Origin of the sequence: Streptomyces sp. NPDC050548 (assembly GCF_044457385.1) — a bacterium.
Lineage (GTDB): Bacteria > Actinomycetota > Actinomycetes > Streptomycetales > Streptomycetaceae > Streptomyces.
In genome coordinates this window covers 131,961-186,809 of record NZ_JBITGV010000003.1, presented here as the reverse complement: position 1 = coordinate 186,809, position 54,849 = coordinate 131,961, and the positions used below count along the sequence as shown (strand labels likewise).

Annotated in this window: 58 protein-coding genes (2 of these 58 running past the window's edge); 28 read left to right on the top strand and 30 right to left on the bottom strand. The window is 69.9% G+C overall.

Features of this window, described 5'->3' with window-relative positions; all coding sequences use genetic code 11:
• Positions 1–206, bottom strand: the 5' end (the start) of a protein-coding gene (locus ACIBJH_RS10945) for a helix-turn-helix transcriptional regulator (protein ID WP_399116531.1). Its footprint begins 697 nt before the window's first position; the window shows 206 of its 903 coding nt (coding positions 1–206); the start codon lies at positions 204–206; its stop codon lies off the left edge, out of view.
• Positions 207–307: 101 nt separating this feature from the next.
• On the opposite strand from ACIBJH_RS10945, the gene ACIBJH_RS10940 reads away from it, so the two are divergent.
• The 3 genes from ACIBJH_RS10940 to ACIBJH_RS10930 all read left to right on the top strand — a co-directional run bounded on the left by ACIBJH_RS10940 (position 308) and on the right by ACIBJH_RS10930 (position 3,292).
• Entirely contained in the window at positions 308–1,735 is a 1,428-nt protein-coding gene (locus ACIBJH_RS10940) for an MFS transporter (protein ID WP_399116530.1), read from the top strand.
• 122 nt (positions 1,736–1,857) lie between these two features.
• Complete coding sequence (locus ACIBJH_RS10935; protein WP_200710779.1) at positions 1,858–2,064, top strand: hypothetical protein; 207 nt, start codon at positions 1,858–1,860, stop codon at positions 2,062–2,064.
• Between the two features lie 100 nt (positions 2,065–2,164).
• Positions 2,165–3,292 (top strand): serine hydrolase domain-containing protein, encoded by a 1,128-nt coding sequence (locus ACIBJH_RS10930; protein ID WP_399116529.1) that lies wholly within the window; start codon positions 2,165–2,167, stop codon positions 3,290–3,292.
• Positions 3,293–3,298: 6 nt separating this feature from the next.
• Here ACIBJH_RS10930 and ACIBJH_RS10925 read toward each other — a convergent pair whose 3' ends face one another.
• Complete coding sequence (locus ACIBJH_RS10925) at positions 3,299–3,883, bottom strand: TetR family transcriptional regulator (protein ID WP_399116528.1); 585 nt, start codon at positions 3,881–3,883, stop codon at positions 3,299–3,301.
• A 32-nt stretch (positions 3,884–3,915) separates the two neighbouring features.
• Positions 3,916–4,935 (bottom strand): aldo/keto reductase, encoded by a 1,020-nt coding sequence (locus ACIBJH_RS10920; protein WP_399116527.1) that lies wholly within the window; start codon positions 4,933–4,935, stop codon positions 3,916–3,918.
• A 163-nt stretch (positions 4,936–5,098) separates the two neighbouring features.
• Between ACIBJH_RS10920 and ACIBJH_RS10915 the strand changes: the two genes are divergently transcribed.
• Positions 5,099–6,145, top strand: a complete 1,047-nt coding sequence (locus ACIBJH_RS10915) for a chitinase (RefSeq protein ID WP_399116526.1) — start codon at positions 5,099–5,101, stop codon at positions 6,143–6,145.
• A 3-nt stretch (positions 6,146–6,148) separates the two neighbouring features.
• On the opposite strand, the gene ACIBJH_RS10910 is transcribed toward ACIBJH_RS10915, so the two are convergent.
• Both ACIBJH_RS10910 and ACIBJH_RS10905 read right to left on the bottom strand, forming a co-directional pair.
• The gene (locus ACIBJH_RS10910; protein WP_399116525.1) at positions 6,149–6,760 is read right to left on the bottom strand and encodes a LysE family translocator; all 612 of its coding nucleotides are present in this window, start codon (positions 6,758–6,760) and stop codon (positions 6,149–6,151) included.
• Positions 6,761–6,881: 121 nt separating this feature from the next.
• Positions 6,882–8,264 (bottom strand): glycine--tRNA ligase, encoded by a 1,383-nt coding sequence (locus tag ACIBJH_RS10905; RefSeq protein ID WP_399116524.1) that lies wholly within the window; start codon positions 8,262–8,264, stop codon positions 6,882–6,884.
• A gap of 131 nt (positions 8,265–8,395) precedes the next feature.
• Here ACIBJH_RS10905 and ACIBJH_RS10900 point away from each other — a divergent pair, with 131 nt between their 5' ends.
• From ACIBJH_RS10900 to ACIBJH_RS10885, 4 genes are read left to right on the top strand one after another with little or no spacing between them, the layout of a single operon-like run.
• On the top strand, positions 8,396–9,352 hold the full coding sequence (locus tag ACIBJH_RS10900) for a metal ABC transporter substrate-binding protein (RefSeq protein WP_399116523.1): 957 nt from the start codon (positions 8,396–8,398) through the stop codon (positions 9,350–9,352).
• 17 nt (positions 9,353–9,369) lie between these two features.
• Positions 9,370–10,122 carry a metal ABC transporter ATP-binding protein gene (locus tag ACIBJH_RS10895; RefSeq protein ID WP_093626482.1) on the top strand — a complete coding sequence of 251 codons (753 nt, stop codon included), beginning with the start codon at positions 9,370–9,372 and terminating at the stop codon, positions 10,120–10,122.
• Complete coding sequence (locus ACIBJH_RS10890) at positions 10,122–11,024, top strand: metal ABC transporter permease (RefSeq protein WP_399116522.1); 903 nt, start codon at positions 10,122–10,124, stop codon at positions 11,022–11,024. The genes ACIBJH_RS10895 and ACIBJH_RS10890 overlap by 1 nt, the downstream gene beginning before the upstream one ends.
• A gap of 59 nt (positions 11,025–11,083) precedes the next feature.
• Complete coding sequence (locus ACIBJH_RS10885) at positions 11,084–11,503, top strand: Fur family transcriptional regulator (protein WP_399116521.1); 420 nt, start codon at positions 11,084–11,086, stop codon at positions 11,501–11,503.
• A 14-nt stretch (positions 11,504–11,517) separates the two neighbouring features.
• On the opposite strand, the gene ACIBJH_RS10880 is transcribed toward ACIBJH_RS10885, so the two are convergent.
• Genes ACIBJH_RS10880 through ACIBJH_RS10865 form a run of 4 tightly spaced genes read right to left on the bottom strand, consistent with a single transcriptional unit; the run spans position 11,518 to position 14,002 of the window.
• Positions 11,518–12,030: a YcxB family protein gene (locus ACIBJH_RS10880; RefSeq protein WP_399116520.1), complete on the bottom strand. Its 513-nt coding sequence runs from the start codon at positions 12,028–12,030 to the stop codon at positions 11,518–11,520.
• Between the two features lie 45 nt (positions 12,031–12,075).
• On the bottom strand, positions 12,076–12,927 hold the full coding sequence (locus ACIBJH_RS10875; RefSeq protein ID WP_200710769.1) for an isoprenyl transferase: 852 nt from the start codon (positions 12,925–12,927) through the stop codon (positions 12,076–12,078).
• A gap of 52 nt (positions 12,928–12,979) precedes the next feature.
• Positions 12,980–13,729, bottom strand: a complete 750-nt coding sequence (gene recO, locus ACIBJH_RS10870) for a DNA repair protein RecO (protein WP_399116519.1) — start codon at positions 13,727–13,729, stop codon at positions 12,980–12,982.
• Between the two features lie 57 nt (positions 13,730–13,786).
• The gene (locus ACIBJH_RS10865; protein ID WP_093626497.1) at positions 13,787–14,002 is read right to left on the bottom strand and encodes a hypothetical protein; all 216 of its coding nucleotides are present in this window, start codon (positions 14,000–14,002) and stop codon (positions 13,787–13,789) included.
• A gap of 183 nt (positions 14,003–14,185) precedes the next feature.
• Here ACIBJH_RS10865 and ACIBJH_RS10860 point away from each other — a divergent pair, with 183 nt between their 5' ends.
• Positions 14,186–15,019 (top strand): Scr1 family TA system antitoxin-like transcriptional regulator, encoded by an 834-nt coding sequence (locus tag ACIBJH_RS10860; RefSeq protein ID WP_399116518.1) that lies wholly within the window; start codon positions 14,186–14,188, stop codon positions 15,017–15,019.
• A complete protein-coding gene (locus tag ACIBJH_RS10855) occupies positions 15,001–15,276 on the top strand; it encodes a DUF397 domain-containing protein (protein WP_399116517.1) in 276 nt (91 codons plus the stop codon). The genes ACIBJH_RS10860 and ACIBJH_RS10855 overlap by 19 nt, the downstream gene beginning before the upstream one ends.
• Before the next feature lie 9 nt (positions 15,277–15,285).
• Here ACIBJH_RS10855 and ACIBJH_RS10850 read toward each other — a convergent pair whose 3' ends face one another.
• From ACIBJH_RS10850 to ACIBJH_RS10840, 3 genes are all read right to left on the bottom strand, one after another.
• Positions 15,286–15,666, bottom strand: a complete 381-nt coding sequence (locus tag ACIBJH_RS10850; RefSeq protein ID WP_399116516.1) for a VOC family protein — start codon at positions 15,664–15,666, stop codon at positions 15,286–15,288.
• An 82-nt stretch (positions 15,667–15,748) separates the two neighbouring features.
• Positions 15,749–16,423 (bottom strand): response regulator, encoded by a 675-nt coding sequence (locus tag ACIBJH_RS10845; protein WP_399116515.1) that lies wholly within the window; start codon positions 16,421–16,423, stop codon positions 15,749–15,751.
• On the bottom strand, positions 16,420–17,625 hold the full coding sequence (locus ACIBJH_RS10840; RefSeq protein WP_399116514.1) for a sensor histidine kinase: 1,206 nt from the start codon (positions 17,623–17,625) through the stop codon (positions 16,420–16,422). Before ACIBJH_RS10840 ends, ACIBJH_RS10845 begins: the two co-directional genes overlap by 4 nt.
• Before the next feature lie 133 nt (positions 17,626–17,758).
• Between ACIBJH_RS10840 and ACIBJH_RS10835 the strand changes: the two genes are divergently transcribed.
• Positions 17,759–18,673 carry an ABC transporter ATP-binding protein gene (locus tag ACIBJH_RS10835; RefSeq protein WP_399116513.1) on the top strand — a complete coding sequence of 305 codons (915 nt, stop codon included), beginning with the start codon at positions 17,759–17,761 and terminating at the stop codon, positions 18,671–18,673.
• Positions 18,670–19,506 carry an ABC transporter permease gene (locus tag ACIBJH_RS10830; protein ID WP_399116512.1) on the top strand — a complete coding sequence of 279 codons (837 nt, stop codon included), beginning with the start codon at positions 18,670–18,672 and terminating at the stop codon, positions 19,504–19,506. The genes ACIBJH_RS10835 and ACIBJH_RS10830 overlap by 4 nt, the downstream gene beginning before the upstream one ends.
• Here ACIBJH_RS10830 and ACIBJH_RS10825 read toward each other — a convergent pair.
• From ACIBJH_RS10825 to ACIBJH_RS10800, 6 genes are all read right to left on the bottom strand, one after another.
• On the bottom strand, positions 19,472–20,533 hold the full coding sequence (locus ACIBJH_RS10825) for a hypothetical protein (RefSeq protein WP_399116511.1): 1,062 nt from the start codon (positions 20,531–20,533) through the stop codon (positions 19,472–19,474). The genes ACIBJH_RS10830 and ACIBJH_RS10825 overlap by 35 nt on opposite strands.
• Before the next feature lie 41 nt (positions 20,534–20,574).
• Positions 20,575–21,543 carry an SCO2521 family protein gene (locus ACIBJH_RS10820; protein ID WP_399116510.1) on the bottom strand — a complete coding sequence of 323 codons (969 nt, stop codon included), beginning with the start codon at positions 21,541–21,543 and terminating at the stop codon, positions 20,575–20,577.
• A gap of 1 nt (position 21,544) precedes the next feature.
• Positions 21,545–22,534, bottom strand: coding sequence for an SCO2522 family protein (locus ACIBJH_RS10815; protein WP_399116509.1), 990 nt, complete (start codon positions 22,532–22,534; stop codon positions 21,545–21,547).
• The gene (locus ACIBJH_RS10810) at positions 22,531–23,448 is read right to left on the bottom strand and encodes an SCO2523 family variant P-loop protein (RefSeq protein ID WP_399116508.1); all 918 of its coding nucleotides are present in this window, start codon (positions 23,446–23,448) and stop codon (positions 22,531–22,533) included. The genes ACIBJH_RS10815 and ACIBJH_RS10810 overlap by 4 nt, the downstream gene beginning before the upstream one ends.
• 3 nt (positions 23,449–23,451) lie before the next feature.
• On the bottom strand, positions 23,452–25,290 hold the full coding sequence (locus ACIBJH_RS10805; protein WP_399116507.1) for an SCO2524 family protein: 1,839 nt from the start codon (positions 25,288–25,290) through the stop codon (positions 23,452–23,454).
• A 72-nt stretch (positions 25,291–25,362) separates the two neighbouring features.
• A complete protein-coding gene (locus ACIBJH_RS10800; RefSeq protein ID WP_399116506.1) occupies positions 25,363–26,124 on the bottom strand; it encodes an SCO2525 family SAM-dependent methyltransferase in 762 nt (253 codons plus the stop codon).
• A 284-nt stretch (positions 26,125–26,408) separates the two neighbouring features.
• On the opposite strand from ACIBJH_RS10800, the gene ACIBJH_RS10795 reads away from it, so the two are divergent.
• A complete protein-coding gene (locus ACIBJH_RS10795) occupies positions 26,409–26,936 on the top strand; it encodes a GNAT family N-acetyltransferase (RefSeq protein WP_399116505.1) in 528 nt (175 codons plus the stop codon).
• Between the two features lie 24 nt (positions 26,937–26,960).
• Here the strand turns inward: ACIBJH_RS10795 and ACIBJH_RS10790 are convergent, their stop codons facing one another.
• Positions 26,961–27,935 carry a serine hydrolase domain-containing protein gene (locus ACIBJH_RS10790; RefSeq protein ID WP_399116504.1) on the bottom strand — a complete coding sequence of 325 codons (975 nt, stop codon included), beginning with the start codon at positions 27,933–27,935 and terminating at the stop codon, positions 26,961–26,963.
• A gap of 57 nt (positions 27,936–27,992) precedes the next feature.
• On the opposite strand from ACIBJH_RS10790, the gene bla reads away from it, so the two are divergent.
• Positions 27,993–28,907 carry a class A beta-lactamase gene (gene bla / locus ACIBJH_RS10785; protein WP_399116922.1) on the top strand — a complete coding sequence of 305 codons (915 nt, stop codon included), beginning with the start codon at positions 27,993–27,995 and terminating at the stop codon, positions 28,905–28,907.
• On the opposite strand, the gene ACIBJH_RS10780 is transcribed toward bla, so the two are convergent.
• Entirely contained in the window at positions 28,904–29,665 is a 762-nt protein-coding gene (locus tag ACIBJH_RS10780; protein WP_399116503.1) for an AraC family transcriptional regulator, read from the bottom strand. The genes bla and ACIBJH_RS10780 overlap by 4 nt on opposite strands.
• Positions 29,666–29,720: 55 nt before the next feature.
• Here ACIBJH_RS10780 and ACIBJH_RS10775 point away from each other — a divergent pair, with 55 nt between their 5' ends.
• Positions 29,721–30,293 carry a class I SAM-dependent methyltransferase gene (locus ACIBJH_RS10775; RefSeq protein ID WP_399116502.1) on the top strand — a complete coding sequence of 191 codons (573 nt, stop codon included), beginning with the start codon at positions 29,721–29,723 and terminating at the stop codon, positions 30,291–30,293.
• On the opposite strand, the gene ACIBJH_RS10770 is transcribed toward ACIBJH_RS10775, so the two are convergent.
• Positions 30,267–30,728 (bottom strand): protein phosphatase, encoded by a 462-nt coding sequence (locus tag ACIBJH_RS10770; RefSeq protein ID WP_399116501.1) that lies wholly within the window; start codon positions 30,726–30,728, stop codon positions 30,267–30,269. The two genes, ACIBJH_RS10775 and ACIBJH_RS10770, sit on opposite strands and share 27 nt — an antisense overlap.
• Positions 30,729–30,967: 239 nt before the next feature.
• Complete coding sequence (locus ACIBJH_RS10765; RefSeq protein ID WP_399116921.1) at positions 30,968–31,681, bottom strand: FadR/GntR family transcriptional regulator; 714 nt, start codon at positions 31,679–31,681, stop codon at positions 30,968–30,970.
• A gap of 201 nt (positions 31,682–31,882) precedes the next feature.
• On the opposite strand from ACIBJH_RS10765, the gene ACIBJH_RS10760 reads away from it, so the two are divergent.
• From ACIBJH_RS10760 to ACIBJH_RS10740, 5 genes are read left to right on the top strand one after another with little or no spacing between them, the layout of a single operon-like run.
• Positions 31,883–33,517, top strand: a complete 1,635-nt coding sequence (locus tag ACIBJH_RS10760; RefSeq protein ID WP_399116500.1) for an ABC transporter substrate-binding protein — start codon at positions 31,883–31,885, stop codon at positions 33,515–33,517.
• Positions 33,518–33,535: 18 nt separating this feature from the next.
• Positions 33,536–34,495, top strand: a complete 960-nt coding sequence (locus tag ACIBJH_RS10755; RefSeq protein WP_399116499.1) for an ABC transporter permease — start codon at positions 33,536–33,538, stop codon at positions 34,493–34,495.
• The gene (locus tag ACIBJH_RS10750; RefSeq protein WP_399116498.1) at positions 34,495–36,501 is read left to right on the top strand and encodes a dipeptide/oligopeptide/nickel ABC transporter permease/ATP-binding protein; all 2,007 of its coding nucleotides are present in this window, start codon (positions 34,495–34,497) and stop codon (positions 36,499–36,501) included. Before ACIBJH_RS10755 ends, ACIBJH_RS10750 begins: the two co-directional genes overlap by 1 nt.
• On the top strand, positions 36,498–37,517 hold the full coding sequence (locus ACIBJH_RS10745) for an oligopeptide/dipeptide ABC transporter ATP-binding protein (RefSeq protein ID WP_399116497.1): 1,020 nt from the start codon (positions 36,498–36,500) through the stop codon (positions 37,515–37,517). Before ACIBJH_RS10750 ends, ACIBJH_RS10745 begins: the two co-directional genes overlap by 4 nt.
• The gene (locus ACIBJH_RS10740; protein WP_399116496.1) at positions 37,514–38,449 is read left to right on the top strand and encodes a dihydrodipicolinate synthase family protein; all 936 of its coding nucleotides are present in this window, start codon (positions 37,514–37,516) and stop codon (positions 38,447–38,449) included. Before ACIBJH_RS10745 ends, ACIBJH_RS10740 begins: the two co-directional genes overlap by 4 nt.
• Positions 38,450–38,588: 139 nt before the next feature.
• Here the strand turns inward: ACIBJH_RS10740 and ACIBJH_RS10735 are convergent, their stop codons facing one another.
• From ACIBJH_RS10735 to leuA, 6 genes are all read right to left on the bottom strand, one after another.
• Positions 38,589–39,782 carry an exo-alpha-sialidase gene (locus tag ACIBJH_RS10735; RefSeq protein WP_399116495.1) on the bottom strand — a complete coding sequence of 398 codons (1,194 nt, stop codon included), beginning with the start codon at positions 39,780–39,782 and terminating at the stop codon, positions 38,589–38,591.
• Positions 39,783–39,836: 54 nt separating this feature from the next.
• Positions 39,837–40,502 carry a response regulator gene (locus ACIBJH_RS10730; protein WP_399116494.1) on the bottom strand — a complete coding sequence of 222 codons (666 nt, stop codon included), beginning with the start codon at positions 40,500–40,502 and terminating at the stop codon, positions 39,837–39,839.
• Complete coding sequence (locus ACIBJH_RS10725; protein ID WP_399116920.1) at positions 40,499–41,644, bottom strand: sensor histidine kinase; 1,146 nt, start codon at positions 41,642–41,644, stop codon at positions 40,499–40,501. Before ACIBJH_RS10725 ends, ACIBJH_RS10730 begins: the two co-directional genes overlap by 4 nt.
• Before the next feature lie 49 nt (positions 41,645–41,693).
• Complete coding sequence (locus ACIBJH_RS10720; protein ID WP_399116493.1) at positions 41,694–43,766, bottom strand: MMPL family transporter; 2,073 nt, start codon at positions 43,764–43,766, stop codon at positions 41,694–41,696.
• A gap of 162 nt (positions 43,767–43,928) precedes the next feature.
• Positions 43,929–44,633, bottom strand: a complete 705-nt coding sequence (locus ACIBJH_RS10715) for a TerB family tellurite resistance protein (RefSeq protein WP_399116492.1) — start codon at positions 44,631–44,633, stop codon at positions 43,929–43,931.
• Positions 44,634–44,829: 196 nt separating this feature from the next.
• On the bottom strand, positions 44,830–46,563 hold the full coding sequence (gene leuA / locus ACIBJH_RS10710) for a 2-isopropylmalate synthase (protein WP_399116491.1): 1,734 nt from the start codon (positions 46,561–46,563) through the stop codon (positions 44,830–44,832).
• Between the two features lie 299 nt (positions 46,564–46,862).
• Here leuA and ACIBJH_RS10705 point away from each other — a divergent pair, with 299 nt between their 5' ends.
• Genes ACIBJH_RS10705 through ACIBJH_RS10680 form a run of 6 tightly spaced genes read left to right on the top strand, consistent with a single transcriptional unit; the run spans position 46,863 to position 51,575 of the window.
• A complete protein-coding gene (locus tag ACIBJH_RS10705) occupies positions 46,863–47,930 on the top strand; it encodes a M4 family metallopeptidase (RefSeq protein ID WP_399116490.1) in 1,068 nt (355 codons plus the stop codon).
• Positions 47,931–47,965: 35 nt separating this feature from the next.
• The gene (locus ACIBJH_RS10700; protein WP_200712879.1) at positions 47,966–48,232 is read left to right on the top strand and encodes a protealysin inhibitor emfourin; all 267 of its coding nucleotides are present in this window, start codon (positions 47,966–47,968) and stop codon (positions 48,230–48,232) included.
• A 46-nt stretch (positions 48,233–48,278) separates the two neighbouring features.
• Positions 48,279–49,619, top strand: coding sequence for a GH1 family beta-glucosidase (locus ACIBJH_RS10695; protein ID WP_399116489.1), 1,341 nt, complete (start codon positions 48,279–48,281; stop codon positions 49,617–49,619).
• Positions 49,616–50,896: an MFS transporter gene (locus ACIBJH_RS10690; protein WP_399116488.1), complete on the top strand. Its 1,281-nt coding sequence runs from the start codon at positions 49,616–49,618 to the stop codon at positions 50,894–50,896. The genes ACIBJH_RS10695 and ACIBJH_RS10690 overlap by 4 nt, the downstream gene beginning before the upstream one ends.
• A gap of 41 nt (positions 50,897–50,937) precedes the next feature.
• Positions 50,938–51,177: a type II toxin-antitoxin system CcdA family antitoxin gene (locus ACIBJH_RS10685; protein WP_399116487.1), complete on the top strand. Its 240-nt coding sequence runs from the start codon at positions 50,938–50,940 to the stop codon at positions 51,175–51,177.
• On the top strand, positions 51,174–51,575 hold the full coding sequence (locus ACIBJH_RS10680; RefSeq protein WP_399116486.1) for a PIN domain-containing protein: 402 nt from the start codon (positions 51,174–51,176) through the stop codon (positions 51,573–51,575). Before ACIBJH_RS10685 ends, ACIBJH_RS10680 begins: the two co-directional genes overlap by 4 nt.
• Positions 51,576–51,582: 7 nt before the next feature.
• Here ACIBJH_RS10680 and ACIBJH_RS10675 read toward each other — a convergent pair whose 3' ends face one another.
• A complete protein-coding gene (locus ACIBJH_RS10675; protein ID WP_399116919.1) occupies positions 51,583–52,437 on the bottom strand; it encodes an NAD-dependent epimerase/dehydratase family protein in 855 nt (284 codons plus the stop codon).
• A gap of 123 nt (positions 52,438–52,560) precedes the next feature.
• Here ACIBJH_RS10675 and ACIBJH_RS10670 point away from each other — a divergent pair, with 123 nt between their 5' ends.
• Positions 52,561–53,439, top strand: coding sequence for a helix-turn-helix transcriptional regulator (locus ACIBJH_RS10670; RefSeq protein ID WP_399116485.1), 879 nt, complete (start codon positions 52,561–52,563; stop codon positions 53,437–53,439).
• A gap of 168 nt (positions 53,440–53,607) precedes the next feature.
• Here ACIBJH_RS10670 and era read toward each other — a convergent pair whose 3' ends face one another.
• A complete protein-coding gene (gene era, locus ACIBJH_RS10665) occupies positions 53,608–54,576 on the bottom strand; it encodes a GTPase Era (RefSeq protein ID WP_200712884.1) in 969 nt (322 codons plus the stop codon).
• Between the two features lie 153 nt (positions 54,577–54,729).
• Here era and ACIBJH_RS10660 point away from each other — a divergent pair, with 153 nt between their 5' ends.
• A protein-coding gene (locus ACIBJH_RS10660) for an ammonium transporter (protein WP_399116484.1) crosses the window boundary here: on the top strand, positions 54,730–54,849 show its beginning. 1,221 nt of this gene lie beyond the right edge of the window; the window shows 120 of its 1,341 coding nt (coding positions 1–120); its start codon is at positions 54,730–54,732; its stop codon lies beyond the right edge, outside the window.

Below are 54,849 nucleotides of genomic sequence, written 5' to 3'. Positions count from 1 at the left end.
TGCGCGACCTCCTCGCGGCGCAGCCCGGGCGTACGGCGCCGGGTGCCTCGCGGGAGGCCGACCTGCTCGGGGGCGATGTGCTCGCGGCGGTGGCGCAGGAACGCGGCGAGTTCATGGCGCCGGACCGTCGAGGCGGTCTGCTGTGCCGCTGGTCGCGCCGTCCCTGTCGCTGTCGCTGTCGCCGTCTCCTGTGCCATCGTCGTCATCACCCCAGTCTGCCGCCGCGCGGACCCTGTTTCCAGGTAGTCCTGCTACCAGGATAAGGACACTCTGGTACCAGTCTGCCGACAGGCGCAGGCTCGTCGGCGTGACCGAAACCATGACTTCCCGCACCGTCCGATCCCCGGCGGCGCCACCCGTGCTCGGCGGCCTCGGACTGTTCACGGTGCTGCTGGCCGCGGCGCTGCCCCTCATCGACTTCTTCATCGTCAACGTGGCCCTGCCGACCATCGGCAAGGACCTCTCGGCGAGCGAGGCCGTCCTCGAACTCGTCGTCGCCGGCTACGGAGTCTCGTACGCCGTGCTGCTCGTCCTCGGCGGCCGGCTCGGCGACCTGTTCGGGCGCCGTCGGCTCTTCCTGGGCGGGATGGCCGCCTTCGGCGTGACCTCGCTGGCCTGCGGCCTCGCGCCCACCGCCTGGACGCTGGTCGCCGCGCGGATCGCGCAGGGCGCGGCCTCCGCCGCGATGCTCCCGCAGGTCCTCGCCACCATCCAGGCCGCGACCCAGGGCCCGCGCCGCGCCAGGGCGATGGGCCTGTACGGCGCGACGGCCGGCCTCGCCATGGTGGCGGGGCAGATCCTCGGCGGGGTCCTGGTCGCCGCCGACATCTGGGGTACCGGCTGGCGCGCGGTGTTCCTGGTGAACGTGCCGGTGGTCGTCGTAGGGCTGTTCCTGGCCGCCAAGGTCGTACCGGAGACGCGTTCGCAGCACCCGGAGCCGGTGGACGTGCCCGGTACCTTCCTGCTGGCCGCGTCGCTGCTGGCGCTGCTGGTGCCGCTGACCGAGGGCCGGGCGGCGGGCTGGCCGTTGTGGACGTGGCTGTCGCTGGCCGCGTTCCCGGGGATCGTGTCCGCGTTCTACGCGGTGGAGCGCCGGGCGGACCGGCAGGGCCGGACGCCGCTGGTGCCGCCGAGTCTGCTGGCGCTGACCTCGTTGCGGCGCGGGCTGACGATCATCCTGCCGCTGTCGATCGGCTTCTCCGGGTTCATGTTCGTGATCGCGGTGGGGCTGCAGCGCGGCGCCGACCTGGGCCCGGTCGCGGCGGGCCTGGCGCTCGCCCCGATGGCCGTGGCCTTCTTCCTCGTCTCGCTGGCCGGGCCGCGCCTGGTGACCCGGTACGGCACCCGGGTCGTGGCGGTGGGGTCGGTCGTGCAGGGGGTGGGCGTGGGGTTGATCGTGCTGGCCGCGTGGCGCTCCTGGCCGGACCTCGGTTTCGTCGAACTGCTCCCGGGGATGGCGGTCGCCGGTGCCGGTCAGGCACTCCAACTGCCCATCATCTTCCGGATCGTGCTGTCCGAGGTGCCGCCGGCCCGGGCCGGTGTGGGCGCTGGCGTGATGGTGACCACGCAGCAGTCGGCGCTGGCGCTGGGTGTGGCCACGCTCGGCACGCTGTTCCTGTCGCTGATCCCGGGCATGGGCATGCGGGACGCCCTGGTGACCACGCTGTTGGTGCAGTTGGCGGGTGTGGTGCTGACCGGGCTGCTCAGCCTGCGGCTGCCGCGCACGATCGGCTGAAAGCCGGACGAACCGTCGGATGACATGTTCACAGCTTGGACAACTCGGCGTGAATTGAGCACTGTTGATGTTGATATTGCTGCACACTCCTTGCCGGAGACTCCTGAGCGGAGGCGAGGCGCATGTTGCAGATCAACACGAGCAAGGTGAGCCGCTGGGACCAGCACGGGCGGGAACATGTCGTCCGCGTGCAGCGCAAGGGCGCGCAGCGCATGATCGTGTGCGACACCTGCGGCTGGAAGAAGAGCGCGCAGTTCCTGCCCTGGCTGAAGGCGGAGGAGCATCTGGCGGAGGAGCACCAGGCGACGGTGGATCCGTCCGGCGGCTGACCGGGGAGCGAGCGATGAGTTCGCGGGGCGGGGGGAGTCGTATCCGGCGTATGCGAGATGACCGTATGCGATACGACTCCCCGGACCGGAAGGCCGACCGATGAACTCTCTCCACGACACCCTGCGGCGAAGCGTCGACGACGGCACCGTGCCGGGGGCGGTGGGCCTGGTGGCCCGTGGTGACGACGTCGAGGTGGTGGCCGTCGGCTCCGTCGACGTCGAGGGCACCGCCCCGATGGCCCGCGACTCGATCTTCCGGATCGCGTCGATCACCAAGCCGATCACGGCGGCGGCGCTGCTGACGCTGGTGGACGAGGGCCGGGTCGGGCTCGACGACCCGGTGGCCGAGTGGCTCCCGGAGCTGGCGAAGCCGGTGGTGGTCCGCACGCCCACGAGTCCCGTCGACGACGTCGTGGCGGCCGAACGCCCGGTCACCGTCGAGGACCTGCTCAGCTTCCGCGCCGGCTGGGGACTCCCCTCCGACTTCGCGCTGCCCGCCGCGCGGTCCCTGTTCGCGATCCAGGACCACAGCCGCCCCTTCGGGGACTGGCCGGACCCCGACACCTGGCTGGGCCAGCTCGCCCAGGTGCCGATGCTGCACCAGCCGGGCGAGGCCTGGCTCTACGGCACCTCGTCCGCCCTCCAGGGCATCCTGGCCGCCCGGGTGTCGGGCCGCGCTTTCCCCGACTTCCTGGCGGAGCGGATCTTCGAACCGCTGGGCATGCGGGACACCGGCTTCGAGGTACCGGCGTCGAAACGCGACCGCTTCACCTCGTCCTACGCCCCGGCCGGGGACGGCACCCTGCGCCTGACGGACACCCCGGACGGCGACTACAGCAGCCTGCCGCGTTTCCCCTCGGGCGGCGGGGCCCTGGTCTCCACGGCCGACGACTGGCTGGCGTTCGCCCGTATGCTGCTGGCCGGCGGGCAGGGGCTCCTCTCCCCCACCTCGGTGAGCCGTATGACCACGAACCACCTCACGGCCGCCCAGCGCGAGGCCGCGATCCTCTTCCTGGAGGGCCAGGGCTGGGGCTACGGCGGCCAGGTCGACGTCGCCCCGATCGACCCGTGGAACGTCCCCGGCCGCTACGGCTGGATCGGCGGCACCGGCACCACGGCCCACATCGTCCCGCCGACGGACACGGTCACGATCCTGCTGACCCAGGTGGCGATGACGGGTCCGACACCGATGCGGCTGATGCGGGAGTTCTGGGAGTCCACGGCCTGAAGGCCGTCAGCCGCGCAGCCCGCGCAGCAGCAGCTCCACCATCGCCTCGAACTCCGCCTCCACGCCCGGCTTCAGCCACTCCCGCGCGTAGGACGGGTCGTGGAAGCGGCCCGTGGCCTGGAAGACGGTGCGGGCGGCGACGGCCGGGTCGGAGACCGTGAAGACACCGGCGTCGACGCCCGCCCGGACGATCTCGGTGAGCTGGCCGGTCAGCTCGTCGATGTGCGCGCCGACGACGTCGACCGCGTCCTCCGCGAGCACCGAGTACGTGGCGAACAGCTCGGGATCGCCGCCCGCCTTCTGCCGCTTGGCCTCGAACAGCCCCGCGAGCCAGTCCCGCAACCGGTCCTCCGGGCCACGGTCCTCCGTCACGTAACGCGCCAGCGTCGACGCCGTACGGTCCAGCCAGCGCTTGGTGACCGCCTCGCGCAGCGCCGCCTTCGTCCCGAAGTGCCGGTAGACGGTGCCATGGCTGACGCCGAGCGCGCGGGCCACGTCCACCACGGTCGCCTTCGCGGGGCCGTGGCGGCGCAGCACCTCCTCGGTCACTTCGAGGATGCGCTCGGCGGTCAGGGTCTCGCTCGCTGCCATGGGGAAGACCGTACCCGCAGGCCGGGTCCTGATCAGTGCTCGCTGTCGAGGTGCGCCATCGCCGCGGCCGGGTAGCGCTCGCCGAGCGCCGAGTCCGCCGGCACGGCCGCCTCGATCGCGGCGAGGTCCTCCGCGTCGAGTACGACGTCCAGCGCGCCCAGCGACTCGGTCAGCCGGTCCCGGGTGCGGGCGCCGATCAGCGGCACGATGTCCTCGCCCCGGGACAGCACCCAGGCGGTGGCGAGCTGCGCGACGGAGACGCCCTTCTGCTCGGCGATCTTCCGCAGCTGCTCGACCAGGCCCAGGTTGTGCTGGAGGTTCTCGCCCTGGAAACGGGGCGAGTGCGCCCGGTAGTCGCTCGCGCCGAGCTGCCGGTCGGGCGCGAAGTGCCCGGAGATCAGGCCGCGGGACAGCACGCCGTACGCCGTGACGGAGATGCCCAGTTCACGGGTGGCCGGCAGGATGCGGTCCTCGATGCCCCGGGTGATCAGCGAGTACTCCAGCTGGACGTCCGCGATGGGCGCGACGGCGGCGGCCCGCCGGATCGTGTCGGCGCCCGCCTCGCTGAGGCCGATGTGCCGGACGTAGCCCTGCTCGACCAGTTCGGCGATCGCGCCGACCGTCTCCTCGATCGGTACGTCGGGGTCGACCCGGGCGATCCGGTACACGTCGATGTGGTCGACGCCGAGGCGTTGCAGCGAGTAGGCGGCGAAGTTCTTCACGGCGGCGGGCCGGCCGTCGTACCCGTTCCAGGCACCGTCCGCACCGCGCAGCGCCCCGAACTTCACGCTGGTGAGCGCCTGTTCGCGGCGGGCGGCGGGGGCGGCGCGCAGGGCCTCGCCGATCAGCATCTCGTTGTGGCCCATGGTGTAGAAGTCGCCGGTGTCGAGCAGGGTGACGCCCGCTTCGAGGGCGGCGTGGATGGTCGCGATGGCCTCGGTCCGGTCGGCCTCGGCGTAGGCGGAGGACATGGCCATGCAGCCGAGGCCGAGCGCGGAGACCTGGGGACCGGTGGTACCGAGCGAGCGTGTGGGGATCGTGGGGATCGTCATGTGGACCACCATGACATGACAGCTGACAGATTTCAATATCTGTCATTCCAACTTCCATCGGAGTGGTCCATACCTCTTGACGAAAGGTCTGGACCACGCGCACTCTCATGCCAGCACTGTCATGCCTACGACACCTCACCGCACCCCCACCGGGAGGCCCCGTATGCTCCGCCGCGCCCTGCGCCTGCTCGCCGCCGCCCTGACCGCGGCCTGCCTCGCCCAACTCCCCGTCGCCGGGGCCGCCTCCGCGGCCGACACCTGCGCCGTCAAGTCCCGCCCGGCCGGCAAGGTTCTCCAGGGCTACTGGGAGAACTGGGACGGCTCGTCCAACGGCGTCCACCCGCCCTTCGGCTGGACCCCGATCACCAACTCCGCGATCGCCACGCACGGTTACAACGTGATCAACGCGGCCTTCCCGGTCATCCGTTCCGACGGAACGGCCCTCTGGGAAGACGGCATGGACGCCGGAGTGAAGGTGGCCACGCCCGCCGAGATGTGCGCGGCGAAGGCCTCGGGCCAGACGATCCTGATGTCGATCGGCGGCGCGGCCGCGGGCATCGACCTCAGCTCGTCCACCGTGGCCGACAAGTTCGTCTCGACGATCGTCCCGATCCTGAAGAAGTACAACTTCGACGGCATGGACATCGACATCGAGACAGGCCTGGTGGGCAGCGGAAACATCGCCCAACTCTCAACCTCCCAGGCCAACTTGATCCGCATCATCGACGGCATCCTGGCCCAGATGCCGTCCAACTTCGGCCTGACGATGGCCCCGGAGACCGCGTACGTCACCGGCGGCAGCATCACGTACGGCTCGATCTGGGGCGCGTACCTGCCGATCGTCAAGAAGTACGCGGACAACGGCCGCCTGTGGTGGCTCAACATGCAGTACTACAACGGCAGCATGTACGGCTGCTCCGGCGACTCGTACTCGGCCGGCACGGTCGCGGGCTTCACCGCCCAGACCGACTGCCTCAACAAGGGCCTGGTCGTGCAGGGCACGACGATCAAGGTCCCGTACGACAAGCAGGTCCCGGGCCTGCCGGCCCAATCGGGCGCGGGCGGCGGCTACATGACCCCGTCCCTGGTCTCCCAGGCCTGGCGGCACTACGGCACGTCCCTCAAGGGCCTGATGACCTGGTCGATCAACTGGGACGGCTCGAAGAACTGGACGTTCGGCGACAACGTGAAGGCGTTGCAAGGGCGTTGAGGTTCACCTGGCCGTGAGGGCGAGCTTCGCCCCCAGCGCCACGAACGACCCCGCGAAGCTCCGCCGCAGCCATGTCATCACCCTCGGCCGTGAGGTGACGTGGCTGCGGACGGAGGCGGCGAGGACGCCGTACGCCGCGAAGACGACGAACGTCGCCAGCATGAAGACCCCGCTGAGCGCCAACATCCGTACGGCGGAGTGGGGTTCATCGGGACTCACGAACTGCGGCAGGAAGGCGAAGAAGAAGACCGTCAGCTTCGGGTTGAGGATGTTGATCAGCACGCCCCGGACGATCACGCGGCCGGCGGAAACCGGCGCGCTGTCCTGGTCGACGTCGATCGCCGCCTTGTCCTTCACGGTCGCCCATGCCATGTAGAGGAGGTAGGCGACACCGGCGTACTTGAGAACCTGGAAGGCGGTGGCACTGGCGTTCAGCAGTGCGGCCAGCCCGACGACGGTGGCCAGCACGTGCGGCACGATCCCGAGCGTGCAGGCGAAGGCCGCGAGGACGCTCGCGCGGCGCCCCCGGGAGAGACCGGCGGCGAGGGTGTAGACGACGCCGGTGCCGGGGGTGACGACCACGACGAGGGTGGTGAGGAGAAAGGCGAGGCTCATGGGGCCAGCCTGGCGGAGCCGCGGACCTCGTGGCAGGGCCAATGGGCCGCCGGTATCGGGGACCAATCACCAACGCCGGACGGGCATTTCCAGCCCGTCCGGCGTTTCGGTTCCAACAGACCTAGGCGCCGATCAGGCGACCCGCGAGGTAGCCCTCGATCTGGTCCAGCGACACGCGCTCCTGCTTCATCGAGTCGCGCTCGCGGACCGTCACCGCGTTGTCCTCAAGGGTGTCGAAGTCGACCGTCACGCAGTACGGCGTGCCGATCTCGTCCTGGCGGCGGTAGCGGCGGCCGATGGCACCGGCGTCGTCGAACTCGATGTTCCAGTTCTGCCGCAGCGCCTGGGCGAGGCCCTTGGCCTTCGGGGACAGCTCGGGGTTGCGGGACAGCGGGAGCACCGCGACCTTCACCGGGGCCAGGCGGTGGTCGAGGCGCAGCACCGTGCGCTTCTCCAACTTGCCCTTCGCGTTGGGCGCTTCGTCCTCGACGTAGGCGTCGAGCAGGAACGCGAGCATCGCGCGGCCGACACCGGCGGCCGGCTCGATGACGTACGGCGTCCAGCGCTCCTGGGCCTCCTGGTCGAAGAAGTGGAGGTCCTGGCCGGAGGCCTTGGAGTGCGCGGTGAGGTCGTAGTCGGTGCGGTTGGCGACGCCCTCCAGCTCACCCCACTCGTTGCCGCCGAACTGGAAGCGGTACTCGATGTCCGCGGTGCGCTTGGAGTAGTGGGAGAGCTTCTCCTTGGGGTGGTCGTACCACCGCATGTTCTCCTCGCGCAGGCCCAGGCCGGTGTACCAGTTCCAGCGCTCCTGCATCCAGTACTCCTGCCACTTCTCGTCCTCGCCCGGCTTGACGAAGAACTCCATCTCCATCTGCTCGAACTCGCGGGTGCGGAAGATGAAGTTGCCGGGCGTGATCTCGTTGCGGAAGGACTTGCCCATCTGCGCGATGCCGAACGGCGGCTTCTTGCGCGAAGTGGTCTGCACCTGGCCGAAGTTGGTGAAGATGCCCTGGGCGGTCTCGGGACGCAGATAGGCGATGGAGCCGGTGTCCTGCGTCGGGCCGAGGTGGGTGGAGAGCAGGCCGGAGAACTGCTTGGGCTCGGTGAACTGGCCCTTGTTGCCGCAGTTGGGGCAGTTGATGTCGGCGAGGCCGTTCTCGGGGAGGCGGCCGTGCTTGGCCTCGTACGCCTCTTCCAGGTGGTCCGCGCGGAACCGCTTGTGGCACGCGGTGCACTCGGTCAGCGGGTCGGAGAAGGTGGCGACATGGCCGGAGGCGACCCACACCTCGGGGGCCAGGATCACGGACGAGTCGATACCGACCACGTCCTCGCGCGACGTCACCATGTAGCGCCACCACTGGCGCTTCAGGTTCTCCTTGAGCTCGACACCCAGGGGTCCGTAGTCCCAGGCGGCCTTCTGGCCGCCGTAGATCTCACTGCACGGGTAAACGAAGCCACGGCGCTTGCTCAGGCTGACGATGGTGTCGATCTTGTCGGCGGCCACGATGCTCTCTTCATGACGAATGGACGGCGGCGAATGACTTAGGTTACCGGCGCCTCCTACCTCTGTATCAAATCGGTTCCACAGCCGCAGCTTGTTGACAACGGTTTCCATCTCAGTTGAAAATGACTGTCATGAACGTACGACGACGCCACATATCCGGGATCGCGATAGCCGCGGCCACCGCCCTCGGCCTCGGGACCCTCTCGGCCTGCTCCGACAGCGCGGCGGCGGCCCAGACCGACAAGTTCGACGTCGTCGCGTCGTTCTATCCGCTCCAGTACCTCGCCGAGCAGATCGGCGGGAATCACGTCCACGTCACCAGCCTCACCAAGCCCGGCCAGGAACCGCACGACCTGGAGATCAGCGCGCAGCAGATCGTCGCGCTCCAGGAGTCCGACGCGGTGCTCTACCTCAAGAACCTCCAGCCCGCCGTCGACAAGGCGGTCGACCAGTCCGAGATCAAGACGAAGATCGACGCCGCCTCCCTGACCACGCTGGAGAAGCACGGCAACGAGGTCGGCGGCCACGCGGCCTCCCACGACACCTCGGAGAACGAGGAACTGGCCGGCCTCGACCCGCACATCTGGCTCGACCCGGTTCGCTACGCCCAGGTCGCCGCGGGCGTCGGCAAGACCTTCGAGAAGGCCGACCCGAAGAACGCGGCCGACTACAAGGTCAACACCGCGGCCCTGGTCGAGAAACTGGACGCGCTCAACACCGAGTTCAGGACCGGCCTCGCCAATACCAAGACCAAGGTGTTCATCACCACCCACGCCGCCTTCGGCTACCTCGCCGAGCGCTACGGCCTCACCGAGGAGGCCATCAACGGCCTCGACCCCGAGTCGGAGCCCAGTGCCGAGCGCGTGAAGGACCTTGAGAAGATGGCGAAGGCCGACGGCGTCACCACCGTGTTCTACGAGACGCTCGTCAGCGACAAGACCGCGAAGACCGTCGCCGCCGACGCGCACCTGAAGACCGACGTCCTCGACCCCATCGAGGGCATCACGAAGAAGTCCCGCGGCACGGACTACTTCGCGGTCCAGCGGGCCAACCTCAAGGCGCTGCAGACCGCGCTGGGAACCAAGTGACCGTTACGGAGGACGTCATGGGCGAGCCCGTCATATCGCTGCGCGGAGTCCGCGCCGAGCTGGGCTCGCGCCCCGTCCTGCGCGGCATCGACCTCACCGTGCACCGCGGTGAGGTCGTCGCGCTGCTCGGCGCCAACGGCTCCGGCAAGTCGACCGCGATCCGCACGATCATCGGCCAAGTCCCGCTGAGCGAGGGCGAGATCGAGCTGTTCGGCACGGACCGGGCGCGCTTCCGGGACTGGCGGCGCGTGGGCTACGTACCGCAGCGCACCACGGCCGCGGGCGGAGTGCCCGCCACGGTCACCGAGATCGTCACCTCCGGCCGCCTCTCCCGCACCCGCTTCGGCCTGCTCCGCAAGGCCGACCACGCGGCCGTACGGCACGCCCTGGAGCTGGTCGGCATGGCGGACCGCGCCAAGGACTCGGTGAACGCGCTCTCCGGCGGCCAGCACCAGCGGGTGCTGATCGCCCGCGCGCTCGCCGCCGAACCCGAACTGCTGATCATGGACGAGCCGATGGCGGGCGTCGACCTGGCCAGCCAGCAGGTGCTCGCGGACACCCTGTCCCGCCAAGTCGCCGAGGGCACAACGGTGTTGCTCGTGCTCCACGAACTCGGCCCGCTGGAGCCCCTGATCGACCGCGCGGTCGTACTCCGCGACGGCTGCGTACAGCACGACGGCCCGCCCCCGCGCGCCCTCGGCCAGCACGCCCTGCCCGGCCACGACCACGTACACCCGCACGAGCCGCTTCACACAGGACTGCTGAGCTGATGGACCTCCTGAACTACGCCTTCATGCAGCGGGCCCTGCTCGCCGCCGTCCTGGTCGGCATCACCGCCCCCGCCGTCGGCATCTACCTCGTCATGCGCCGCCAGGCCCTCATGGGCGACGGCATCGGCCACGTCGCCATGACGGGCGTGGGCCTCGGCTTCCTCCTGAACACCTCCCCGGTCTGGATGGCGACCGGGGTCTCCGTCCTCGGCGCGATCCTCATGGAACTGATCCGCTGGTACGGCAAGACCCGCGGCGACATCGCCCTCGCGATGCTCTTCTACGGCGGTATGGCCGGCGGCGTGATGTTCATCAACCTCGCGCCCACGGGCTCCAACGCGAACCTCACGTCGTACCTCTTCGGGTCCCTGTCGACGGTCTCGCAGTCCGACGTGACCGCGATCTGTCTGCTCGCGGCCTTCGTGGTGATCGTGACGCTGGGGCTGCGCAGGCAGCTGTTCGCGGTCAGCCAGGACGAGGAGTTCGCGCGGGTCACCGGGCTGCCGGTACGCGCGCTGAACCTGCTGACGGCGATCACGGCGGCGATCACGGTGACCGTCGCGATGCGGGTCGTCGGACTGCTGCTGGTGTCGGCGCTGATGGTGGTCCCGGTGGCCGCCGCCCAGCAGCTGAGCCGGAGCTTCGCCGCGACCTTCGTGATCGCGGTGGCGATCGGCGTGAGCGTGACCATCGGCGGCACGGTCACCTCGTACTACCAGAACGTCCCGCCCGGCGCGACGATCGTGCTCCTGACCATCGGCGCGTTCATCGCGCTCACCGCCCTCGCGACCCCGCTCGCCCGCCGCCGGGCGCGGGCGGCAGCCGCCGCGCGACCCGCCGGAGACCCGGTGGAGTGCGTGATTCCAGCCACCCGGGGGACCGCCGACGAGGTCGGCGTCTGACCAAGCACAGCCCGGGCTGGCACAATGGCCCGGCAAAGTGCAGACGTGAGGAGGCAACGGTGACGACGGCCGGCCCGCCCGTGAAGGGACGATCCACCCGCCAGCGTGCCGCCGTGTCGGCGGCGCTCAACGAGGTGGACGAGTTCCGCAGCGCCCAGGAACTGCACGACATGCTCAAGCACAAGGGCGACTCGGTCGGCCTGACCACGGTCTACCGCACCCTCCAGTCCCTCGCCGACGCCGGCGAGGTGGACGTCCTGCGCACCGACGAGGGCGAGTCCGTCTACCGCCGCTGCTCCAGCGGCGATCACCACCACCACCTCGTCTGCCGCGTCTGCGGCAAGGCGGTCGAGGTCGAGGGCCCGGCCGTCGAGAAGTGGGCGGAGGCGATCGCGGCGGAACACGGCTATGTGAACGTAGCCCACACGGTGGAGATCTTCGGCACGTGCGCGGAGTGCGCGGCGGCGGCAGCCGGTTAGGTCCTGGGCCAGCCTCAGACCCGGCTGATGTGGGCGTCGAGGATCTCCCGCAGCCGGTCCGCGTCGGCGGGGTCCCGCAGGCCGCGCTTGGGCAGCATCGTGAAGTTGGCGGCGTTCTTCTCGGGGCTGAACATGTAGAAGCCGTCCGCCGTCTCCCGGTAGCGGGGCTGGACGGTCCACTGGAGCGAGGTGGACGAGTCGTCGCCGGCCACGATGACCCCGACGTCCGTCACGGTGACCCGGATCACGCCCCGCTGCTGGGCGAGGCGCTGGAACTGGCGGGCTTGAATCCGGGGCATGAACACCACCAGCAACACCACGGCGCACGCGCCGGCGATCATGGGGACCGGTACCGACTCACCCTTGTTCAGTGAGGTCACGGTCGCCATGGCGATGCAGAAGACCCCGATCACCAGCAGCCAGCGCTGTCTTCGCGTCGACGGGAGGACGCTTCTGCGCGCTCTGAGCGCCGCCGCGAAGTCCTCGACGACCGGCCGGAACTCCAGCTCGACCACTCGCCCTGTCACGTCATCCCGCCCCAGGTCCATGAGGCGGGATGTTAGCCGTAACGCCTAGCCCTCCTCGGGCCGACCCCGCATCGCCGCTTCCATCGCGAGCAGCTTCTCGTTCGGTACCGCGCCGCCGAACCGCCGGTCCCGCTGGGCGAATTCGACGCAGGCGCGCCACAGGTCACGGCGGTCGAAGTCCGGCCACAGCACGTCCTGGAAGACCAGCTCGGCGTAAGCGCTCTGCCAGAGAAGGAAGTTGGAGGTGCGCTGCTCGCCGCTGGGGCGCAGGAACAGGTCCACGTCCGGCATGTCCGGGTAGTACAGGTACTTCGCGAGGGTCTTCTCGTTGACCTTCGACGGGTCGAGCTTGCCGGCCTTCACGTCCTCCGCCAACGCCCGTGCGGCGTCGCCGATTTCGGCCTGGCCGCCGTAGTTCATGCAGAAGTACAGCGTGAGCGCGTCGTTGTTCTTGGTCTGCTCCTGGGCGATCTGGAGCTCTTTCGCCACCGACCGCCACAGCTTGGGCATCCGGCCCACCCACCGCACCCGGATGCCGAGTTCGTCGAGGGTGTCGCGGGTCTTGCGGATGAAGTCGCGGTTGAAGTTCATCAGGAAGCGCACCTCGTCGGGCGAGCGCTTCCAGTTCTCGGTGGAGAAGGCGTACAGCGAGATCGCGCCGACGCCCATCTCGACGCCGCCCTGCAGCACGTCCAACACCCGCTCGGCGCCGACCTTGTGGCCCTCCGTGCGCGGCAGCCCGCGCTGCTTCGCCCACCGCCCGTTCCCGTCCATGACGATCGCCACGTGCTTCGGGATCAGCTCACCCGGCAGCTTCGGCGCGGTGGCCCCCGACGGGTGCGGCTCCGGCGCCCTGTACTCACGCCGCTGGCGTCCCAGGATCCCGCGTACAACCATGACGTTCCCGTCTCCCTCTACGACCTCTACGACTTACGACGACTTGGACGACCTACGACTTTTCCACGTACCGCAGCGAGCGCAGCCCGCGTTCCAGATGCCAGTGCAGATAGGCGGAGACCAGCCCGCTCCCCTCCCGCACATGCCGCGACTCGCACGCGTCCGCCGTCTCCCAGTCTCCCGTGAGCAGCGCACCGAGCAGTTCGAGGGCCTGCGGTGAGGGTACGACGCTCCCGGCCGGCCGGCAGTCCGCGCAGACGACTCCGCCGGACGCCACGGAGAAGAACCGGTTGGGTCCCGCCATCCCGCACTTCGCACAGTCCCCGAAGCTCGGGGCGTACCCGTTGACGGCGAGCGACCGCAGCAGGAACGCGTCGAGAATCAGATGCGGCGCGTGCTCCCCGCCGGCCAGCGTCCGCAGCCCGCCCACCAGCAGCAGATACTGCTGTACGGCGGGTTCGCCCTCGTGGTCGGCGAACCGCTCCGCCGTCTCCAGCATCGCCGTACCGGCGGTGTACCGGGCGTAGTCGCTCACGATCCCGCCACCGTACGGAGCGATGGTCTCACTCTGGGTGCACAACGGGAGTCCGCGGCCGATCAGTTCGCTCCCCCGCGCGAAGAACTGGACGTCCACATGCGAGAAGGGTTCCAGCCTGGCGCCGAACTTCGACTTGGTCCGCCGCACCCCGCGCGCCACCGCGCGTACCCGCCCGTGACTCCGCGTGAGCAGCGTGATGATCCGGTCCGCCTCACCCAGCTTCTGGGTGCGCAGCACGATGCCGTCGTCGCGGAACAGACTCATGGCGCCCATTGTCCCCTACGGCCCGGTGGCCCTACGACGTTCCCGGGCACCGCCGCCTCAAGGCACCTCGCCCCGGCTGCGGGCGTTCGCGTACGCGGTCGCCGCGCTCAGCCGCTCGGCCGGGGTCGCGTCGCGCACGGCGGCCGGTTCGACGTCCCACTCCCGTCCGCCGCCGTACGGCCGCAGCTGGACGTAGGGCCCCTCGTGTCCCATGACGATGCCCACTCTCCCGGTCCGGGTGTCCACGGCGACCGATCCGACAGTCGGCTTCATCGCACTCCTCGCACCCGAATCAGCAATTCCATCAAGGTGTCCTTCGCCTCCGAGCAGTGTGCCCACACCTGGCTCCCCTCCCTTTTCGAGTTTCACGCTTCCTAACTCGACGGTGCCTTTGCACCCCTACACTCGGCAGGAGTCTGTCGAGCACAAGTGCGGTGCAGGACAAGGGGGTTGGCCATGGCCAACGGTTCACGACTGGCGGCCTGGCAGTTCTTCGGGACCGAGCTGAGACGGCGCCGTGAGGATATGGGGCTCTCGCAGGCGCAGTTGGGAGCACTCGTCTTTGTCTCCGGCGCGTATATCGGCCAATTCGAACAGGCCAATCGGAAACCGCAGATGGAGCTGGCCATCCGGTTTGACGAGATCCTGAAAACCGACGGTATTTTCGAGCGCCTCTGCCTGGGCCTGATCAACGACAGGCGGTACGCCGATTACTTCGCGAAGGCGGCGGAGTTGGAGGCGCTGGCGACGAAGATCTGTGACTTCGCGCCCACGCTGGTTCCGGGTCTGTTGCAGACCACCGAGTACGCCCGAGCGGTCACGGTTGCGATGAATCCGCTGGCGACCGAGGAGTACATCGAGGACAAGGTCTCCGGCCGGATGGACCGGGCACGGATCCTGAAGGACGCGACACGGCCCGTGTACTGGGCGATCCTGCACGAGAACTCGCTGCGGGTTCCGGTCGGTGGGCCCGCAGTCATGGCCAGGCAGCTGGATCACATCGCCAACCTCATGCGCGAGCGAACGGTGTTGGTGCAGGTACTGCCGTGCGCGGCTGGAGCCTTCGCCGTCATGAACGGAATGCTGACGCTCATGGAGTTCGGCGACGCCCCGCCAACTGCCTATACAGAGGCCGTGTATTCGGGGAACCTGCTGGACGATCCAGCTGTGGTGAAGCGCTCGTACGCGGCATACGATCTGCTCAGGGCCGCCGCGCTGTCGCCGGAGGCGTCCCTGGCCCTGATCGAATCGGCGGCGGAGGACCACAGACGATGCGCGAGTACGACCTGAGCAAGGCCAGTTGGCGCAAGAGCACCTACAGCGACGGCAACGGCGGTAGCTGCGTCGAGATCGCCTACGACTTCCTCGGCGCCGCCCGCTGGCGCAAGAGCACCTACAGCGACGGCAATGGTGGGGAGTGCGTCGAGGTCGCCGACGGAGTCCCCGGCGTCATCCCCATCCGTGACAGCAAAGTGTCTGTTGGTGGCCCGGTGATCGTGGTCGGAGCCGGTGCCTGGACGGAGTTCATCGGCTCCCTGGTCGCCTAGGTCCCTGCGTCAGAGGGGGTTGATGCGGGCCTTGAGCAGGCAGAACTCATTGCCTTCGGGGTCTTGCAGGACATGCCACTGCTCCTTCCCCGTCTGCCCGATGTCGGCCGGGCGCGCGCCCAGCTTCAGCAGGCGTTCGAGCTCGGCCGCCTGATCGCGGTCGGTGGGATTGATGTCGATGTGCAGCCGGGACTTCCCCGGCTCCGGCTCGTCGCGGCGGCTGAAGAAGAGTGTCGGGTGCGGGCCGCCGAACCCTTCGGGCGTCCCGATCTCCGCCCACTGGCCTTCCTCGCGTTCGAGCACGACGAAGCCCAGGACCTCGCACCAGAACCGCGCCAGCAGCTCGGGGTCACGACAACCGAGCACCAGCTCACCGATACGACTCGCCACAACGGCCTCCCAGCAGTGAGAACAACCTCGCGACCGTACCCGAGGGGACGAGCACGGGCGAAGCGTTTTCAGGGCACGGCCGCTATCCCACGGAGACCAGCCCCGCCTCATAGGCGAGGATCACCAACTGGACCCGGTCCCTCGCGTCCAGCTTGGTGAAGAGGCGGGTCAGGTAGGTCTTCGCCGTGGCCACGCTGATGCACAGCTCGGCCGCGATCTCCGTGTTGGACAGCCCGGAGCCGACCAGCGTCAGCACCTCGCGTTCCCGCTCGGTGATGCCCGTCAACTCCCGCTGCACTCGGGCCGGTTCGGGGCGGGACGACGCGAAGTCGTGGATCAGGCGCCGGGTCACGCTCGGGGCGATCAGGGCGTCCCCGGCGGCCACGATCCGTACCGCGCCGATGATGTCGTCCAGCGCCATGTCCTTGACCAGGAACCCGGACGCGCCCGCGCGCAACGCGCCGTAGACGTAATCGTCGTCGTCGAAGGTCGTGAGGACGACGACCCGGGCCGACGCCGAACGCGGTGACGGATCCTCCGTGATCCTGCGGGTGGCCTCGATGCCGTCCATCCCGGGCATGCGGATGTCCATCACCACGACGTCCGGGGCGAGTTCGGCCGTCAGCCGAACCGCCTCCACTCCGGTCCTCGCCTCCCCGACGACTTCCAGGTCGTCGATGTCGGCCATCACCATCCGCAGTGCGGTACGGATGAGTTGCTGGTCGTCGGCGAGGAGCACACGGACGGGCCCGCTCATCGAGCCACCGCCGCCGTCGGTACCGGCAGCCGTGCCGCGACCCGGAAACCGCCCTCGGGGCGTGGTGCGGCCGTGAACTCCCCGTGCAGCAGCGCCACTCGCTCTCTCATACCCGCCAGCCCGAAGCCGGGGTCGGTCACCGTGCCGTGACCGCGCCCGTCGTCGGTGACCTCCAGGGCGAGTTCGTCGTCGCGGTAGTCGAGGGTGACCCGGCACGCGCGGGTGCCCGCGTGCCGTACGACGTTGGTGACGGACTCCTGGATGATGCGGAACGCCGACAGGTCGATGTCGGGCGGGAGTTGACGCGGTTCGCCGCACCGGCGCACGTCGACCCGTACGCCGGCCGCGGTGGTCGTGGCGGCGAGCCGGTCGACGTCACCGAGTCCTGCGGGCAGGGCAGGTGTCTCGTCGGCCGCCCGCAGCGCGACCAGCATGCGGCGCAGCCCGGCGAGGGTCTCGCGCCCCTCGGTCTCCACGGCCCGCATCGCCTCCCGCGCGGCCTCCGGCTGGGTGGTGGTGACCCGGGCCGCCGCGCCCGCCTGGAGGGCGATGATGCCGATGCTGTGGGCCACGGTGTCGTGCATCTCCCGTGCGATGCGCAGGCGTTCGGCGGTGACGGCCTGGGTCGCGGCCTGTGTGGTGAGCCGCTCGGCGTAAGCGCGGTTCTGCCGGACGGAGTTGCCGATCAGCCAGGCGACGACAGCCGAGAGGGCGAGCGCCGACCAACTCTGCCAGTCGCCCCGGCCGGTGGTGTCGCCGAGGGCGACGAGGGGGCGGCCGATGCCGGTCCGGGTGAGTTCGTAGAAGGGCAGGACGGCGATGGCCAGGGCGAGGGCGGTGAGGCTTCGGCGACGGTCGGAGCTCGCGGCGATCCAGCCCAGGGCGATGTCGATCGCCACGTAGTGGATCAGGCCCACGGTCAGCCCGTTCAGCCCCAGCGTCACACCGTACGTCCCCGCCAGCAGCAGCCCGAACCCCGACAGCGGGCGAGGACGCAGCACCACACAACCGAACAGGGCGAGGACACTGCCCGACGCGATCAGCACCCAGCCGTCGGGCGCGGGCGGGAAGGGGTCGGTCGGCATGTACGGGAGGTGGAAGAAGGCGCGGATCGCGAGCAGCGTGCCGTAGGTCCAGGGCACGCCCGTCCAGGCGCCCGGCGGCACGCGCTTGAGCAGGGGCAGCGGCGGGGTGGCGGGCATGCACCGATCGTAGGAGCGCGGGGCGGGTGCGGTCATCGGCCCGGAGACGTACGACCGGGGTCGACATCGACACGGTACGAATGTCAGCGCCCGGCCGATGCCGGGGACCGGCCGCCCGCGAAACCGTGGTCCCGTGATTGAAGTCGACGAACTCACGAAGCGGTACGGCCCCACCACCGCCGTACGCGAACTGTCCTTCACGGTCCGGCCCGGACACGTCACCGGATTCCTCGGCCCGAACGGCGCCGGCAAGACGACAACTCTGCGGATGCTGCTGGGACTTGTGGCGCCGACCGCCGGGAGTGCCTCGATCAGCGGTCACACCTTCCGCCGTCATGCGCGCGGGCTGCGCCACGTCGGTGCGCTGCTGGACGCGAACGACGTGCACGGCGGGCGGTCCGCGCGGGCGCACCTGCGGACGCTGGCCCGCAGCAACCGCATCCCGGCGAGCCGGGTGGAGGAGGTGCTCGCCGAGGTCGGGCTCACCGGGGCGGCGGCCCGGCGCCGGGTCGGCGGTTACTCCCTCGGCATGAAACAACGGCTCGGCATCGCGACCGCCCTGCTCGGCGACCCGCCCGTCCTCCTCTTCGACGAACCTCTCAACGGCCTTGATCCGGAAGGGGTGTTGTGGGTGCGGAGCCTGTTCCGGAGGCTGGCGGCACAGGGCCGTACCGTCTTCGTCTCCAGCCATCTGATGTCCGAGATGGAGAACACGGCCGACCAACTCGTCGTCATCGGCAGGGGTGAACTGATCGCCGCCGAGAGCCTTGAGGACTTCGCCGCACGCGGTACCGCGCCGACGGTGACCGTACGGACACCGGACGCGGGCGCGCTGGCCGCGGTACTGGCCTCGGAAGGCGCGGTGGTGGCCCCGCACGACGAGGAGACACTGCGGGTCACCGGGGTGGCCGCCGCCCGTATCGGCGAACTCGCGCATGAACACGGCTTCCTGTTGCGGGAGTTGACGACCGGGCACGCCTCCCTGGAGGCGGCCTTCATGGAACTGACCGCCGACAGCGTCGAACACCTGGCCGGAGACTCCCGATGACGACCGTTGCCCAGACCGTGCCCGCCCCGCGCTTCACCGATCTTCTGGCCGCCGAGTGGCTCAAACTCCGTTCCCTGCGCTCCACTTACTGGGCGTTCGGTGTCAGCACCCTCGTCGTGATCGCCGTGAACGCGAACGCGGCGCGCGCCGACTACGTCAACTATCCGCACTACAACCACGTGATGCGCGACCAGTTCGCCGACACCGCGCTGTTCGACGCCTTCACCAACGGCGCCGCGATGATCCTGGTCCTGACGGCGGCGAGCATCGGCGCGGTCACGGTCGTCGGCGAGTACGCGACGGGGCTTGTCCGCACGACCTTCGCGGCCGTGCCGGACCGCCGGGCGCTCATGTCGGCGAAGGCGGCCGTGGTGACCGCGGTCATGACGGTGTACGGCGCGGTCGTCGCATCCGCCTCCTTCACGGCGAGCCAGGCGACCCTGTCCGGGCGCGACGTGGGCCTGTCGATCAGCTACCCCGGCGCCCTACGGGTGGTCGTCGCGTCGGCACTGCTCGCCCCGGTGTCCGCGCTGGTCGGCATGGCGATGGGCGCGCTGATCCGGCACAGCGCCACGACGATGGTCCTCGCGACCGGCCTCCTGCTCCTCCTGCCCATCTTCGTCACCGAGCGGTACCACTGGACCGCCTGCGTCCGCAACGCCCTGCCTTTCAACGCCTGGGCCCGACTCGTCCAGGTCGACTACGGCCGTATGCCCCTCACCTTGGCCGAGCGGTACCCGACGACCGTCGCGGGCGCGTGGGCCGTGTTCGCGGTGTGGGCCGCCGTCGCGGCGGTGGTCACGGTTGTCGCTGTTGACCGGCGGGATGTGTGACCGCCCTTCCCTCGTCCGGTTCCGGTTCCGGCTGCGGTTCCGTCGCCTCCCACAGGACGTCGAAGCGGTTGACGCGTTCCTCCACGTGTTCGCGGGTCATCTTCAGGGTCGTCTTGGCCGGCATGATGTGGATGTCGGGCTCGGTCTCGTAGGAGAGTTCGCCGTCGAAGATGATGAAGTCGTTCAGCGAGTTCATCTGGGCGGTGGGTTCCAGCAGGGTGCGGACCGCGATCCGCGCGTCGATCCCGAACTTGCGGTGCCGCTCGCAGAGTTGGCGGAGGCTGCCGGTGACCTCCGACTCCTCGTCGACGAGGAACACGCGCCGGATCTGCACCCGGCGTGACTTGATGGCCGTCTCCTGGGCGGCGAGATAGCGCCGCGCGGGCTCGCTCGACCAGAAGTCGCGGTCCACGGACGTGCTGGTGGCGTAGAGCGTCCGCTTGACGCACCTGGTGAGATCGATCAGCCACTCGTGGTTCTCGCCGGGGCAGTCCGCCGTACGGTTGCCGAGGTTCTCCATCAGCAGCGCGAGCCGGCCCAACTCCTCCTCGGCGAAGGCCTTCACGATGTCCGCGCCCTGCTCGCCGACCTTCGTGTAGCCCAGCACCAGCCGGGTCACCTCGTCGGAGCGCAGCACGGAGCCGTCGACCTTGCTGTACAGCTCCGTCGCGGCGTTGATCTTCGCGAAGCTCTCGTCGACCGTCGCCCGCATCTCCACATGATGGGCGGACAGGCTGTCCCGCATGTCCCGGATGCGGCGCTTCTGGCTCTCCTGGACGGCCTCCAGCCGCTCACCGAAGTCCACCAGCAGTTGCACGATGAGCGTGGCGCTGCCGAGGACGATGGACATCGTCCACTGCCACAGGGCGCCGTTGTCCTCGTTCAGGACGTTGGTCACGAAGAAGGCGGCGCCTCCCGCTAATATCGCGAACAGTGTCTTGAGGAACAGTTTCGATCTGCGCTGGTCCTGGCCCTGTTGCGGTACGGACCGTAGCCCGCCTGCTCCTGTTGTCGTCGCTCCGTTCATGTCGAGCCTCCCCCGTCGGAAATGCGGTACGTGCCGCCCCGTCAGCTTGTGCTCAGTGCCTGGTGCAGCAACGGAATGGCCTGTATGGCCAGTTGGTCGCGAATACGCTGGCGAAGGTTCTCCCACTGGCGGCTGAAGCCCGGTTCCCGCTCCAGTACGTCCCACAGGTGACCCAGCGTGCGGTCCACGTGCGCGCGCGGCATCCACAGATGCAGCAGATGATCGACGGCCGGGCGCAGGGCCAGGACCGCCGCGGGCCCGTCCGCCGCTCCGAGCCTGCTGTGCTCCAGCATGTGGACGACGGTCGTCAAAAGCCAGTCGTGCAGCGCGAGGTCTTCGCACAGCCCGGCGACGGCGACGGCCGGTACGTTCTCCGGCACGCGCAGATCGACGGTCCGCAGTCCGTCCTCGGCGAGTGTGAAGCGGTCCAGCGTCGGGCCGTCGTTCTCGGGTGCCTGCCGCGCGGCCCAACGCAGGTGTGTGCGGCGGGACTTGAAGGGTGCCTTGTGGTCGAGGAGCGGATGGCGCACGAGCTGCGCCAGCAGTTCCTCGGCGATCGTCCCGAGGTCCAGTTCGCCGCGTCCGGCACCACGGAGCACACCGTCCGCGGTGGCCTGTACGGGCAGTTTCCCGAACGGCTCGACCACCCCGGGCCGCACCAGGTAGTGCCCCCAGGGACGGCGTACGTCGGGGCCCTCGGCGGGGGCGCCGAAGTAGGCGGTGGCCTGGAGGACGCGGCCTTCGGTGAGCGCCGCGCGGGCGGTGACCGTGCCGACGGCCCGGACCTTGGCGCCGTTCGCGGTGGGCAGCCGGCAGTCCACTCCGGTCAGGACCTCGGGCGAGAGGACGTACTGGTTGGGCCGCTCGGAGACCCGGACGTGTTCGTCGGCGCGCAGCCGCAGCAGTTGGGCGGCGGCCCGGCCGTCGAGGGACTGGAAGGACGGCAGCAGACAGGTGCGCACCTCACCGCAGGCGAGGACCGGACGCGCCGGCCCGCCGAGTGCCGTCATGTCATGTCCCTTCGGGTAAAGGGGAGTCGGAGTGGGTGGGCTCCTCGTAGAAGACGTAGGTCGCGCGCTGGGCCACCGCCTCCGGCACCGCGATGCCCTCGCTCCTGGACCGCTCGGCGACCTGTTCGAGTGCGCCGGAGTCGACGTCCACCTGATCGAGGATGAGCCGTACGGCGTCCTCCACGGCGAGGAACCGGTTCGGCATCAGCGTGCAGGTGCGGTAGGCGCTGAACGCGACCCGGGTGTCGCTGAGTTTGAGCAGCGGCGGCAGCCGGTCCCAGTCGCGGGGGAAGTCCCCGCCGGTCCAGGGCCGCGGGGTCAGCACGGGCTCGCCCAGGTGCCGTAGCAGACCCAGGCGGGCCAACTGCCATACGGCGGCCAGGAACGGGCAGGACCACAGGCGGCCCCGGTCCGTCTTGGACCACAGCTCGACGTCCATGAAGACCGAGTGGTTGCGGGCCGCGGTCTCCTGCGGCGGCTGCCAGGCGGTGATCTCGGCGAGGGCGCTGCGGGTGGGGGCGGTGCGCCGGCCGTTGGCGAGCCAGCCGGTCTGGCCGACGGGGGGCCGGGAGCCGTGGCTGCCCGGCGGCGGCGACTCCACCAGGCGGTGCATGACGGACTCGGCCGGCTCGATCCGGTCGGCGACCGCGCACCCCGACTCGCGGGCGAGATAGTCGATGACGAGCCCGGCCTTCGCGGCCTCTTCGAGGACCAGCGGGATGAGTTCGGCGGGGGTGGAGAAGCGGGTGAAGTAGTCGTCGATCAGGAAACAGGTGCTGACGCGGGGCCGTTTGCCGCCGATCCGGCGGGCCGCGGAGGCGCGGGCGGCGTCCACCCAGATCCGTACCTCGGCGAAGTGCTCGCGCAGCCGCTCGGGGCCCGCCTCGAAGTCCTCCATGTAGAGGTGGCCCAGCTCCAGTGAGAGATGGGCCAGGGGCACGGACTGGGTACGCGGGTCCGCGGTGGTCTCCCGGAACACGGCCTCGGTCACACCTGCTCCCAGTACTTGTCGTCGGTGAGCCGCCCGGCCAGGTCGCTCAGCGCCTGCCAGGTCTCCATGGTGGCGATCTGGCTGTCCAGCACGTCCTCGTCGGTGATCAGCTGCTCGCGCCACTGCAGGACCGGTTCCAGCGGAATGGAGCCGAGGACCTGGCTGTAGCCGATGCCGTGGTGCGAGGCCAGCTGCTTCAGTTCGAGGTCGCACTGCTCCATCCACGCCGACTGGGTGGGGGTGGCCTGCGACCACAGCGCCGACTCGGGATCGGGTACGGCGGCCCGGACGAAGCGGATGGCGCCGCGCAGCGTGTCCTCGTCGTGCCCGCGGGCGACCCCGCCGGCGACGATGCCGCGCTTGCCGAAGACCAGGTTCGCCGCGGCCTCCACATGCTGGCGGGTCCAGCGGTGGAAGACCAGCCAGCGGGCCTCGACACCGCTCAACTCCCGCTGTGCGGTGGCCGCCAGGGCCATGTCGACGGCGTAGCTGCGGCCGGCGCTGAGGTCGACGACGATCAGGTCGAACTCGCCGTTGAGGCGCAGCAGAAGGTCCACGCAGCGGCGCAGATTGTCCCCGGTGGTGGCGAACTCGCCGCCGCTGAGGTCACCGGGCATCAGGATCAGCCGGCCGGCTCCGGGCGGCTGATTGCGCAGCACCCGGTGTTCGGTGTCGGCCCAGACGTCGACCCTGACCGGTTCGCTGACCTCGCCTATCAGATACGAGTGCAGCCCGCGGTCCTCGGCGGCCTGGCGGGCGTCGGGCACGTCGAAGACCGCCGAGGCGGTGGGCGAGCCGAAGTCGAAGTCCAGGTAGCAGACGTCGTCGCCGGTCAGCGCCCGCTGGTAGGCGAGGTTGGCGCTGGTCACGGAGCGGCCGGTGCCGCCCTTGTCGGAGGCCGCGAAGATCAGCACGGTTCACACTCCCTGGACCGCGGCGGCGCGGGCCCGGGCGAGTGCGTCGAGCTGGCCGAGCACTTCGAGCGTCAACGCGTAGGCGGTGCCGGGCTGTTCGTCGATCAGGTCGCGGGCGCGGCGTAACTTGACCTCGATTCCCCTGAGTTGCATACCGCGCTTTCCGTCGGAGTTCGGCGCGGGAGCCATCTGCTCGTTGCCGAGGAGGTGGGTGGACTCGGAGAGCAACGCCTTAGCCAGTTCGGTGAGTTCGAGGCTGCGGATCGGGGGCTGCGCGTACATGCTGTGGACCTGGACCATCACCTCGGTGACCCGCTCGGTGATGCTCCAGGACACCGGCCCCTCGGTGAGGGAGGTCCCCGGGTAGGCGGCGTGCACGTTGTCCCAGAGTCCGGAGCCCTCGCCCTCGCCCATGCGGCGCCGCCACACATGGCCGAAGATGTCCTCGGCCAGCCTCAGCAGCCGGTCGTGCGCGGAGAGGTTGCGGGAGAGCGTGCACAACTGGACGGTCCGCTTGAGGAGTTGGGCCGAGAAGTCGCTCATCGTCCAGTTCATCGGCGGGCCGATGGTGCCGCCGCCCTGCAGCGGCAGGGTGACGCCCGGGCTGTGCAGCTGGATCATGGGGTCGTCGCGCGTCATCCGGCTGGTGATACGGCCGCGTTCGGCGAGGCGCTCCATGACGGTGACCGTGCGGGTCAGGTCGTCGTCGGTGGCCCGGCGGCGCATCAGGTCGTGCACGAGGATGGCCGCGACGGAGAGGGAGAAGTACTCGGACTCCAGCCGCTGTCCCGTCGTACGCCAGGGGATGTCCTCCAGCGGCCAGCGCTCGCGGTCGAAGCGGGCGATGCGCGACCAGTACTGCTGGGTGATCTCCCAGCGCAGCCGCAGCGCCTCGGCGAGCTTCTGCTGCTCGGCGTTGAGGAGGCCGAGCGTCAGGGTGCGGTCGGAGAACAGGTCCTGGATGCCGTCGAGGGCGACCACGGTGAAGTACAGGTACGGCACCGGGTTGGCCACGCCGACGGGCTGTGCCCCGATGTCCCCGTCGGTCTCCACCTCGGGCGCGTCCCGCACCAGGCTCCAGGCCCAGCCGCACTCGAAGAGCTGGCTCTCGTCCTTGAGTGCCTCCTGCACCTCGACGCCGAGGATGAAGCTCTCGATGATGGCGGCCCGCAGCGGCCTGAACCGCTTCTGGAAGTTCTCCAGCACCTGACGCTGCGACAGCCGTCCCTGGCCGAGGAGTTCGCAGAGTGTCTGGCCCTGGGAGGACTCGGTGTCGTAGATGTTGACCGTGAACGAGCGCAGCAGGCTCACCATGGCGGCGGTGAGCCGGTTGCTGGTCGCGGCCTTCAGTTCCCTGATCGTCTCCTGCATGTCGGCGCGGCGGGTCTTGGACTCGTAGACCTTGAGGAAGCCGAGCAGTGCCAGGCAGAGCGTGATGGACATGGAGAACGAGTCCGTGACGCCGAGTTGGCGCTGTTCCTCGGTGAGGTCCTTCTCCGTGTCCCGGGACTGGAAGTAGTAACCGCCCGCGAACGTGGGCCGCTTGTCGTCCGTGTGGGTGTGCATGAACTCGGCGGCGGCCGTCACGAGGTTGGCCGGGATGTCCTGCCGTCCGCCCGCCTTCTTCAGCGACTGCTGGACGTCGCTCTGGGTGGTGTCGGGGTCGTCCAGCCGGAACGACGGCAGCTCGGTCGCCGGGTACAGCAGACAGAGCAGGCGCTCGGCGTCGGCGACGCTGCTCTCTCCGCCCCACTTGCCCCACGCCCACGCGCCGTCCTCGAAGGAGTGGCGGGCGACCGCCTGCCAGATGTCCAGCAGATGCTGGCGCGGCTTGATCTGCATTCCATGCCCCTCACACAGACCGCACTGCCATCAGTCGAGGAATATCCCTCTTCTGTTGTGGAGACTCACCGATCAACCGACCGGAACATCCGCGTCCGAATTCCCGCGCCAGCCATAGGAGAGGATCATTCCGGAATATCCGTCACGTACCCGGTCCTTGGCTTCGAGCCGGTGCACCTCAAAGTCATCCGCGAATGGTTCGAGACTCGCACGCACCTCCGATTCTCCCACGTCGCACGCCGGAAAGAACTTCTTTCCCGTGTAATAACCCTTTGAATGTTCCATGAAAGCTGCGGCGAAGGGTGCCTCTGGGGCCAGTGCGCGCATGAAGCAGGCGACACCCAGGGTGAACTCCTCGTAGGAGGTGGTCATCGACTCGGCGACGAAGAACATCGTCCCGGCGGACCGCGGGGGGCCGAACCGCTCAAGATCGAAGATGTTGCCCTGCTCGACCTTGACGACCTTGCGGAATTGCAGACGCGGGTCGATGGGGAAGTCGCCGTACGCCTCGTGCTCGCTCAGGACGTCCCAGAACTGGTCCCAGTTCGGGTGGTAGTTGTCGAGCTGGCTCCGGAGGTACTTCACGTTCGCGGGTGAGCGCTCGACGAGCGTGACCTCGTCGCACCACGGCATCAGGGTGAGCGCGGGGTAGAGGTTGGCACCCGCGCCCACGTCGATACCGGAAACCGGGCCGACGTCCTGCTTCCGGAAATGACCGCCGAAATGATCCCGGATGATGTGCAGGATCTCCGCGTCCTCCGGCTGCAAGTAGCGGTAGTTGTGCTCGACATAGGCCGTCGAGTCGAATGCTTCCCACGAGACGTCCGCATTCATCACCTGCGTGTCCCCCGAAGATCTCGCGCTCATTTACTCACGGTACCAACACCCAAGACGCGTTGCGGCGATATCGCGCCATCACAGACCGGCCACCGGGGGCGCACAGGGGGCGCATCGTCGCGAATGTATTCTTGCGACCAGAATCGGCCTTGAACTGCCGGATTACCCCGCCCAAGATGTTCGGAAACCAGTCGAAGATGCCGGAAATATAGAGAGATCAAACCCGCACCACTCGTACGAGTGGTGCGGCACCCACGCGATCCGCTCCCCCAGGAGGCAGCATGACGGCTTTTCCGGCGGAACGTTCCTCTTCCCTGGGCCGCCGCGCTGACCAGGCGTTCCTGGCCGACCGCGGCGACCGGCACCTGACCCTGAGAGGCATCACCGAGGCCGATCTCCCCGAACTCCTCCGCGTCGACAGGGAGGCCTTCCCCGACGAGCCGTACCCCGTCTTCGTGCTCCGCCAGCTCTACGACATCCACGGCGACCGCGTCCTCGTCCTCGATGACGGTGAGCAACTTCTTGGCTACATTCTGTTCGTCAACACCTCGGACGGCCATGTGAGTTGGATCATGAGCCTGGCCGTCACACCCCACCAGCAGGGCCACGGGCTGGGCAGGCGCCTGATGGTCGAGGCCCTGCGCCGACTGCGCGCGGAACACGTCCACCAGGTGCGGCTGACGGTGGAACCGACCAACGCGGCGGCGATCATGCTGTACCGCTCACTCGGGTTCTCCTCCGAAGAGGGCGTACAGCGGGACTACTTCGGGCCGGACGAGCACCGCCTCCTCATGACCCTCGCCCTGTGACCGCGGCGCCGCGCCGGCGAGGTCTCAGGCGGCGAAGTCGTCGACCGCCTCGGCGATGTCGTCCCCGGTCAGCGGCTGCTGCATGTCGCTGAGCAGCCGCGCCAAGGCGGGCAGGGCGGTCCCCTGGCCGGCGAGGGCCACGCTCACGTGGTCCCGGTCCGGGACCAGGACCATGGCGGCCCGGTAGCCGGGCAGCCGTCCGTTGAGATACATCTGGCCCGACCGCCCCAGGGCCCAGCCGAGCCCGTAGGTCATGGGGTCGTCGGACCGGGTGCGCGGACGACCGATCTCCTCCAGGAGAGCCCGGTCGGCAAGCAGGCCCTCGCCGACGGCCAAAAGGTCCGACACCGACGACCACAGGCCCCCGCTGGGCCGACGGGTGCGCGGATAGCCGGACAGCGGGAGTTCGGTCGTGCCGTTCCATCCGGTGACGGACGCCGCCGAGGTGTCGAAACCGGTCCGGGCGAGGCCCCAGGGGTCGAGGAGGTTTCCCCGCAACGCGCTCTCGAACGTCGTGCCGTTCAGGGCCGCGAGGACCGAGCCGGCCAGGAAGTAGTTGCCGTTGTAGTAGGACCACCGCTCGCCGGGCTCCCGCTCGTTCCCGGCACGGACCACGAGCCGGGCGGCTTCCAGGAGCGCGCCGTCCCCCTCGCCCAAGGCCTCCGCGGTTGCCGCGTCCACCGATTCGCGCAGGCCGGAGACCTGCCCCAGGATCTGCTCGACGGTGAGGCTCCCGTCGGCCCGCCAGTCAGGACCTAGGCCGGGAAGCAGTTCGAGGACGGATGTGCCCAACGGAACGCCCTTGTCCCGCAACGTGCGGACCAGCGCCGCGGACGTGAAGACCTTCGTCAGCGACGCGATACGGAAACACGACTCCGCCGTCACCGCGACCGGCCCTCGGGCGGCCGTCGTGCGTGCGCCCGCCAGCGATGAACCTGCCACCACCGCCGGCACATCACGAAGACTCGTCTGCGCCGCCATCAGCTCCTGAAGATTCACAGTGGGCATGGTAGTGACGGAGAGATCATCGACACAGACCGAACAAAGGAGAGCGCGATCCCAGGCTCCGAACAGTCCCCTACGACCCCTACGACGACCCGCCGCAGCCTCCTCGCCGCCGGTGCCGTCACCACCGCGACCCTCCTCGCCGGCGCCACCCCCGCGCAGGCATCCACCGACACCGGCGTCTCCGCGCGTCTGGCCGCCCTCGAAGAGCAACACAGCGCCCGCGTCGGGGTGTTCGCGCACCACCTCGGTACGCGGAAGACCGTCGTGCACCGTGCCGACGAACTCTTCCCGATGTGCTCGGTGTTCAAGACCCTCGCCGCCGCGGCCGTCCTGCGCGACCTGGACCGGCACGGCGAGGTCCTCTCCAAGGTCGTGCACTACACGGAGGCCGATCTCGTCGACGGTTCGGACCGGACGCGGGCGCATCTGGCCGACGGCATGACGGTCGAGCAGCTCGCCGACGTGGCGATCCGCTACAGCGACAACGGCGCCGGCAATCTGCTCCTGCGCGAACTCGGCGGCCCCACCGCGATCACCCGCTTCGCCCGCTCCCTCGGCGACCCGGTCAGCCGCCTCGACCGCTGGGAGACCGAACTCAACTCGGCCGAACCGGACCGGATCACCGACACCACCAGCCCGCGCGCGATCGCCGGACTGTACGGCAGGCTGGTCCTCGGCGACGCCCTGCGCCGTCCCGACCGCGACCGGCTCACCACCTGGCTGCTCAACAACACGACGAGCGCCGCCCGTTTCCGCGCCGGTCTCCCCGCGACCTGGACGATCGCCGACAAGACGGGCAGCGGCGACCACGGCACCGCCAACGACGTCGGCATCGCCTGGACACAGGCCGGCGACCCGGTCGTGCTCGCGGTCCTGACCACGAAGCCGACGCTGCCCGACGCGCCGTACGACAACCAACTGGTGGCCGAGACCGCCGAGTTGGTGGCGGCGGCTGTCGGCTAGCGCGGGAAGTACTGCCTCGGTGTCACCCCCACCACCCGGTGGAACGCGGCGGTGAAGGAACTCGCCGACGCGTACCCCACCCGCCGCGCCACGGCCTCCACCGGCAGCCCCTCGACCAGGTGGGGCAACGCGGCCTGCATCCGCAGCCGTTCGCGCCACTGGCCGAAGCCGAGGCCGGTCTCGGCGACGAAGAGCCGCGCCAACGTCCGTGCGCTGGCGCCGACTTGACCGCCGTACGCGGCGAGGGCCCGTCCGTCCGCCGGGCGGGCCCGCAGCGCCTCGGCCACCGCGCGTGCCCGTGGATCGCGCGGTTCGGGCACGGCCACACTGGTCACCGGCACCGGACGCAGCTCGTCGAGCAGCACCAGCTCGGCACGTGAACGGGCCTCCGGGGTCAGGTCGGTCCGGTCCAGGTGCACGACGAGCGCGTGGAGAAGAGGGGTGACCTCGACGACCGTGGGGTCCCGCCAGCCGATGTGCGGGCAGCTCCCCGGGGCGACGAACACGCCGCGCATGACGGCGTCCCCCTCGGAGGCTGTGGCGTGCGGGACGTGCGCGGGGATCCACAGGGCCAGCGACGGCGGCAGCAGCCATGTCCCGTGCTCGCTGCGGATGCGCAGCAATCCCCGCTCGGAACAGAGGAGTTGATGGTCGGGATGCCAGTGCTCGGCGAAGGCGGTGCCGCGCGGCATGACGAACTGGCCGACGAGAATGGCCGTGCCGAACCGGCGCCCCCGCTCCTGTCCGTTCCGCGACATGACACGGCAGCCTAGCCCGTGGCGGACAACCACCCGCCCCGCCTAGCGTCGACGTATGCCGATGAACCGAGCCCATCGAAAGATCTGCAGCTCAGAGTCGTGGGCGCAGACCACGAAGGACCGCATCCTGCCCTGGGCCCTCGAACACGTCGAACTCGGCGCGGACGTACTGGAGATCGGGCCCGGCTACGGCGCGAACCTCCGCGTTCTCGTCGAGCTGGTCGACCACCTCACCGCCGCCGAGATCGACGCCGACAGCGCCCGCCTGCTTCAGTCCCAGTGGGGCGACCGGGCCACCGTGCTCCACGCGGACGGCGCCGAACTGCCGCTGCCCGACGGGTCGTTCGACTCCGTCGTCTGCTTCACGATGCTGCACCACGTGCCCACCGCCGCCCACCAGGACCGGATCTTCGCCGAGGCGTTCCGCGTGCTGCGCCCCGGCGGCACCTTCGCGGGCAGTGACAGTCAACCGAGCTTCCGTTTCCGGGTGTTGCACTTCCGGGACACCATGAACACCCTCGACCCGGCGACGCTTCCGGCCCGGCTGGAGCGGGCCGGATTCACGGACGTGGCGGTGGACCTGGAACCGGAGAGCCGCAGCCTACGCTTCCGGGCCCGCCGGGCCTGACGACGCCCCGAATCGCAGCACGTACCGCCGCTGCCACGGTGTCTCCACCGCGTGCCGGTCGTAGTGCGCGCGGACATGGGCCACCGCCTCCCCCGGCGGTACCCCGTCGAGAACCGCCAGACAGGCGAGTGCCGTGCCGGTGCGGCCCCGGCCGCCGTGGCAGGCGAGTTCGACTCGCTCGGTGAGCGACCGGTGCCAGACCTCGGTGAGGACCGTGCGCGCCTCGGCGCGGTCGGCGGGCAGCCGGAAGTCCGGCCAGCGCAACCACCGTGCCTCCCAAGGGACTTGGGGCGGCGGCTTGCCGAGCAGATAGATGCCGTACGACGGGTCCGGCGCCCCCGGTGCGAGGGGGCGCCGTAGGCCGCGGCCCCTGACCAGACGGCCGGACGGCAGCCGTAGGACACCCGCGTCCCGCTCGTCCCACGCCTCTGTCATCTCATCGCCTCTCACATGTCCGGTGCCTCGCGCACCGCCTTCTCCAGCAGGGCGCTCGCCGCCCATCGCATCACGTCCCGCGCCTCCTCGGGGTCGAGTCCGCCAAGCGTCGCGGGTCGACATGCTCGCCGAGGAGCACTCCGAGCGCGCCCACACCTACTGCTCGGAGAACGCGGCGACCGTCGAGGACCTGATCACCCGCACGGTCCCCGACTCACTCACCGCTCCCTGACCACAGTTCAGCCCACTCCGCGGGACTCCTGCGCCGCGCGCGCCTCGATGCCGCGGAAGTGGTCCGCCATCGCGCGCTGCGCGCCCTCGACATCGTGGGCGCGCAGCGCTGTGACGATGTCGCGGTGGCGGCGGACCGTGATGCCGGGGGTCGGGTCGTCGGTCCAGCCGCGGGCTCCGGCGACCCGGTGGAACACCGTCCAGAAGGCGCCGAGAAGCTGCGGGACGAGTTCGTTGCCGAGCGAGGCATAAAGCAACTCGTGGAACTCGCGGTCGAGTTCGGGGAAGGGCCGGCCGGCGCGGCCCGCCTCCTCCATCCGGTTCACCACCACTTCCAGGCGGTCCAGCTCCGGTTCGGTGAGAATGGCGGAGACCCGATGAATCAGGCCTTCCTCCAGCACCTCGCGCACCTGGAGGATCTCGGCCAGCGCGTCCGCGTCGTCCTCGTGGCGGGCGAGGGTGCGGAAGGTGAGGCCGTCGACGAGCGGGGTCAGGGAGGCCCGGCCGACGTAGGTGCCGTAGCCGTGCCGGATCTCCACGATGTCGAGGGCCTGGAGCGCCTTGAGGGCCTCGCGGACGGAGTTTCTGCTGATCCCGAGGTCTTCCATCAGCTCGGCCTCGGTGGGCAGCGGCGCACCGGGCTGGAGCCTGCGGTCGAGGATCAGCTGGACGACCTCGCGCTGTATCCGACTGTTCCTCGGCTCCCCGGACATGCGCCGCATCGTACGCGCACCGGAGGTCCCACGTCCCATGTCCGGCTCCGGTGCGCCCTTGAGAGGGGTCAACTTCCGCCATTTCAAACCGCCATTGGTCCGACCTCTGACGGCTACGCCATTCGTGTGTGATGCCTTGACCGCCCCCACGGGCGCTCTTATGGTCGCGCTGACCGCAGGACGTAGGACGTCGTACCTCCTGGAGGAACCGTGCGCGAAGACGTGACGCAGAACGTGCCCGCGCTGCACCGCCGGGCGTTCCTGAAGTACTCCGGCGCGCTGGGCGCGGCGGCGGCGATCTCCTCGTCCCTGACGGCCTGTTCGTCGGGGCCGCAGTCGACGAACGACACCGGCGGCGGGGGCACCGGCAAGAACCGCACCCTGACCGCGGTGATCGGCTACGGCAACGACGGCAGCTGGGACCCGACGCAGACGGCGTCCGCGTTCGCGATGGCCGGCAACAACCACATCTACGAGGGTCTGATCGACACCGATCCGATCACCCGCGCGCCCTACCCGGCGCTGGCGACGGCCGTGCCGAAGGACACCGGCGGCACCTCGTGGAAGTTCACCCTCCGTGCGGGCGCGAAGTTCCACGACGGGCAGCCGGTCACCGCCGACGACGTCGTGTTCGTCTTCGACCGCATCCTCGACCCGAAGACGGCGACCCTCGCGCAGGGCTTCTTCGTGAGCTGGCTGAAGGAGGCGCGGAAGATCGACGGGCAGAACGTCGAGCTGGTCCTCAAGTTCCCGTTCCCGGAAGGGATTTCACGCCTCACCCTCGCGAAGATCATGCCGAGGCACATCTTCTCGCAGCCGGGCGCCTGGGACGACGCGATCAAGGGCAAGGCGGTCGGCTCGGGGCCGTACCGGCAGACCGCGCACCACCCGAAGTCGAACACCACCTTCGCCGCGTTCACCGGCTACAACGGCCCGCGCCCGCCCGCCTTCAAGACGATGAACTGGCTGACGATCGTGGACGCGGCACCCCGCGTCGCCAAGATCTCCGGGTCCAGCGCGGGCGCGCAGATCGCCGACAACATCCCCTACGCCAACATCCAGCGGCTGCGCAGCGGCGGGCTGACCGTCGCGGGCGGGGCCGGGATGAACAACCTGTTCCTGATGTTCAACACCCAGCACAAACCCTTCGACGACGTCCGCGTACGCCAGGCACTCCACTACGCCATCGACACCGGCAAGATGGTCCAACTCGCCCTGCGCGGCCACGGAAAGCCGTCCTCGTCCTTCCTCAACGAGGGCAACCCGACGTACCGGCGGGCGAAGACGGTCTACGACTACGACCCCGACAAGGCGAAGGCGCTGCTGAAGGCGGCCGGGGTCAGCGGACTGAGCGTCAACCTCATGTCGGTGAACGTGAGTTGGATCGTCGACTGCCTGCCCACCATCAAGGCGTCCTGGGACGCGATCGGCGTGAGGACGACCCTCTCCCCGCAGGAGACCACGGCCGTCTTCACCAAGATGGACCAGAAGCAGGACTACCAGATCGTGGCCGCCGCCTCGAACCCCAACCAGTTCGGCCTCGACGCCGACCTGATCATGCACTACAACTACGGCCCGCAGAACCTCTGGATGGGCTACGCCCGTTGGGCCGGGAACTCCACCGCCAAGCAGCTCTTCAAGGACATGGACCGAGCGACCCAGGAGCCGGACGCGGCGAAGAAGAAGACGATGATCCAGGACTACATCGACATCGTCGCCGAACAGGCCGTGCTCTACCCGGTCGTCCACAACGAGCTGATGACCGCCTGGGACCCGAGGAAGCTGACCGGGATAAGGGCCCAGCCCTACCCCGGCATAAACGTCCTCCAGGCCAAGTGGGTCTAGCCGTACAGGAGTTGGCCCATGGTCACCGTCGTCAGGATTCTGGCCCGCCGTGTCGTCCTGCTCGTGCCGCTGATGCTCGGCATCGTGCTGTTCGTGTTCGTGGTCATGCGCTTCTCGGACGTCGACCCGGCGTCCGCGTTCTTCCAGGGCGCCAACCCGACCGCGCGGCAGCTGCACGACTTCCGCGAGCGGAACGGCCTACTGGATCCCCTCCCCCTCCGCTACGTCCATTTCGTCGGCGCGCTCCTCCACGGCGACCTGGGCACCAGCGCGCTGACCCGGGCGCCGGTCGTCCAGCAGGTCAGCACCGCGCTGCCGCTCACCCTCCAACTCACCTTCCTGGGGCTGGCGATCGCGATAGTGCTGTCGCTGCTCGGCGGGGTGACGGCGGCCATCTACCGGGACCGGCTGCCCGACCAGATCATCCGGGTCGTGTCGCTCACCGGGGTCGCGGCGCCCGGCTTCTGGCTGGCGCTGCTGATGATCCAGTACCTGGCCGTGGACCAGGGCTGGTTCCCGACCGGCGGCTACATCAACCCGGCGGACTCCCTCACCGGCTGGCTCAAGACGATGGCGCTCCCGGCGCTCGCGCTGTCGCTGCCGGTGGCGGCCCAACTCACGCGCATCGTAAGGACGTCGGTGGTCGAGGAGCTGGACAAGGACTACGTCCGGACGGCGATCGGCAGCGGGCTGCCGCCGCGGGTCGTGGTCGGCCGGAACGTGCTCCGCAACGCGCTGATGAACCCACTCACCGTGCTGGGCCTGCGCGTCGGATACCTGCTCGGCGGTGCGGTCGTCATCGAGACCATCTTCTCCCTCCCCGGGATGGGCAAGTTGATGATCGACGCCGTGCAGAACGGCGACCCGGCCGTCGTCCAGGGCGTGGTGCTCACGACGGCGACCGGGTTCGTCGTGGTGAACCTGGTCATCGACATCCTCTATCTGCTGGTCAACCCGCGCCTGAGGGATGCCTCCTGATGCTCACTCAGCTCCCCCGGTTCCCCCGGTTCTCCCGCGAGGGCCTCGCCGAGACCCTGTCCCGGCCCGGCATCAGGCTGCGTGGCCGGCGCCGACTGCCGTTGGCGTCGAAGGTCGCGGTGTGCTTCCTGGCGGTCGTGGTGCTGGTGGCACTGTTCGCCCCACTCCTCGCACCCGACGATCCGCTCGACCAGCAACTCCCCGTCGACGGCACCGGGCACCCCTCCGCCGACCACTGGATGGGCCAGGACAGCCTGGGCCGGGACATCCTCAGCCGCCTTATGTACGGCGCCCGTTGGTCCCTCGCGATCGGGCTCGGGGCGACCGCGCTGGCGCTCGTGGTCGGCGCGCTGATCGGCGCGGTCGCGGCGACCGCCCGCAAGGGTGTCGACGAGACGCTGATGCGCTGTCTGGACGTGGTGATGGCGTTCCCGGGCATCGCGCTCGCGGCCGTCCTCGTCGCCGTGTTCGGCGGCGGAATCACGGTCCTGATCTGCGCGATCGCGTTCCTGTTCACCCCGCCGGTGGCAAGGGTCGTACGGGCCAACGTACTTGACCAGTACGGCGAGGACTATGTGACCGCCGAGCGGGTGATCGGCGCCCGCACCCCGCACATCGTGATCAGGCACGTGGCCGTCAACTGTGCCGCCCCGATCCTGGTGTTCTGCACCGTGCAGGTCGCCGAGGCGATCGTCTTCGAGGCGTCGCTGTCGTTCATCGGCGCGGGCGTACGCCCCCCGGACCCTTCCTGGGGAAGCGTCATCGCGGACGGCAAGAACATGGTGCTGACCGGGGGTTGGTGGGCGACGGTGTTCCCCGGCCTGCTGATGCTGATCACGGTCCTCTCGCTGAACATACTGTCGGAGGGAGTCTCGGACGCCTGGGCGGCCCCGGCCGCGCGCGAGGTGGACGTACGACCCGACGAGGACCCGCTCGACGCGCCGGAGCCCGGCACCGGCGAGGTCCTCCCTCTCCCCGGCCTGACGGAGGCGGCGCTACGACTCCGCTCCCGCGCACGGCCGTTGCCCGACCCCGACGGTCAACCGGTCCTGGCGGTCGAGAACTTGGCCATCGGCTTCGAGGGCCGCCATCACGGCGTGGACATCGTCGACGGCATCAGCTTCGAGGTGCGGGCGGGCGAAGTCCTGGGCCTGGTGGGCGAGTCGGGCTGCGGCAAGTCGCTGACGGCGCTCGCGGTGATGGGCCTGGAACCGAAGGGCGCGCGGGTGCGCGGCCATGTCCGTTTCAACCAGCGGCAGTTGGTGGGCGAACCGATGCGGGTCCGCCGCAAACTACTGGGCCACGAGATGGCGATGGTGTACCAGGACGCGCTGTCGTCGCTGAATCCGGCGATGACGATCCGCGCCCAACTCAAGCAAGTAATAAGGCGCGGAGGACACCGCGGCGCAGGCGAGTTGCTGACGATGGTCGGCCTCGACCCGGACCGAACCCTGCGCAGCTACCCGCACGAACTCTCCGGCGGCCAGCGCCAACGCGTCCTGATCGCCATGGCGTTGTCCCGCGACCCCAAGCTGATCGTCGCCGACGAACCGACCACCGCCCTCGACGTCACCGTGCAGGCACAGGTCATAGAGCTACTGCTGCGCCTGCGCGAGGAGTTGGGCTTCGCGCTCGTCCTCGTCTCGCACGACCTGGCACTCATCGCCGACGTCACCGACCGGGTGGTGGTGATGTACGGCGGACAGATCGTGGAGACGGGCGTGACCGCCGACCTGGTGGAGTCACCGGCCCACCACTACACGCGCGGTCTGCTCGGCAGCGTGCTGTCGTTGGAGTCGGCGGCCGAGCGGATGACCCAGATCAAGGGGGTCGTCCCCTCCCCCGCCGACTTCCCGGCCGGCTGCCGCTTCGCCGACCGCTGCCCGCTGGCGAGCGACATCTGCCGTACGACCGCACCGGACCTGGTCGGCCCGCGCACGCACACGGCGGCCTGCCACCACCCGGCGATCGACCTGGTGACGACGGAGAGCGAGGCGGTGTCATGAGTGCACTCGTGGATCTGTCCGACGCCCATGTCGTCCACAAGGCGCGCAGCGGGGGCCTGTTCAGCCGCGACCGGGTCTACGCCCTGACCGGCGCCGATCTCACCATCGCGCCCGGCGAGACGGTCGGCGTGGTCGGCGAGTCCGGCTGCGGCAAGTCGACGCTGGCGAAGGTGTTGGTGGGCGTACAGCGGCCGACGTCCGGCACGGTGTCGTTCCGGGGCCGCGACCTGTGGTCGATGCCGGACGGCGAACGCAGGGCCGCCGTGGGCACGGGCATCGGCATGATCTTCCAGGACCCGTCGACCGCGCTGAACCGCCGTCTGACGATCCGCCAGATACTGCGGGACCCACTGGATGTGCACGGCCGGGGGACGAAGGCCGAACGGGAGGAACGGGTACGGGAGTTGATGTCCCTGGTCGGCCTTCCGCGCGCGCTGGCAGACGGCCTCCCCGGCCAGCTCTCGGGCGGCCAACGCCAACGGGTGGCGATCGCACGGGCGTTGGCGCTCGACCCCGACCTGGTGGTCGCGGACGAGCCGACGAGCGCGCTGGACGTCTCGGTCCGCGCCCAGATCCTCAACCTGTTGCTGGACCTGAAGGAACGGCTGGGTCTGGCCCTGGTGTTCGTGTCCCACGACATCCAGACGGTACGGCGGATGAGCGACCGCGTGATCACCATGTACCTGGGCCGGATCGTCGAGGAGACCCCGGCCGACCAGGTCACCGACCGGGCGAGGCACCCGTACACCCGGGCCCTGTTCTCGGCGACGCCGGGCCTGCTGCACCCCATCGACCCGATCCCGCTGATCGGTCCGGTGCCGTCGGCGACGCGTCCGCCGAGCGGGTGCCCGTTCCGTACCCGCTGCTGGAAGTCCGACGAGGTGTGCGCATCCGTCATGCCGGACTTTTCGCCCGCGTCGACACCGGGACATCGCTACCGCTGCCACCATCCTGTGGAGGAGGACCTGACCACCCGCGACCTCGTTCGCCAAAGCCGCCCCATGGAGCCTTCATGACCTTCCCCGCCCCGCTCACCGGTGTCGTACCGCCCGTCTGCACGCCCCTGACACCGGACCGCGAGGTGGACGTCCGTTCACTGCTCAGGCTCGTCGACCATCTGGTCGGTGCCGGGGTGCACGGGCTGTTCCTGCTCGGCTCGACCTCGGAGGCGGCGTATCTGACGGACCGGCAGCGCAGGTACGTCGTCGAGGCGGTCGTGGCCCATGTGGGCGGCCAACTCCCGGTGCTGGCAGGGGCGATCGACATGACGACGCCTCGCGTGCTGGACCATGTGGCCGCGGTGACGGACGCCGGCGCGGACGCGGTGGTGGTGACCGCGCCGTTCTACACGCGCACCCACCCGGCGGAGATCGCCCGCCACTACCGTCTGATCGCCGCCGCGTCACCGGTTCCGGTGGTGGCCTACGACCTTCCGGCCTCGGTGCACACCAAGCTGCCCTCTGATCTCGTCCTCGAACTCGCAGCGGAGGGCGTTCTGGCCGGGCTCAAGGACTCCAGCGGTGACCTCGGCGGGTTCCGTGCCGTCGTGACCGGCGCGCGTGCCCATCCCGACATCACGGGGTTCAGCGTGCTGACCGGTTCCGAGCTCTTCGTCGACTCCGCGCTGGCGCTGGGCGCGGACGGGGCGGTGCCCGGTCTCGCCAACGTCGATCCGCACGGGTACGTCAGGTTGGACGCCCTGTGCCGGGCCGGGGACTGGTCGCGTGCGCGGGCCGAACAGGAGCGGCTGTGCGGGCTGTTCGGGCTGGTGGGTGTCGGCGACCCGGCGCGGATGGGCGGCAGCTCGTCGGCCCTCGGGGCGTTCAAGGCGGCACTGCAGCTGCGGGGCGTGATCGAGTGCGCGGCGACTGCGGAACCGCAGGTTGCGTTGTCGGCGGACGAGGTGGGACAGGTCGGGAAGTTCCTGGCGGCGGCGGGGTTGCTGTGACCGCCTGGGGGCTCCGCCCCCAGACCCCCGTTTCCCACCCACCCGACTCGGATGCTTTTGAGGGTCACCGTTTAAGAGACAGTAAACGGGTGGTGGGCGGGCATAGGCCGGGGTCTGGGGGCGGAGTCCCCGGGGACGGTCACCCACCACTCAGCTCAGCCACCCCCACCCGCCGGAACTCGATCGTGTCGTACGTCCCCGTCACCCCCGTCTCGTACAACACCCCCACCACATCCGCCCCCACCCGCACCAGATCGGAATACCCCGCCCGCTGCCCCGACAGCACGACCGCCTTCACGAAGCTCCCCCCACCGTCCCCGCTCCGCCAAATCGCCATCCCCTGGCGGACGTTGGGCACCGAGGGCGCCGAGAACAGCAACGCCCCACCCGTGCCGGGGAGTTGCAGCACGCTCCCCTCCACCACCGGCACGTCGTCCAACGTGTGCTGCACGGCGTACGGCCGGTCAAGCGTCTCGCCCCCGTCACTGGAGTACGTGTCGAGCCGATTCCCCGCACTCGTACCGACCTGGTCCCGCGAGCTGAAGTACAGCCTGCCGTCAGGGAGTTCGGCCGCCGAGGACTCGTTCGCGTTGTTGACTCCGGTGTATGTGGAGTCCACGAACCCCAGCCGCCACGTCTCGCCCCCGTCGTCGCTGTACAGATCATGACCGCCGTAGTACTTCGCCTCCTGCCCGGTGTCACTCGACCCGGAGCCCGGCGCGGCGGAGTGATTGGCAGGGATCACCAACCGCCCCGCATGCACCCCCCGCGTCAGCGCGACCGCGTGTCCTGGCCCCGTCGCGTACCAGCGCCAGGTCGGGAGTTTCACCTCCGCCGTGATGTCCCGAGGAGCCGTGAAACTCCGCCCGTCGTCCCAGCTCCGCTGCACGAACACCCGGCGGCTCTGTTCGGGCGTGACCTCGCCGCGCATGATCTGGCCCTCGGTCACGGTCCCGCTGTTGTAGGAGGTGACCAGCACGATCGCGCCGGTACGGGGATCGACCACGGGGGCCGGGTTGCCTCGGGTGTCCCCGTCTCCGGCCGCCACCACGGACAGCGGTCCCCAGGTGCAGCCGCCGTCCGTGGAGCGCCGTAGGACGACGTCGATGTTGCCGGTGTCGCCCGCGTCGTTGTGGCGCCCCTCGGCAAAAGCCAGAACCGTCCCCCGGTCGGTGGTGACGGTCGCGGGGATGCGGTAGGTGTCGTAGCCGCCGTCTCCGGAGACGTAGGGGACGGAGGACGTGCAGGCGGACCGCGCGGACGCGTGGGCGGCGAAGGTGATGGGGGCGGCCAGTACTGCGGCTACGAGAAGCGTGCGGCTCAGGATGGTCATCGCGCTCCCTCACGGAGGTCGCCCCTCGCGGAACGACGCCGACCTGTCTGTCCGTCACAGCTTCCCCGGTGTCACCATCCCGGACTCGTACGCCACGATCACCAGCTGGGCCCGGTCCCGCGCCCCGAGCTTGCCCATGATGCGGCTGACGTGCGTCTTCGCGGTGAGCGGACTCAGGCCCAACGCTTCGGCCACTTCGGTGTTGTTGAGGCCGCGCGCGACCAGGGCGAGCACTCCGCGTTCCCGTGCGGAGAGGCATTCGGGGCCGCCGGTGGCGGGCACCGTGGGGCTGCGCAGGAAGCGGGAGATGAGCCGGGCCGTCGGACCCGGCGACAGAAGCGCCTCTCCGGCCGCCACCGTGCGGATCGCGTCCAGGAGTTCGGCCGGACGGGTGTCCTTGACCAGGAATCCGGAGGCGCCGGCTCGCAGCGCCTCCACGACGTTCTCGTCGGTGTCGTAGGTGGTGAGGACGAGGACCTTGACCCCGGCGAGGTCCTCGTCGGCCGCGATCAGGCGGGTCGCCTCGATGCCGTCCAGATCCGGCATGCGGATGTCCATCAGGACGAGGTCGGCGCGTGCCGTGCGGGCCAGTGCGACGGCTTCGCGGCCGGTGGCCGCCTGTCCAACGACCTCCATGTCCCGCGCCGATGCGACGAGCATGGCGAACGCGGCCCGTACGAGGGTCTGGTCGTCGGCGAGGAGTACGCGGATGGCGGTCACAGTGCTCCCTCGCTGTGTGCCCGCAGGGGCAGTACGGCGTTCACGGCGAAGCCCGCCCCGTCCAGCGGCCCGGCGGTCAGCGCGCCGCCGACGCTGCGGACGCGTTCGCGCATGCCGACCAGACCGAAGCCGGGCGGGGCGGCGCCGCTGCCGAGTCCGTCGTCGGTGACGTCGACGTGCAGGGCGCCGTCGCGCTCGTGCACACCGACCCGCACGCTGAGGTCGGCGCGCCCGCCGTGCCGTACCGCGTTGGTGAGCGCTTCCTGGACTATCCGGTAGGCGGCGGCGCCGACGGCGGCCGGGACGGCGTCGGCCGACACCGCCAGTTCGACCTTCGCGCCCGCACCACGGGCCGTAGCCGCGAGATCGGGCAGTCCGTCGAGGCCGGGCAGCGGGCCGCGCTCGTCGGGCGGGCCGTGATCGCGCAGCACCTCCAGCGTCGTACGCAGTTCCCCGCGTGCGCTGCGGCAGGTGTCCGCGATGTCGTCGAGGGCCTTGGCGACGGCGGCCCGGTCGAGGCGGTCCGGGTCCTCGGTGAGCACGTGCGCGGCCACCGAGGTCCGTACGCCGATGAGGGTGATGCTGTGCGCGAGCAGGTCGTGCAGGTCGCGGGCGATGCGCAGACGTTCCTCGGCGACGCGGCGGCGGGCCTCCTCCTCGCGGGTGCGCTCGGCACGTTCGGCGCGTTCGAGGGCCGCCTCCGTCAGCTGACGGTGTACGCGGAGGTAGCCGCCCAGGACCAGCATGGAGACGACCCAGCCGGCGATCTGGAAGCTCTCGGCGACCCCGGCCATTCCGTCGCCGACCTTGAGTCCCACCATCAGTCCGATGACCGAGCAGCCGACGATCACCGTGCGCCGGACGCTGCCGGTGACCGCCACCGTGTAGAGCAGCACCATGGAGGCGCCGGTCGGCGCGGAGTGGTTGTAGTCGTGCTCGTGGAAGGTCGCGATCAGCGGGATCATCACGGCCAGCACCGGCAGCGGGGCGCGGCGCCGCCAGGCCAGCGGGACGTGCAGGGCCAGTAGCAGGGTCCAGCCGAGCGCGTCCGGCCGCCGTCCGCTCCCGAAGGTGACGGCGACGACGGACGCGAGCACGGCGAGACCGGCGGCGAGGAGCGCGTCCTGCCGCCGGACGCTCATCGTGATGGCCCGCACGGGGTTCATCTTCCGTCAGCCGGTCGTGCGGCCCTCACACCGGCTCCGGCTGCCGCTCGGGCCGTAGGGCCTCGGGCGCCCGGGACAGCCGCCCCGGCCACCACACCTTGCGCCCCAGCAGCACGCTCGCGCTGGTCACCAGGTAGGTCCGCACGAGGAAGGTGTCCAGCAGCACGCCCACCGCGATCACGAACCCCAGCTCGACGAGTTGTACGAGCCCCATGTTCGTCAGCACCGCGAAGGTAGCGGCCAGGACCAGCCCGGCCGAGGCGATGACCCCGCCCGTCGTCCGCAGGGCGGTCAGCGCGGCGGCGACCGGTTCGGCGCCCCCGATCGACTCCTCGCGCATCCGGTGCATGAGGAAGATGCCGTAGTCGACGCCCAGAGCCACCAGGAACACGAAGGACAGCAGTCCCAGCCCGGGATCGGTCCCCTGGAATCCGAACAGCGGCCCGAACACCAGCCCGCCGATGCCGAGCGCCGCGCCCCACACCGCGATCACGGCGGCCACCAGCATCAGCGGCGCGACCAGCGACCGCAGCAGGACGATCAGGATCAGCAGCACGGACACGAGGACGATCGGCACGACGACCAGCCGGTCCCGCGCGTTGGTGTCCCGCAGGTCGATCTGCTGGGCGCTCGGCCCGCCGACGTAGGAGCCCTTGAGCGTGTGCCGCAGATCCTCGATGGTGCGGGTCTCGGCCGCCGACTGGGGCGCGCCGACGGCCGTGACGGATATCTCCGTCCAGCCGTGTCCGCTACGGCCCTGCTGGGCGCCCGCGACACCCTGAGTGCCCCGGATCGTGGCCAGGGTCGCGTCGGCGCGCGCGGCCGGGGTGACGACGTCGATGGGCTGTGCGGAGCGTTCGGGGTAGGCCTCGGCGAGGGTGCGCATCGCGGTGACGGAGTCGGGGCGGTCGACGAAGGTGTCGTCCTGTTTGAGGGAGCCGGGGAGGTTCAGGGTGCCCAGGGCGAGTGCGCCGAGGAGGACGGCACCGCCGGTGAGGACGAGGAGGGGCCGGCGTCCGGCGGAGCTGCCCATCGCGGTGAACAGCGAGCGGCGGGCCTTGGGCACGGAGCCGTAGGCGGGGACGAGCGGCCAGAACACGCGGCGGCCGAGGAGGACGAGGAGCGCGGGCAGCAGGGTGAGCATCGCGACGAGTGCGGACAGCACCCCCACGGTCCCCAACGGGCCCATTCCGCGGCTGGAGTTGAGGTCGGCGGCGAGCAGGCACAGCAGTCCGGCGGCGACCGTGCCGGAGGAGGCGAGCACGGCGGGCCCGCAGCCGCGCAGGGCGGCGCGCATCGCGTCGTAGGGGCGCTCGACGCGTCGTAGTTCCTCGCGGTAGCGGGAGACGAGGAGCAGGGCGTAGTCGGTGCCGGCGCCGAAGGCGAGGATCGTCATGATGCCGGTGCTCTGGCCCGAAATGGTCGTCCCGAAGGCCTGGTTGAGGCCGTAGGCGATCCCCGTGGACAGGAAGTCGCCGACTCCGGCGACCACCAGCGGGACCAGCCACAGGACCGGGCTGCGGTAGATCAGGACCAGCAGGACGGCGACGACCGCGACGGTCGTGTAGAGGAGGGGTCCGCCGAGTGAGTCGAAGACCTTGCCCGCGTCGGCGGCCAGCGCGCCGGGGCCGCCGACTTCGACCGTCAACCCGCCCTTGTCCTGGGCGACTTGGCGGATGTCGTCGACGAGGGCGGTGCGCTTCCTCTCGTCGGTGCCGGGCCAGTTGCTGGTGACCGGGTACATGAGGGTCGCGCCGTCGGCGGACGGGACGCCGTGCGGGGGCGCGGCGAGCGGGTGCAACCTGCCGATCCGCGCCAGCTGTTGGGCCGCCGTGGTCCTGTCGGCGGCGGTGAGTCCGCTGTCCCGGTGGTAGACGAGGACCAGTTCGGTGGTCTGGCCGCCGGGCAACTGCTCCTGGATCTTTGCCACTTGGGTGGAGTCGGCGCTCGCGGGCAGATAGTCGGTCACCCGGTCGTGCTGCACCTCGCCGAGCTTCGACGCGAACGGCGAGGCCAGCGCGAGGACTCCGATCCAGAGCGCGAGCACCACCCAGGGGATGGCTCGTCGCCTTGTGCTGTTCCTCTGTTCGGCCCCCATGGAACGGGTCCCCTCCCGGCGCGGCGCGGATGTCTGGTTGCGATGTCCAGACTTCCGGAGCGGGAGGGTTGAGTCGTCGCGCGGGAGGGCGAGTTCGGGCGTACTGCCGGGGGTGGCCGGGGCGGCCGTCTTACTCCCTGGGGAGTAGCGGGCGGGTCGGGGCTACGACGGCGTCCGCGCCGCCGCCAACAGCCGCGTCACGTCGTCCGAGCAGATGGTGAGGGCCGCCCCCACCGTCGCGAGGGCGTCGCGTTCCGCCGGGGTGTAGGGGCCATCGGCCAGCGCGATGCGGGCCCCCTGGAGCAGGATCGATTCGCGGCCTGCCGGGGCGAGGTGCGGGGCGAGCGGGTCGAGGGCCTCGTGGAGCTCTATGGCGAGGCCCGCGCCGCTGGGTTCGCCGAAGACGCGGCCGGTGTCGGCGGCCAGGGCCTCGACGAGGGCGGCGAGCTGGTCCTCGGTGCAGTCCTGGAAGCCGGCGGCGCGGACGGTGCCCGCGGCGGCCTCCAGGGACGTACGGGCGCAGGTGCCGCCCGCCGCGAGGACCGCGAGGGCGACCGTGTGGACGGCGTCGCGGAGCATCGCGGAGAAGCGGCTCGTGGTGGGGTGGTCGAGGACGTCGGTGCCGTAGTGCTTGGCGCAGGCTGCGCACTCGACGACCGGCCCGGTGTCGCCGCGCGGCAGGACCGGCATGCCGAGGAGGGTGAAGCGGCGGCGTCCGGTGAGCCGCTGGTAGTTGCGGTCGCCCCCGCAGCCGGGGCAGAAGAACTCGCCGTCTCCGACGCTGGTCCACGCGGTACGGATGCCCAGCACGCGCGCTGCACGGCCCTCATGGACAACTCGGCCGTTCCGTCCCCGTTCTGGCAGCACGTCGCACCTCCGTAACGCCGCGGCAACATCGCCGCGCTGGCGTGATGTTAGCCACATTGTTGAGCTGGAGTCAGTACCCAGGACGAGACCTGCCTGTGACCTGCACATCGATTGGCCGGGAAACGACGGGGCCCCGCCCGCCGGAGAGCGGCGTGCGGGGCCCTTGAGCGACTGGTAAACCGCCGGTCAGGATGGTTCAGCGGGTGGCGCGGTTGACGGCCGAGACGACCGCCTTCAGTGAGGCACGTGTCGTATTCGCGTCGATCCCGATTCCCCACAGAACCTTGTCGTCGATCGCGCATTCGATGTACGAGGCGGCCTGCGCGGAGGCGCCCTCGCTCATCGTGTGCTCCTGGTAGTCCAGGAGCCGTACGTCGATGCCGACGGACTGCAGGGCGTCGAAGAAGGCGGAGATCGGGCCGTTGCCGGAGCCGGTCAGGACGGTGTCGACGCCGTCGACGCTCGCCTCCACCTTGAGCGTGTCCACGCCGTCGGTGTCGGTGGTCGACTGGCCGGTCTTGACCTGGATACGGCCCCAGGGGTTGTCCGGGTTCGGCAGGTACTCGTCCTCGAAGGTCGCCCAGATCTGCTTGGGGGTGACCTCGCCGCCCTCGGCGTCCGTCTTGGCCTGGATCAGCTTGGAGAACTCGATCTGCATCCGGCGCGGCAGGTCCAGCTTGTGGTCGTTCTTCAGGACGTACGCGATTCCGCCCTTGCCGGACTGCGAGTTGACCCGGATGACGGCCTCGTAGGAGCGGCCGACGTCCTTCGGGTCGATCGGCAGGTACGGGACCGCCCACTCGATGTCGTCGACCGTGACGCCCTTGGCTTTGGCGTCGGCCTCCATGGCGTCGAAGCCCTTCTTGATGGCGTCCTGGTGGGAGCCGGAGAAGGACGTGTAGACCAGGTCGCCCACGTACGGGTGGCGCGGGTGGACCTCCATCTGGTTGCAGTACTCCCACGTACGACGGATCTCGTCGATGTCGGAGAAGTCGATCTGCGGGTCGACGCCCTGGGAGAACAGGTTCATGCCCAGGGTGACCAGGTCGACGTTGCCGGTGCGCTCGCCCTGGCCGAACAGGCAGCCCTCGACGCGGTCGGCGCCGGCCATCAGCGCCAGCTCGGCGGCGGCGACGGCCGTACCGCGGTCGTTGTGCGGGTGGATGGAGAGGACGACGTGCTCTCGGCGGGACAGGTGGCGGCCCATCCACTCGAAGCGGTCCGCGTGCGTGGACGGGGTCGAACGCTCAACGGTGGCGGGCAGGTTGAGGATGATCTCGCGGCCCGGGCCGGGCTGCCAGACGTCCATGACCGCCTCGCAGACCTCCAGCGCGAAGTCCAGCTCGGTGTCCGTGAAGATCTCGGGGCTGTACTGGTAGCCGAACTCGGTCTCGGGGCCCAGCAGTACGTCGGCGTACTTCATCACCAGGCGGGTGCCGTCCACGGCGATCTGCTTGATGTCGTCCTTGGAGCCGCGGAAGACCACGCGACGGAAGACGGGCGCGGTCGCGTTGTACAGGTGCAGGGTGGCGCGCTTGGCGCCCTTCAGGGACTCCACGGTCCGCTCGATCAGGTCCTCGCGGGCCTGGGTCAGTACGGAGATCGTGACGTCGTCCGGGATCGCGCCCTCTTCCTCGATGATCGAGCGCACGAAGTCGAAGTCGGTCTGGCCGGAGGCCGGGAAGCCGACCTCGATCTCCTTGTAGCCCATCTTGACCAGCAGGTCGAACATCGCGCGCTTGCGCACGGGAGACATGGGGTCGATCAGGGCCTGGTTGCCGTCACGCAGGTCGGTGGAGAGCCAGCGCGGGGCGACGGTGATCCGCTGGTCGGGCCAGGTGCGGTCGGGGATGTCGACCTGCTCGTACTGGCCGTACTTGTGGATCGGCATGGAACTGGGCTGCTGGCGATTGGCGCGGCTGGTTGCCATGATGCGGGGGCTCCTCGTGGTGTCCTGAAGGACGGCCGACGCGCAACGCGAAGCTCCGCGGGGAGGGAGTCGACCTGGACTACAGGCCCTCGCCGCGGCAGCTAAGGAGAAGCAGCCCGTAACGCATGATGTCCAGCAGAATAGCCGAGACGTGCGCCGTGCGGGGGGCCGTATCACTATGCGGGACATCCCCGGCCGTATACCACTCTCCGCTACGAGACTGTGATGATTGTCCCCGTATTTCACCAATCATGGTTGCCGGTAGTGACAGCGGCATAACTCGGTGCCAAGGTGCCGCCATGACGACACACGGGGGCTTCGAGCCCGTCTTCTGCACGATCGTCCCACCGCATGTCCTCGACAAGCTCGCCCAGCACGAGGACCCCGCGCTCGCCGGTCCCGCCCGCGAGACCCTGGAGCGCGACGCCTACGAGCGCACCCACCGCCGGCTGACCACCGTGCTCGGCGCGCCGACGCTCGCCGCGCCCACCGAGACGGACAAGCCACGGCGCACGATCTACGACGCCAAGCACAAGCAGGACCTGCCCGGAAAGAAGGTCCGCGCCGAGGGCTCGGACCCGGGCAAGGACGCGACCGTCAACCGCGCCTACGCGGGCCTCGGCGCCACCTTCGAGCTGTACCTCAACGCCTTCAACCGGCACTCCATCGACGGCGAGGGCCTGCCGCTCAACGCGTCCGTCCACTACGACGTGAAGTACGACAACGCGTTCTGGAACGGCGAGCAGATGGTGTTCGGCGACGGCGACGGCGAGCTGTTCCTCGACTTCACCATCCCGGTCGACGTCATCGGCCACGAACTCACCCACGGCGTCACGCAGTACACCGCGAACCTGACCTACTTCGGCCAGTCCGGCGCCCTGAACGAGTCGATCTCCGACGTCTTCGGATCGCTCATCAAGCAGTACTCGCTCGGCCAGACCGCCGCCGAGGCCGACTGGCTGATCGGCGCGGGCCTGCTCGCCCCGCGCGTCACCGGCGTCGCCCTGCGCTCCATGAAGGCCCCGGGCACGGCCTACGACGACGACGCCCTCGGCAAGGACCCGCAGCCCGCGACGATGGACGGCTTCATCAAGACCGGGCGCGACAACGGCGGTGTGCACCTCAACTCCGGCATCCCCAACCACGCCTTCTACCTGGTCGCCGACGCGCTCGGCGGGCACGCCTGGGAGAAGGCCGGACAGATCTGGTACGACGTGCTGACCGGCGGCGAACTCAAGAAGGACGCCCTGTTCACGGACTTCGCCACCCTCACCGTGGCCGCCGCGAAGACCCGGTTCGGGGACGGCGGCGAGGAACTGCAGGCCGTGCAGAAGGCGTGGGAACAGGTCGGGGTGCCCACGTCGTAGTCGCGCCGGACCCGTATCCGTACTAGACAGGACCCATGCGTATTCAGGTACGGCGCACGGGCGGTTTCGGTGGCATCGAGCGCCGCGGCGAGGTCGACACCTCGGCGCGGCCCGACGCCCATGAGTGGCACGCGCTGGCCGAACGGGCGGTCGCCGACGGCCAGCGCACGCCCAAGTCCGGTGTCCCGGACGGCTTCCACTACGAGATCACGGTGGACGGGAAGACCGTGTACACGGCCGACCCCAGGCTTACGGAGGAGCAACGGACGCTGATCCAGAGGGTGTTGAAGGAAGGTGCGTAACTGCTTGTTCACGCCCGCCCGTTGACACCCGTTACCACCGGTACGGATGATCCGGCGCATGGCGACTGATGCAGGCAACCCGATACCTCGGTTCCCGGCCGATTTCCTCTGGGGCGTCTCGACCTCGGCCCACCAGATCGAGGGCGCGGCCGACGAGCGCGAGCCCTCCGTATGGGACGTGTTCGAGGCCGAGCCGGGCCGGATCAAGGACGGTTCGACGGCGGCGGTGGCCTGCGACCACTTCCACCGCCACGGCGAGGACGTGGCCCTCCTGGCCGGCCTGGGCGTGGACGCGTACCGCTTCTCGATCTCCTGGCCGCGGGTGAACTCCCCCGGCGGCCTCGACTTCTACGACCGTCTCGTCGACGACCTGCTCGCGGCGGGCGTCCGCCCGGTCCCCACCCTGTTCCACTGGGACCTCCCGGTCGGTCTTGACTGGCTGGAGCGGGACACGGCCTCGCGTTTCGCGGAGTACGTGTCGGTGGTCGCCGACCGCCTGGGCGACCGGGTGAAGAAGTGGATCACCCTCAACGAGCCCGCGGAACACACCCTGTTGGGACACGCGCTGGGCGCCCACGCCCCGGGCAAGACCCTGCTCTTCGACGCGCTCCCGGTCGCCCACCACCAACTCCTCGCCCACGGCCTGGCGGTACGGGCCCTGCGCGCGGCCGGTGCCGACGACATCGGGATCGCCAACTCCCACGGCCCGACCTGGCCGGCCTCCCAGGAGCCGGAGGACATCGAGGCGGCGAACTTCTACGACCTGCTGCTGAACCGCCTGTTCGCGGAACCGCTGTTGCTGGGTGAATACCCTTCCGGACTCGGCGAGTTGATGCCGGGCGACGTCGACTCCGACCTGAAGGTGATCGCCGAGCCGATCGACTGGTACGGCATCAACTACTACGCGCCGAGCCGGGTCGGCGCACCCCAGGGCGCCGAGATCGAGTTCGGCGGCCTGACTCTCCCGGCCGAACTCCCCTTCTCGGTAAGGGAGATCGAGGACGTCCCGGTCACCGACTTCGGCTGGCCGGTGGTCCCCGAGGGCCTCACCGAACTCCTCACCACCTTCCACGACCGCTACGCCGACCGCCTCCCACCCGTCGTCATCACCGAGAACGGCTGCTCCTACAACGGCCTCGACGACCAGGACCGGATCGCCTACCTCGACGGTCATGTCCGGGCGCTGCACGGGGCGTTGGAGGCGGGCGTGGACGTCCGCGGCTACTTCGTGTGGTCGCTCCTCGACAACTTCGAGTGGGCGGAGGGCTACGAGCGCCGCTTCGGCCTCGTCCACGTCGACTACGAGACGTTGGCGCGCACCCCGAAGGCGTCGTACGGCTGGTTCCAGGGCCTGCTGCGGGCCCAGAGAGAGCGGGGACAGGGATGACGACGGCCGACGCGGCGGACGCGGCAGACGCGGTCTCCGCACCCAGCGCCCTCGCCGAACCCGTCGAACGCGTCGGCCGGGGCTGGACCTCCGCGCTCTCGCTCGCCAACGGGGCGATCTGGGTGGGCTGGTACGGCCCGCTGCAGATCCTGCTGGCCTCCCAGGCCAAGGACTTCGCACCCGGCACCGGCATGTCCAAGGAGACGATGCTGGCGTGGGTGACCGGCGCGGGCGCGCTGGTGTCCCTGGTCGCCAATCCGCTCTTCGGCGCGCTGTCGGACCGTACGACATCGCGGTGGGGCCGCCGTACGCCGTGGATCGTGGCCGGGTCGGCGGGCGGGGCGCTGTCGTTGCTGCTGCTCGCGGGTGCGGGCGGGGTGTGGACGATGGCGGCCGGCTGGTGCCTGGTCCAGCTCACCCTGAACGCGGCCTTCGCGGCGGTCACGGCGGCCGTCCCCGACCGCGTGCCGCGCCTCCAACGGGGCTCTGTGGGCGGCTGGTTGGGCGCCGCGCAGATCCTGGGCGTGGTCGGCGGAACGGGCCTTGCCACGGCGGCCGGGGGCATCGGGGCGGGCTACGTGGCGTGCGCGGTGTTCACGGCGGTGGGCGTGCTGCCGTACGTCCTGCGCCACAAGGACCTGCAACTCCGGCCCGCGGACCGGCCGTTGTGGTCCTGGCGGGGTTTCGTGAAGGGCTTCTGGCTGAGCCCGCGCCGCTATCCCGACCTGGGCTGGGCATGGTTGACCCGCTTCCTGATCAACCTGAGCAACGCGCTGGTGCTGCTGTATCTGTTGTATTACCTGCGCGACCGCCTGCACTACCACGACCCGGACCAGGGGGTCTTGATCCTGACGGCCGTGAACGGCCTCACGCTGCTCGCCACGGTCGTGGTCGGCGGGGTGTGGTCCGACCGGGTCGGCCGCCGCAAGCCGTTCGTGATCTGGTCCGGCGTGCTGATGGCGGTGGCGACGGCGGTCCTCGCGGGCTGGCAGACCTGGCCGGGCGCGGTGGCCTCGGCGGCCCTCCTGGGCATCGGCTTCGGCGTCTTCACCTCGGTCGACTTCGCCCTGATGACGGACGTCCTCCCGAAGGCCCTGGACCGCGGCAAGGACCTCGGCGTCATCAACGTCGCCAACGCCCTCCCCCAGGTCGCGGCCCCCGCCCTGGCCGCGCCGATCGTGACCTATCTGGGCGGGTACCGGGTGCTGTATCTGGTGTCGGCGGTGATCGGGATGGCGGGGGCGTTGCTGGTGCGGCGGATTCGGGGGGTGGACTGAAACGCAGGCCAGCGTGTGCCATATCGCGGTATGGTCGACGTATGGCCAGCAAGAAGATCACCATCACCGTGCCCGAGGAGCTCGTGGAGGCTGCGCGCGAGCTCACTGACAACATCTCCGGATTCGCGGCGGAGGCGCTCGCCTCCAGAGTTCGCCGTGAACTGCTCGCCGAGGACCTACGCCGTTACGAGGAGGAGCACGGGGCGTTCACCGAAGAGGAGATGGCCGAAGCCTTCGCCCGCCTCAACGGCGCTGCCGACACGAACCAGGAAGCCGCGTGACACAGATCGCGACCATTGTCCTTGATTACGAAGGACTCTCGGCCTGGACGGCCCAAGACCGAAAGACCGCCGCACTGTTCAAGGCGCTTCTGCACTCCGAGGCCAACCTTGTCGTGTCGGCCAACAGCATCATCGAGGCGACTCACGCGGGTACGAACATGCCGAGGCTGAACTGGGCCCTGTCCCGTGTCAAAGTCGAGCCTGTCACCGAGCAGCTCGCCAAGGCCGCCGCGAAGCTCCTCAAGGACACCGGGCTGCACGGTCACAAGTACGCGATCGACGCCACTGTCGCAGTCACCGCGCTCAATCAGCCCGGCCCCGTCGCCATCCTCACTTCGGACGTCGACGACCTGACGAAGCTGTGCGGTGGTCAGCGGGTCAAGGTCATCCCCCTCTGAGCCACCGTCAGAGCGCGCCCGCGTCCCGCGCAGCCCACACCGTCGGATACAGCGGGCGGTAGCCCAGCTCCCGGCGGATCCGCTCCGTCGACATGACGCCGAACCAGGGGTCGGGGTCGGTGCGGGTGTGCATGTCCGCGGGGATGTCCACGCCGTTCAGCAGGTGCAGCTCGACCGCCGTCACCGGCGCGTCGTCGGCGATGTTGTAGATCCGGCCGGCGACTCCCGGCGCGTACAGCAGCCGCAGCAGGCCCTGGGCCACGTCCGCGTGGTGGCCCATCTGGAGGCGCTGGGCCGCTGCCCAATTGCTCGCCCACATCAGGGAGTTGGCGAGGTGCGGATCGCCTTCGCCGTAGACGAAGGGGAGGCGGGCGACGCGTACGTCCATGGTGTCGAGGGCGAGGAGTTCGCGTTCGGCGGCCACCTTCGACTCCGGGTAGGCGCCCCACATCCTGCCGCCGGGCCGGATCTCGTCGTCCTCGGTCATCGGACGGCCCCGCCCGCCGCCGTACACGAGCCCGGTGCTGACCTGCACGAAGCGCCGTACGCCGGAGGCCACCGCGGCCGTCCCCAGGGCCACCGCCGCGTCGCGGTTGACGGCCCAGGCCTCCTCGTCCGGGACCCCGCGGAAGGACGCGGCGACGTTCACGACCGCGTCGGCGCCGGACACCGCCTTTCCGAGTGCCGTCTCGTCCCGCAGGTCACCGAGTACGACCTCGGCGCCCAGCTCGGCGAAGGGTTCGCCGCGGGCCTCGTCGCGGACCAGGACCCGTACCCGCTCCCCCTGCCGGGTCTGCGCCAGCAGCCTCGGTACGAAGCGTCGGCCGACCTGTCCCGTCGCGCCTGTCACCAGTGTCAGCATCATGTGCTCCTCTCGTCTCGTCCCGATCAGCTTTGGGCAGCCGGACCGCGGCCGGGAGAGACCTTCCGATCAGGGGATCGGCACTCCCTGGATAAGCCGGGCGGACTGCCGCACGCTGGAAGCGTGAACCGAGCCGAACTCGCCGACTTCCTGCGCCGGGGCCGGGCCCGCCTGGACCCCTCCGACGTGGGCCTCACGGCCGGCGCCCGCCGCCGTACGCCCAGCCTGCGCCGCGAGGAGGTGGCGCAACTCGCCGGGATGTCCGTGGACTACTACACGCGGCTCGAACAGTCCCGGGGCCCGCGCCCGTCCCGCCAGATGCTCACGGCGCTGGCGCTGGCGCTCCGCCTCACCGACGACGAACGCGACCACCTCTTCCACCTGACGGGAGAGGAACCCCCGCGCCGGGGAGGCGGAACCGCACACCTGCGGCCGGCCCTCCTCCTCGTCCTGGACCGGCTGCACGACACCCCGGCGCATGTGTCGAGCGACTGCGGTGAGGTGATCGCGCAGAACGCGATGGCACGGGCGCTGTCGGGCGACGCGTTCGCCCGCCCGCCCCGGGAACGCAACATGCTCCGCCGCTTCTTCCTGGACCCCGCCTCGCGGGAACCGTTCCCGCCTGAGGACATCCCGGAGCACGCGCGCGCCCACGTGGCGAACCTCCGGGCGGTGGCCGCGGCCCGCCCCGACGACCCGGAACCGGCCGCGCTGGTGACCGAACTACGGGCGGGCAGCGAGGAGTTCGCCCACCTGTGGGACCAGCACGAGGTGGCCGTACGACGGCAGTCCACGAAGCGCTTCCGCCACCCGCTGGTCGGCCTCCTGGAACTGGACTGCGAGGTCCTCCTGAACCAGGACGCCCACCACCTGCTGATCATCCACACGGCGCGCCCGGGGACGGAGTCCTACGAGCGCTTGCAGCTGCTGCGGGTGATAGGCGTGCAGGACATGACTCCCGCCCCTCTGGGGGCTGCGCCCCCAGACCCCCATCGGCCCTGAAGGGGCCTCGTCCTCAAACGCCGGACGGGCTGAAAGGTCAAGCTCCGGCCGGCATCGACTCAGCCTCTCCGGCGTCTGAGGAGCGGGGTCTGGGGCGGAGCCCCAGAAGGATGGGACGGGTAGGGGCGGCGGGGGCGAGAAAACTCCTCAGAACCCCCAACTCCCCCTCTAGAACCCCAACTTCCGCAACTGCCGAGGATCCCGCTGCCAGTCCTTCGCGACCTTCACATGCAGGTCCAGGAACACCGGAGTCCCCAGCAACGCCTCGATCTGCTTGCGCGACTTGATCCCGACCTGCTTCAGCCGCGCGCCCTTCGGGCCGATGATGATGCCCTTCTGGCTCGGCCGCTCGATGTAGACGAAGGCGTGGATGTCGAGGAGCGGCTTGTCGGCCGGCCGGTCCTCGCGCGGCAGCATCTCCTCGACGACGACGGCGATGGAGTGGGGCAGCTCGTCCCGCACACCCTCCAGCGCGGCCTCGCGGATCAACTCCGCGATCATGACCTGCTCGGGCTCGTCGGTGAGGTCGCCCTCGGGGTAGAGGGCAGGGCCCTCGGGCAGCAGCGGGATGAGGAGGTCGGCGAGCAGATCCACCTGCTGGTCCGCGACCGCCGACACCGGCACGATCTCCGCCCACTCGAAGCCCAGCTCCTTGCCGAGCTGGTCGATGGCGATGAGCTGCTCGGCGAGGGTCTTGGAGTCGACCAGGTCGGTCTTCGTGACGATCGCGATCTTCGGCGTCTTCTTGATCGACGCCAGTTCCTTCGCGATGAAACGGTCACCCGGGCCCAGCTTCTCGTTCGCCGGCAGGCAGAAGCCGATGACGTCGACCTCGGCCCACGTCGTACGGACGATGTCGTTGAGCCGCTGCCCGAGCAGCGTGCGCGGCTTGTGCAGGCCAGGCGTGTCGACCAGGATCAGCTGCGCGTCCGGCCGGTGGACGATGCCGCGGACCGTGTGCCGCGTGGTCTGCGGCTGGTTGGCGGTGATCGCCACCTTCTGGCCGACCAGAGCATTCGTAAGGGTGGACTTGCCCGCGTTGGGGCGGCCCACGAAGCAGGCGAAGCCGGCGCGGTGGGGAGCCTCCGACGAGTCAGACGGCTTGGATGACGGGGTACGAACGCTCATGGCGCCCATTGTCCCTGATCCACAGGCCCCCGCCGCACAACAGTCCACCGGAGCCTCACACGGTGAGCTTTCGGTAACCCCGACGCAATGAAACGTCACGGAAACACGGACGTGCACAACCGGAAACCCGGGCCGGTGACCCTCTGACGAGCCCCCACACCGTTGGAGACGACCGTGACGACCGTGACCCCCGCCGCCGCACTCGCCGCCGGGCGTATCGACACCGGCGACACCGCCTGGCTGCTCGCCGCCACCGCCCTGGTCCTGCTGATGACCCCGGGC

Bases quoted from the DNA above. Each gene is read 5' to 3' on its own strand.
- ACIBJH_RS10755 (WP_399116499.1), top strand. From the start codon at position 33,536: ATGGTCACCGTCGTCAGGATTCTGGCCCGCCGTGTCGTCCTGCTCGTG.
- ACIBJH_RS10795 (WP_399116505.1), top strand. From the start codon at position 26,409: ATGACGGCTTTTCCGGCGGAACGTTCCTCTTCCCTGGGCCGCCGCGCT.
- ACIBJH_RS10915 (WP_399116526.1), top strand. From the start codon at position 5,099: ATGCTCCGCCGCGCCCTGCGCCTGCTCGCCGCCGCCCTGACCGCGGCC.
- ACIBJH_RS10720 (WP_399116493.1), bottom strand. From the start codon at position 43,766: ATGGGGGCCGAACAGAGGAACAGCACAAGGCGACGAGCCATCCCCTGG.
- ACIBJH_RS10825 (WP_399116511.1), bottom strand. From the start codon at position 20,533: ATGAACGGAGCGACGACAACAGGAGCAGGCGGGCTACGGTCCGTACCG.
- ACIBJH_RS10830 (WP_399116512.1), top strand. From the start codon at position 18,670: ATGACGACCGTTGCCCAGACCGTGCCCGCCCCGCGCTTCACCGATCTT.
- ACIBJH_RS10860 (WP_399116518.1), top strand. From the start codon at position 14,186: ATGGCCAACGGTTCACGACTGGCGGCCTGGCAGTTCTTCGGGACCGAG.
- era (WP_200712884.1), bottom strand. From the start codon at position 54,576: ATGGGCGCCATGAGCGTTCGTACCCCGTCATCCAAGCCGTCTGACTCG.
- ACIBJH_RS10740 (WP_399116496.1), top strand. From the start codon at position 37,514: ATGACCTTCCCCGCCCCGCTCACCGGTGTCGTACCGCCCGTCTGCACG.
- ACIBJH_RS10910 (WP_399116525.1), bottom strand. From the start codon at position 6,760: ATGAGCCTCGCCTTTCTCCTCACCACCCTCGTCGTGGTCGTCACCCCC.
- ACIBJH_RS10840 (WP_399116514.1), bottom strand. From the start codon at position 17,625: ATGCCCGCCACCCCGCCGCTGCCCCTGCTCAAGCGCGTGCCGCCGGGC.
- ACIBJH_RS10930 (WP_399116529.1), top strand. From the start codon at position 2,165: ATGAACTCTCTCCACGACACCCTGCGGCGAAGCGTCGACGACGGCACC.
- ACIBJH_RS10780 (WP_399116503.1), bottom strand. From the start codon at position 29,665: ATGTCGCGGAACGGACAGGAGCGGGGGCGCCGGTTCGGCACGGCCATT.
- ACIBJH_RS10750 (WP_399116498.1), top strand. From the start codon at position 34,495: ATGCTCACTCAGCTCCCCCGGTTCCCCCGGTTCTCCCGCGAGGGCCTC.
- ACIBJH_RS10935 (WP_200710779.1), top strand. From the start codon at position 1,858: ATGTTGCAGATCAACACGAGCAAGGTGAGCCGCTGGGACCAGCACGGG.
- ACIBJH_RS10865 (WP_093626497.1), bottom strand. From the start codon at position 14,002: ATGAAGCCGACTGTCGGATCGGTCGCCGTGGACACCCGGACCGGGAGA.
- ACIBJH_RS10690 (WP_399116488.1), top strand. From the start codon at position 49,616: ATGACGACGGCCGACGCGGCGGACGCGGCAGACGCGGTCTCCGCACCC.
- ACIBJH_RS10845 (WP_399116515.1), bottom strand. From the start codon at position 16,423: ATGAGCGGGCCCGTCCGTGTGCTCCTCGCCGACGACCAGCAACTCATC.
- ACIBJH_RS10805 (WP_399116507.1), bottom strand. From the start codon at position 25,290: ATGCAGATCAAGCCGCGCCAGCATCTGCTGGACATCTGGCAGGCGGTC.
- ACIBJH_RS10725 (WP_399116920.1), bottom strand. From the start codon at position 41,644: ATGAGCGTCCGGCGGCAGGACGCGCTCCTCGCCGCCGGTCTCGCCGTG.
- ACIBJH_RS10875 (WP_200710769.1), bottom strand. From the start codon at position 12,927: ATGGTTGTACGCGGGATCCTGGGACGCCAGCGGCGTGAGTACAGGGCG.
- ACIBJH_RS10770 (WP_399116501.1), bottom strand. From the start codon at position 30,728: ATGACAGAGGCGTGGGACGAGCGGGACGCGGGTGTCCTACGGCTGCCG.
- ACIBJH_RS10890 (WP_399116522.1), top strand. From the start codon at position 10,122: ATGGACCTCCTGAACTACGCCTTCATGCAGCGGGCCCTGCTCGCCGCC.
- ACIBJH_RS10895 (WP_093626482.1), top strand. From the start codon at position 9,370: ATGGGCGAGCCCGTCATATCGCTGCGCGGAGTCCGCGCCGAGCTGGGC.
- ACIBJH_RS10855 (WP_399116517.1), top strand. From the start codon at position 15,001: ATGCGCGAGTACGACCTGAGCAAGGCCAGTTGGCGCAAGAGCACCTAC.
- ACIBJH_RS10820 (WP_399116510.1), bottom strand. From the start codon at position 21,543: ATGACGGCACTCGGCGGGCCGGCGCGTCCGGTCCTCGCCTGCGGTGAG.
- ACIBJH_RS10700 (WP_200712879.1), top strand. From the start codon at position 47,966: ATGCGTATTCAGGTACGGCGCACGGGCGGTTTCGGTGGCATCGAGCGC.
- ACIBJH_RS10800 (WP_399116506.1), bottom strand. From the start codon at position 26,124: ATGAATGCGGACGTCTCGTGGGAAGCATTCGACTCGACGGCCTATGTC.
- ACIBJH_RS10745 (WP_399116497.1), top strand. From the start codon at position 36,498: ATGAGTGCACTCGTGGATCTGTCCGACGCCCATGTCGTCCACAAGGCG.
- ACIBJH_RS10695 (WP_399116489.1), top strand. From the start codon at position 48,279: ATGATCCGGCGCATGGCGACTGATGCAGGCAACCCGATACCTCGGTTC.
- ACIBJH_RS10735 (WP_399116495.1), bottom strand. From the start codon at position 39,782: ATGACCATCCTGAGCCGCACGCTTCTCGTAGCCGCAGTACTGGCCGCC.
- ACIBJH_RS10765 (WP_399116921.1), bottom strand. From the start codon at position 31,681: ATGCGGCGCATGTCCGGGGAGCCGAGGAACAGTCGGATACAGCGCGAG.
- recO (WP_399116519.1), bottom strand. From the start codon at position 13,729: ATGAGTCTGTTCCGCGACGACGGCATCGTGCTGCGCACCCAGAAGCTG.
- ACIBJH_RS10685 (WP_399116487.1), top strand. From the start codon at position 50,938: ATGGCCAGCAAGAAGATCACCATCACCGTGCCCGAGGAGCTCGTGGAG.
- ACIBJH_RS10925 (WP_399116528.1), bottom strand. From the start codon at position 3,883: ATGGCAGCGAGCGAGACCCTGACCGCCGAGCGCATCCTCGAAGTGACC.
- ACIBJH_RS10900 (WP_399116523.1), top strand. From the start codon at position 8,396: ATGAACGTACGACGACGCCACATATCCGGGATCGCGATAGCCGCGGCC.
- ACIBJH_RS10920 (WP_399116527.1), bottom strand. From the start codon at position 4,935: ATGACGATCCCCACGATCCCCACACGCTCGCTCGGTACCACCGGTCCC.
- ACIBJH_RS10705 (WP_399116490.1), top strand. From the start codon at position 46,863: ATGACGACACACGGGGGCTTCGAGCCCGTCTTCTGCACGATCGTCCCA.
- ACIBJH_RS10775 (WP_399116502.1), top strand. From the start codon at position 29,721: ATGCCGATGAACCGAGCCCATCGAAAGATCTGCAGCTCAGAGTCGTGG.
- ACIBJH_RS10675 (WP_399116919.1), bottom strand. From the start codon at position 52,437: ATGCTGACACTGGTGACAGGCGCGACGGGACAGGTCGGCCGACGCTTC.
- leuA (WP_399116491.1), bottom strand. From the start codon at position 46,563: ATGGCAACCAGCCGCGCCAATCGCCAGCAGCCCAGTTCCATGCCGATC.